This is a genomic window from Aquitalea palustris (genome assembly GCF_003693445.1).
Lineage (GTDB): Bacteria > Pseudomonadota > Gammaproteobacteria > Burkholderiales > Chromobacteriaceae > Aquitalea > Aquitalea palustris.
The window spans coordinates 57,672-112,761 of record NZ_RFAR01000012.1 but is presented as its reverse complement, the minus strand read 5'-3'; the positions used below and the strand labels follow the sequence as shown (position 1 = coordinate 112,761).

The following is a 55,090-nucleotide window of genomic DNA, read 5'->3' as shown; positions in this document are numbered from 1 at the left end:
CCGGACGATCGGCGCCGCCATCTCAAACCGGATACCCAGCGCTGCGGCCAGTTGGCCACCCGTATCGCTGAGCAGGGTAAAGCTCAGGGCATTGCTTTGGGCGGTGTCTGCGCTGTGCTCGGGTGTTTCCGGGGAAATGGCGATCAGTTGGCCTCCTGCCGCCTGTATCTCGGCCAGTGCGTCTTGATAGGCGCGCAGCTCCAGGCTGCAGTAGGGGCACCAGCCACCACGATAGAAGGTGATGATGGCCGGGCCTTTGGCCAATAAGTCATAGATGCGTAGCCGCTGGCCGCTGGCGTCGGACAAGCCCAGGTCCGGGAAGGGGTCGCCCGCTTTCAGCGCATGCCCGATCATGCCGCTGGCCAGCAGGCGGGCATTGTCCTGGCTGATGGTGTTGGCAATGTCTTGCCCTGCGCTGGCCCGCCAGTGCGCCTGGAAACTGTCCAGCTGTGCTGATAAACGCATGATGACTCCCCGGGCATGCTGGTGCAGGGTAGTGCCATGCCCTGCGTAATGGTCTGTTTGCTCTCCACCAGATGAGGAGGCCGCTGCCTTGTGCGGGGCGGCTCTCCTCCATGGCCGGACGGGCTGCACGTCGTGCCACCGGCTTCAGTCGTCGATGTCGATGGCAGCCGGGAAGTCGACCGGAATGTCGGTCACGCTGTGCAGGTAATTGCTGATGATCTTGTCTCCCACCACCATCAGGGTGTCGATCAGATTGGCCTTGCTGTAACCGGCAGCAAAAAAGGTGGTTCTGGCGGCTTCGCTGTCATGGCCACGAGCCACGGCGACCTGTTTGACAAAAGCGGCCAGGGCGGCGAGTTTGGGGTCGAAATCAATATTGGCACGACGAATCTGGATGATCTGTTCGTCGGTGAAGCCGTGCATCTTGCCCAGGGCGGTATGGGCGGCCAGGCAGTAGCGGCAGTGGTTGACCTGGCTGACCACCAGATTGATGACCTCCCGTTCGCGCCCGCTGAGTGAGGATTTGGCATTTTGCAGGGCCAGATAGGTGGCCAGTGCGGTATCGGAGTGGGCAAAGGTGGCATACAGATTGGGCACAAAGCCCAAGGCCTTTTGCAGGCTGTCGAAAATCGCCTGATTGGCCGGTGCGACTTGTTCGCGTGCGGGAACATTGATGGTGGTCATGCTGTTTTCCTCAGGATTGAATGTACCCCACGGCGGGGATGGGGCCATTCTGTGCCGGAGCTGACATGGCGATAAGACGGCGGCCCCGACTATCAGCTATTCCTGCGAGGAATGAAGCGGATCGTCACCCGCATCAGGCCCGCGCTGCTGCCAGTTCGTCTGCCACGAAATCGACAAAGGCGCGGGCCTTGCTGCTGGCCAGACGGCCATTCGGGAAAACCGCCCATAGCTCCACTGGTGGCAGCTGCCAGTCGGGCAGCACCGGCTCGACGGCCCCGCTGGCCAGTTCTGGCGCGAACATCCAGGCCGAAGCGATGGCCAGCCCCATATCGGCCAACACGGCGGCACGCACGCCCTCTGCGGCCGAGACCCGCACCCTGCCGTACACCGCAACCGATACCTCGCTACTGCCCTGGCGGAAGGTCCACGTGGCATTGCGTTGACCTTGCATATAGACGATCACCTGATGGGACAGCAACTCTGCCGGGCTGCCTGGCCGGCCTGCGCCTGCCAGATAGCCAGGCGTTGCCACCACCAGGCGCGGTGACTGGCTGATCTTGCGCGCGGTCATCGCGGAGTCGCCAAGACTGCCCATGCGCAGCGAAACATCGATGCCTTCTTCAATCAGGTCAACGCTACGATCATCCAGAATGACATCCACTTCCAGTTCGGGATGGGCAGCCAGAAAGCGGGGCAGGGCGGGAAGAACATGCAGCCGGGCAAAGGTTACCGCAGCTGAAACACGCAGGCGGCCAGACAGGCTGCCGGCCGCGCCCCGCGCCGCCAGTTCGGCAGCATCCGCTTCCTGGATGGCCAGCCTGGCCCGCTCAAAAAAATGCACTCCGGCTTCCGTGGGGCTCAGGCCGCGTGTCGAGCGGGTCAACAGGCGTACTCCCAGGTGTTCTTCCAGCTGGGCCACCGTTTTGGATACGGCGGGTTGCCCCACACTCAGGCGTCGTGCTGCCGCAGAAAACGACCCGGCCTCTACGACGCAGACAAAGGTTTCCATGGCGGCGAATCTGTCCACAGCGTATTTCCTCATTCATTGGCTAGCGGGACGGACTATGGAGCAAGCACTCTGCAGCGCGCCATGGCCAGCGTGTGTTTGACCGTAACAAACGGGTGGCGGTAGTGGCTGTCGCGCCTGGGCAGGCAGCAAGCTGGCAGGGTTTGCCTGCCGCCAGGCTGCTGCCCGGCGTGTCAGCGGGCCAGCCGGAAGCGTTGCAGTTCCCTGGTCAATTCGGCTGACAGGTTGTCCAGCGATTGCGATGTCCTGGCCACAGCAGCAGTGGCCTGCAGATTGTCCGAAGCCATATTCCCCACCTCGGCAATGCTTTGAGCGATGGTGCTGCTGTCCTGCATCTGGCGCGACAGGGTGGTGGCCAGCTGGTCTAGCCGGCCAAGCGACTGCTCGGCGCCTTCCCGTAACTGGTTCAGTGGCTGCACCATCCCCTCGATCAGCTCGACACCACGGCGCATTTCTTGCTGGCCCAGATCAATTTGCTGGATGGCAACACTGGTTTGTTTGTCGATGGCATCAATCACATCATCAATTTCGATGGTGGCCTTGGAGGTGCGGTCCGCCAGCTTTCTCACTTCGTCGGCCACAATGGCGAATCCCCGGCCGGCTTCGCCGGCTCTGGCCGCTTCAATGGCGGCATTCAGGGCCAGCAGATTGGTTTGATCGGCAATTTCTTTCACGGTGCTCAGCAGTGAACGCACCGAGATGGCGCGCTCGCGCAGGGTATCGACCGCATTGGCTGATTTGGAAATGGTGGCGGCAATGCCGGTTACTTCATTGGACGCGGTGTTGATCAGCTCACAGCCCTGCGAAGCCAGATCGCGTGCGGCCTCGGCCTGCTGCCGGCTGCTGCCGGCTGTCAGCGCGATGTCCTTTGCCTCGTGGGCAAAGGTGGCGGTGGTGCGCGTCACCTGGGCCACCGCCTCGTGCTGCGCCTTTGAGCTGGCTTGTACATGCTCTACCGGCAGGCTCATCTGCTCTGCTGCCTGGCGCATGCTGTGCGCCGAAGCATGAATGGAGCCGATCAGCTTGGACAACGCGCTTTGCATGGTGATCAGGGCACGCGCCAGCACAGCCGTCTCGTCCTTGCCTTGCACATGCAGCTGATGATCGAGATCGCCGGTGGCCACCCGGCTGGCAAAGGCTACCGCTTCGGCCAGGGGCAGGGTGATGCTACGGGTCACCATCCAGGCCAGCAACACGCTTAACACAATGGCCGCCACCGTCATGGACACGACCATCAGGCGGGCATTTGCCTCGGATTGCACCAGGGCATGCTGGCCATCTTTCATGGCCTGCTGTTCCTTGGCCAGCAGAGTATCCACCGCCCCCAGCAGCGCTTTCAAGGCCGGTTGGGTATGGCTGAGAAAATGCTGGTGTGCCGATGCCGGGCCGTCCAGTTCGATTTGTTCAACCGTGTCCTGAAAGGCGTGCCGGTAGGCTGAGGACAGTGCGCTTATCTGGTCCAGCGCCTCCTTGTTGCCGCCATCCGGACTGGCCTTGCGCAAATTGTCCAGCGCCTTGGCTGCGGCGGCATTGATTTCATCCATGTTTTTGTACAAGGGAATCCGCGCATCCCGTTCACTGGTCACCAGCAGCTGCAACAGGGGGAGCGCCGCGGCTTGTGCATCGCTCTTCAATTCGTTGGCCAGGGCGACGCGTAATGACTGATCCTCCACAATCATGGCCGTGATGTTTTTTTGCTGAGTCATTTGGTGCAAGGCAAAGGCTGCCACCAGAATCAAGGTCAGTAACAACATGCCAAAAGCCAGGATCAAACGGCTGCCGATGCTCATGCATCTGATCGCATTCACAGATTAATCTCCCAAAACATAGTCGGTACCCGATGTCTGCTTGTTTTCCATCATTCAGTCACGCTGCATGATGGGAGAATAACCGCTGTGCCGTGCTGCTGGCGAATACTCTATTAGGCGGGAGCTGGCCTGATCACGCGGCAGCCAGCTGTGGCTGGCGGCACCTCATGTGGCGAAGGCGGCACTGGCATGCCCAATGCCCTTCGGTTAAGGATTTTTGGCTGGATGATCTGATTTGAAGAGCGCCTGAAGTCACAAAAAAAGCACCGTTCCCCCGATGTGGGGAGACGGTGCTTGGCTGAGCGGTGACGCTATCAGGGTGGGGCGCCGCTGTTAATGCCCTTTGATTTCGGCATCGATTTGCGAGTGGTCCGCGGTGTCGCGCATGAACCAGCAAACCAGCAAGGAGCAAGCGATCACTGCGGTGGCATACCAGTAGAAGCCGCTTTCCATGTGGATGGATTTGAACCACAAGGCGAGGTATTCGGCGGTGCCGCCAAACACCGATACGGCAAAGGCGTAGGGCACGCCCACCCCGGTGGCGCGGATGGTGGCGGGAAACAGCTCGGCCTTGACCAGGGCATTGATGGAGGTATAGCCGGAGACAATGATCCAGGCACAGGCAATCAGGGCAAAGGCTTCCCAGGGGCCGCTGGCGTTACGGATGGCGGTGAGCAGTGGCACGGTGAACAGGGTGCCGAGCAGGGCAAAGCCCACCAGCAGCGGGCGGCGGCCAATGCGGTCGGACAGGGCGCCATACAGCGGTTGCAGGCACATGGCGAACAGCAGCGAGGCAGCAGAGACGGCGGTGGTTTGTCCGTCGGTCAGGCCGACCGATAGCCGCAGGAATTTCTGCATATAGGTGGTGTAGACATAGAAGGCCAGGGTGCCGCCCATGGTCAGGCCCACCACCAGCAATACTTCCTTGGGATGGCGTGCCAGCTGCTTCAGTCCGCCCATCGGTTTGGCTTGTTTGCGGGCGGTTTCGAACGACTGGGTTTCCGGCATGTTGTGGCGCATGCGCAGGGCGAGGATGGCTAGCCCGGCGCCGATGACAAAGGGAATGCGCCAGCCCCAGGCGCGCAGTTCTTCGGCGCTGAGCAGGAATTTCTGCAAGACCAGCAGCAGGATCAGTGCCAGCAGCTGGCCGCCAATCAGCGTGACGTACTGGAAGCTGCTATAGAAACCACGGTGTTTTGAATCCGCCATTTCTGACAGATAGGTGGCACTGGCGCCGTACTCGCCGCCCAGGCTGAGGCCTTGCAGCAGGCGTGCCAGCAGCAGGATACACGGCGAGAGGATGCCGACCGAGGCATAGGTGGGGGCACAGGCGATCAGCAGCGAGCCAAAACACATCAGCAGCACCGAGGCCATCAGCGCAGTCTTGCGGCCGTGGCGGTCGCCCAGGTGACCAAACAGGATGCCGCCCAGCGGGCGTACGAAAAATCCCAGGGCAAAAATGCCGGCGGTGGACATCATCTGTGCCGTCGGGTCCTGCGCCGGGAAAAAGGCGCTGGCAAAGTACAGGGCGAAGGCGGAATAGCAGTAAAAATCAAACCATTCGACCAGATTGCCGGCGGAGCCGACGAAGATGGCGCGCAAGCGTTTGCCGGAAATGCGTTCGCCGGGCTGGCTGTCGCTGGCCGGCCTGATGGAAGCGGTGCTCATTGATGGTCTCCTTTTGTTGTGCGGGAGAGGGCAGGTCTCCCCCGTTTTTGGCCTTTTACTATGGCAGGCAGGGGCCGGGCGAGCATCCGCAACTTCGTCGTACGCTTCTCCGTAAAACTACGGAGAAGTGTTCCAAAGCGCGGGGGCAGCTGTTATGTTCGTCTGCTCTGCCTTGTGGGAAATGCCATGCTTGCCTGGTTCAATGCACGCCACTGGCGCAGGCTGCTCACGCTGGCCGGCGCGCTTGTTCTGATCGTGGCATCGGGCAACTGGGCTGCGCAGCACGAGCTGCAATCCAAGACGGTGGCCTTGCGTCAGGCCGCCGCCGCCCATGTGCTGGGCCTGCGGGGCCTGGTGGAGAAGCACGATTTCCTGCCCTATGCCGCTGCCCGCCAGCCCGATGTGCAAGCCTTGCTCAGCACCCCGCACGATGCCGCCTTGCAGCGGCGGGTCAATGCTTACTTTGCTGATTTGCAGCGCACCACCGGTGCGGCGGCCCTGTTCCTGATCGACCGCGCCGGGCTGACGCTGGCGGCCAGCAACTGGCAGCTGCCGTCTAGCTTTGTCGGCGAGTCTTATCGCCAGCGCCCTTATTTTGAAAACGCCTTGCAAGGCCAGCGCGGCCTGTTTTACGGCCTTGGCCTCACCACCGGCCAGTCTGGCCTGTTCATTGCCGAAGCGGTGCGGGTGAATGGTGTCATTCTGGGTGTGGTGGCGGTCAAGATCAGCCTGGAGCCTTTGCAGGCAGCGTGGATGCGCGGCAGCGACCCGGTGGTGCTGCGCGATGGCCATGGCATTGTCTTTCTGAGCGCGGTGCCCGAATGGCTGTTTCACAGCATCCAGCCGGTGTCAGCGGCGGATTTGCGCTGGATAGGCAGCCATCGCCAGTATGGCAGCCGCGAGCGTTTTGCCGTGCTGCCCTGGCGGCGTGAGCCAGCGGCCGACACCGGGGGCTTTGTCCTGCATACCACGGTACAAGGCCAGCGCCGCGAGCTGTTTGCGCTGGATACCCCGCTGCCGGAGCTGGGCTGGACCCTGACGGTAACCACCGACATGAAGGAGGTGGTGCAGGCGCGGCAGGCCGCGCTCATGCTCAGCGCCCTGGCGGTGGCACTGCTGCTGCTGGGCATCCTGTACTGGCGGCTGCGCGAGAAGCGCTTTGTCGAACAGCGCGCGGCGCGGCTGGAACTGGAGCACCGGGTAGAAGAACGCACGCGGGATCTGGAAGAGGCGCACAGCTTCCGCAAGGCCATGGAAGACTCCTTGCTGGTGGGCATGCGGGCCCGCGATGCGGCGGGCACCATCATCTATGTCAATCCGGCACTGTGCGCCATGGTGGGCTATACGGCAGAAGAATTGCTGGGGCGCCGCCCGCCTTATCCTTACTGGCATCCGGATGATCTGGAAAAGCAGGCTCGCGAGAGCGACGAGGTGCTGCAGGGGCGTGCCACCCCGCAGGGCTTCGAGTCACGCATCCGCCACAAGGACGGACGGGATGTGATCACCATGGTGTACACCGCACCGCTGGTGGATGCGCAAGGAGTGCACCGTGGCTGGATGAGCTCCGTGGTGGACATCACCGCGCAAAAGCAGGCCGAAGCACGTCAGCGCGATCAGGAGTTGCGGCTGGCCCGCAGCGCCCGGCTGGCCAGCGTGGGGGAAATGGCTTCCACCCTGGCGCACGAACTCAACCAGCCGCTGATGGCCCTGTCCAATTTTGCCATTGCCGCACGGGCGCTGGCGGCGCAGGGCGCCACCGAGCTGCTGGCCGGTACGCTGGACGAAATCGTCGAGCAGTCGCGGCGCGCCAGTGAAATCGTCAAGCGGGTGCGGGTGTTCATCAATCCGCAACGGGCGCACTACGAAAGCCTGCGCATGGAGAATGTCATCTCTCATGCGGCGCTGCTGCTGAAGCCGGAGTTGCAACGCCACGGTGTGCAGTTGCAGCTGCTGCTGGACGATGCGGCGGCGCCGGTGCGTGGCGATACGGTGTTGCTGGAGCAGGTGCTGGTCAATCTCATCCACAATGCACTCCACGCCATGCAGGGCCAGCCGGCACACAGCCCTACCATTACCCTGGCCTGTCAGCGGCTGGAGCAGCTGGTCAGCATCAGCGTGGCCGACTCGGGGCCGGGCATTCCCCCCGAGCAGCGCGAACAGATCTTTGCCCCGTTTTTTACCACCAAGCCGGACGGGCTGGGCCTGGGGCTGAATATCTGCCGCACCATCATCGAAGCGCATGGCGGTGCCATGACGGTTGATGACCGTGCCGGCGGGGGCGCGGTGTTTACTTTTACCCTACCGGTGGAACCATGAACGATTTGCCACTGACCCTGTTTCTGGTCGATGACGACGAAGCACTGCGCCGCTCGCTGATCCTGCTGCTGTTTTCCCAGGGGCTGGCGGTGCAGGCCTTTGCCTCGGGCGAGGATTTTCTTGGCGCGGTCAACCTGCGCCAGCCCGGCTGCGTGATTCTCGACCTGCGCCTGGGCGGGATGAGCGGGCTGAGCGTGTTTGACCATTTGCTGGCGGCACACAGCCCGCTGGTCACCCTGTTTCTGTCCGCGCACGGCGATATCCCCACCGCGCTGGAGGCGGTGCGGCGTGGTGCCTACGACTGGGTGGAAAAGCCGGATACCCAGCAGCTGCTGGACAAGCTGCCGGCGGCCATCGCCCTGGCCCGTGCCCGCGCCCAGGCGCTGCAGCGCTGGGCCGAGCTGACGCCGCGTGAACGCGAGGTGGCCCGGCTGGTGGGACTGGGCCAACCCAACAAGGAGATCGCCCGCATTCTGGTGCCGCCGTGTGGCCATCGCTCGGTGGAAACCCATCGCGCCAATATCTTCAGCAAACTGCAATGCGCCAATGACAATGAGCTGGGGCGCTGGCTGGCGGCACATCCCTGGCTGGACTAGTCGCCTGCGCCGCCACTGTGGATGGTGTTTGCGCTGATTTTGCCCGGCACGGTGGGCGGATTGATGCTAATACGCATTATCGCAAGCTGCTTGAAGGTGCTTACACATGTGGCGGATGATCATGCGCGGTACATTCATATTCAGCCTGTTGCCGCAGCCTGCGCAGGCTTGCAATGCGACGGTCACGCCGGATGGTACGGCGCCGTATAACCGGCCGGATATCCACGGCATTGCCGTGTTTCTGCCGCAAGTGCTGGAAAATGTCGAGGACAGCCCCTTTGCCAATCTGATCCGGGTGGTGAACAAGTACTACCCTGCGGGGCGGATCAGCCTCAGCATCGAGCCGGTGCGGCGGGTTTATCTGGACATCAGCGATCAGCATGCCGATTTTCGCTTTCCCATCATGAAAATCCGCGACGGAGCGGATAGCCAGACGCCCTACCAGTTTGGGCATGAGATGCTGGGCAAGGTCAGCTTTGTGCTGTACAGCAACAAGGCCATGCCGCTGGACAAGGCCGCCGTGCTGGACATGGCCAATCTCAACAAATACCGGCTGGCGGCGCCGCCGACCAACTGGGGCTTTCATACCGACAGTGTGGTTGATCTGGAGCGCTCACTGAAAATGCTCAATCAGGGGCGGATAGACGGGGTGATCTGGGCGCAGGAGGAAGCGGATTTCCTGATCCGCAAACTCAGGCTGGATCATGTGCACCGCTCTCATTTCGATGACTATCCGGACGTGATCTTTCTTTCCTGCAACCGGCGCGGCAATTATGTCAATCAGGTGCTGAGCAAGGCGATTGCAGCTGCACGCGCCAGTGGTGAACTGGCCCGCGCTTATGCCGCCGTGCACCAGCCCTACCAGGACTGGCAACCCTGAGCGCCCATGAGCAACAGCCCCGTGGGCGGGGCTGTTGGGGTGATCAAGGCCAGGCTGCATGGCTGGCCTGGGGCGGTGTGCCGGGCGGGCGCCTAGAGATGCTCGGCCAGGAACTGTAGGGTACGGCCGGTGGCCAGCGCAGCGGCGGCCTGATTGTAGACGGCCAGGCGGCCCCAGCAATTGAAACCATGGCCGGCTGCCGGGTAGTCGAAGAATACGGCATTGTCCTTGCCGGCAAACGCCGCCTTGACCTGGGCAACGGCGCTGGGCGCAATGTGCTCGTCCTGACCGGCATAGTGAAACAGGATGGGCTGGCTGATCTGTGCCGCCAGCTCCAGGTGCTGGTCGATGCCGCCACCGTAAAAACACACGGCAGCATCGGCCTGGCTCAGCGCTGTGGCGCGGAAGGCCAGCTGGCCGCCCAGGCAGTAGCCCAGGGTGGCGACCTTGCCTGTTAGCTCGGGGAGCTGGCGCAGCTGTGCCACGGTCGCCGCCACATCGGCTGCTGCCAGTGCGGTGTCTACCGTCTGGTAGTAGCCAAAGGCTTGCTGGGTGCCGGCGGCGTCATAAGCCAGATCCACTCTGGGTTTGAGGCGCCAGAATACATCCGGTGCCAGTACCACGAAGCCGGCCAGGGCATATTGATCGGCTACGGCGCGGATGTGTTCATTGACACCCCAGATTTCCTGTACCAGCACAATACCGGGGCCGCTGCCCGTGGGCGGCAGCGTCAGATAGGCGCTGAATGTCTGGCCGTCGGCGGTGGGGATATCAATCCATCTTGCGTTCACAGGCTGCTCCTTGTTGCGGAAAGTACATCTTGGGGGTGGTAGGCGCTGGTAGTCACACCAGGCGCGTGGCACAGCATAGTCAAAAACCTGCTGCGCAGCACAGTGAGTTTGCCGGCAGGCCTGGGGTAGTCGGGGGGAAAATCCGCTTTGTATTGGCCGTGTTGATCAGTAATGTCATTGTATTTTCTGTCGAGCCGGCATTTTGATTTTTGTCAGCTTGTGGACGGTGAAGTTGCTAGGACAGCCAGATGGGGTTTGTTAACATGGGTTTCAGCATCAACGATCCTTCCTTGGCCCATGATCCAGCGTCCGCAACGCATTTACCTGGTGTTTTTCCTGCTGCTGTTCATGGGCACGGCAGCGCTGATCGCGTTTCTGCTGGGCACGGCCTATGTCGAAAAACAGCACCAGGCCGAAGTGAATGCCCGCAATGTGGTGGCCGTGCTGGAGGCCAGGCTGGAGGCCGCCCTGCGGCGTACCCAGGCCAACCTGGAAGAACTGGCCCAGCGCACACCGCTGTCGGCCCTGTCGCTGGCCGCCCGACCACAGTATGCAGCCGCCATACAGCAGCAGCTGGCCTTGCCGGCGCGCCATTTTCCCGAAATCATCGGCCTGCGGCTGATCGATGCTGCGGGTAATGTGCTCTATGCCTCGGACCGCGTGCTGCCACAAGCCAATGTACGCGACCGCAGCTATTTCATCGCCCTGAGCCAGCATCCACAGCAAGCACTGTTCTTTTCCGAAGTGGCTACCGGCCGTATCAATCGCAACCTGCAGCTGTATATGGCGGTGCCGATCCGTACGCCACAAGGCGCTTTTGCCGGCATTGCCATGGCGCCGCTGGATATCGGCTATTTTCAGAAACTGTTCGACGCCGTGGATCTGGGCCCGCATGGGGTGATTACCTTTCGCCGCAGCGACGATGGCCGGCTGGTGTTGCGCCATCCGGCCCGGCCAGGCACGGTCAACCAGACCCTGCATAACAATCCGATGCACCAGCGGGTGGAGGCCGGAGAACAGCAGGGGGTGATCCGTTTTTATTCCGCCATCGACCACATCGAGCGGGTTTATGCTTTCAAGCGGGTGGGCGATTTTCCTTTTTATGTGGCAGCCGGCATTGCCAGTGATGATTTTCTGGCGCAGTGGCATACCACCTTGCTGGGCACGGTGGTGGTGTCCTTGCTGTCGCTGCTGCTGCTGGCCTGGCTGCTGCAGCGGCTGCGTCGGTCGGAAGAGCGGCGGCTACATGCCAGTGGCGAGTTGCAGGCCAGCGAAGACCGCTTCCAGCAATTGTTCAATTCGGTGGGCGAGGGTATCTGCGGCATGGATCACCAGGGTCGCTACCTGTTTTCCAATCCGGCCGCCCGCCAGCTGCTGGGCCATGCCGATGAAGCCACCCTGCGTGCAGAGGACCTGCCGGGCCTGATTCATGCGCAGCAAGCCGATGGCCGGCCCTTGCCGGCGGCGAACTGCCTGATCCGTCAGGCGGTGCGGCAAGGACAGAGCGTGCATGAAGCCGATGATGTGTTCACCCGCGCCGATGGCAGCCTGCTGGCCGTACGTTACGATGCCTACCCGCTGCTCAAGGATGGCCAGAATGTGGGCACGGTGCTGCTGTTCCAGGATATTGGCGAACGCAAGCGGCAGCAGCAGCAGATTGCCTTCCTCGCCCATCACGATGCGCTGACCGGCCTGCCCAACCGTATTCTGGCCGAAGACCGCTTTTGCCAGCTGGCCAGCCTGGCCCAGCGCCATCAGGAGCAGCTGGCCATGCTGTTTCTGGACCTGGACGGCTTCAAGACCATCAATGATTCACTGGGACACGATGTCGGCGACGAGATGCTGCAAGCGGTGGCACAGCGGCTGCAGTCCTTGCTGCGCGAGCACGACACGGCCTGCCGCCTGGGGGGCGACGAATTCCTGCTCTTGCTGCCCGGCCTGCATGGCATGGGTGGGCTGGAGGGCCTGGCACTGCTGATCGGGCGCATCCTGCATGGCCTGGAGCAGCCTTTCGTGCTGAACAGCCATCAGCTGTCCACCTCGGCCTCCATCGGGGTTGCCCTGTATCCGGCTGATGGCGAGGATTTCACCACGCTGATGAAAAAGGCGGATACCGCCATGTATCACGCCAAGGATGCCGGACGTAATACTTACCGGCTGTTCGATGAGCGGATGAATGTCGAGGCGCAGCAGGTACTGCGCTTGCGCAGCCATTTCATGGCGGCACTGGAGGCCGGCCAGTTCGTGCTGCACTACCAGCCGCAGATAAGACTGTCCGATGGCCAGGTATTGGGGGTGGAAGCACTGGTGCGCTGGCAGGATGGCGAGCGGCTGATTAACCCGGCCGAGTTCATCCCCATGGCCGAAAGCAGTGGTCTGATCGTGCCACTGGGCGAGTGGGTGCTGCGTGAGGCCTGCCGTCAGGCGGCGCTGTGGCAGCAGGAGCAGGGCAGCCCCTTGTGTGTGGCAGTCAATATCTCGGCGGTGCAGTTCAAGCGCGGCAATCTGGAACACACCGTGGCCGAGGCGCTGGCACACAGCGGTTTGCCGCCGCAGCTGCTGGAGCTGGAGCTGACCGAAACCACCTTGCTGCACCAGACCGAAGGCGTGCAGCACACCCTGTCACGGCTGAGCGAACTGGGGGTCAGGCTGGCCATCGACGACTTTGGCACCGGCTATTCCAGCCTGGCCTATCTCAAGCGGCTGTCGGTCAACAAGCTGAAGATCGACCAATCCTTCATCCACCATCTGGTAGAAGATGCCGACGATGGCAATATCGTCTGCGCCATCATCGAAATGGCGCGCAAGCTGCAGTTGCAGACGCTGGCTGAAGGGGTGGAAAGCCCGCAGATTGCCGAGCTGTTGCGGCAAATGGGATGCGAGCAGGCTCAGGGCTATCATTTTGCCCGGCCACAAACAGCCGCCCAGCTGTACGATTACCTGTTGGCACAGCGCAGGCGGCGGACAGCCTAGCCGGCCGGTGGGTAAGAGGGGTGGCCCGCTGGGATCAGTTCGGTCACCAGAAAATCGATAAAGGCCCTGATGGCTGGTGACAGGCCGCGCCGGCTGGTAAAGGCGGCATGCAGAATACCCCAGGGGCTGTCGAATTCCGGCAGCAGCCGCAGCAAGCGTCCTTGCTGCAAGGCCTCGTCACAGACCATCACCGGCAGTGCCGCCACACCCAGACCGGCGATGGCGGCCTCCAGCAGCACCAGCAGGTCGTCGGTCATCAGGCGCGGGCTGTCGATCTGCAGGTTGTAGCTATGGCCGGCCTGGTCCAGCAACTGCCACTGGCCACGGCCATCCGCACGGCTCATGGTCAGTGCCGGCAGCGCGAGCAAGTCGGCCGGTGATTGCGGCATGGGATGCTGGCGCATGAAGTCCGGGCTGGCCACCAGAATGACCTGGCTGACCGACAGCTGGCGCACCACCAGATTGCTGCTGTTGTCCAGGCTGTTGCGCACCCGCAGCGCGACGTCGATATTGTCCTCGATCAGGTCCACCCGCCGGTTGGTGGCTTCCAGGCTCACCCGCACTTGCGGATGGCGCAGCATGAAGCGCGGCAGGGCCGGTGCCAGCAAGGTCTTGGCCAGCAGTTCGGGGCAGCTCACCCGTACCAGGCCGCGTGGTTCGGCGGTGATGCGGGCAATGGCATCATCCGCCGCCTCGGCCTCGGCCAGCATGGCCTGGCAATGCTGGTAATAGCTGCTGCCTACTTCAGTCAGTGCCAGCCGCCGCGTGGTGCGTTGCAGCAGGCGGACTCCCAGACGTTCTTCCAGCTCGGCTACCCGGCGTGACAAGCGGGATTTGGGAATGCCCAGCATGCGGCTGGCCGCCATGAAACCGCCGAATTCCACTACCTTGGCAAAATACAGCAGGTCGTTGAGGTCTTGCATCAGATTGTCCTATTGGTGGAACAATGTTTCCTTTTTTTGCAGTCTAGTCATGATTGTTATCAAAAACTACTATTCACCCATACCTAACTGCACAAAAAGGAAGTCCATCATGAAACTGCTTCACCTTGATTCCAGCATTCTTGGTCCGAATTCCGTTTCCCGTCAGCTGACTGCCGGCGTGGTGGATGCCGTGCGCCAGCGTCATGCTGGTCTCGATGTCAGCTATCGCGATCTGGCCAGCCAGTCGATTGCCCATCTGTCCGGCGAAATCATCGGCGCCAATTTCACTGCCGAAGCCGACTGGACCGCTACCCAGCGCAGTGAAAGCGCCCTGAGCAATGCGCTGATCGAAGAATTCCTGGCTGCCGACGTGCTGGTGATCGGTGCCCCGATGTACAACTTTTCCATCCCGTCGCAGCTGAAGAGCTGGATTGACCGCGTGGCTGCTGCCGGCCGCACCTTCAAGTACACCGAGAATGGTCCGCAGGGCCTGGCCGGTGGCAAGAAAGTGGTGATCGTCTCCAGCCGTGGCGGTGTGTACTCCACCGAGCAGGGCCAGCTGATGGACTTCCAGGAAGACTACCTGCGCACCGTGCTGGGTTTCCTGGGCATCAGCGATATCGCCTTCGTGCGGGCCGAGGCGGTCAATATGGGCGAAGACAAGCGCGCCACCGCCATTCATGCGGCCAAGGAAGCGATTGCCAAACTCGCGCTCTGATCAGGCGGGTTGTTGTGGGAAAAACGGGTCAATCTGACCCGTTTTTTCAATGCCGGTTTGTGAATCGACCGCGCAAGGTACAGCTCTGCTGACACCCGTGTTAGCGTGTGAGCATATATAAAGTACATTGCTATGGTGTCGAGAGAGTCGCAAGCGGGTTGGCAAGATGCGTAGGATGCTGTTGGGCGAAATGGTGCTGGATCACCAGCGGGCATTTCGCGGCATATTGACGCTGGTATTCATGCTATTGGTTGTTTCCAACGGCTGGTATGTCTATTCCCGTTCGCTCAGCCTGTCCGACCAGTATGCTCACCATGCCGTGGCCGGCCTGCGCCAGCATTTCGAGAAAATATCCGGTTTTATCGACACCATCCAGGCTGAAGCCGTGCGCGAGCTGCAATGGGGCGAGCCGCCCCGTGATGTCGATGGCCAGCTGTCCGCGCTGCGCAATGCGCCGGGGAGCAATTATTTTTCGCTGGACCAGCTGCCGCCGCCGCTCAGCCATCAGCAGATCGGCAATCTGACCGGGCTGGTGTTGCCCGGCAAGCCGGAAGCCTCACGCCAGCGCGAGATGGCAGTGGCGCTGGGGCTGGCACCGATGCTGACTGCAGCCTACCGCAATCTGGATGACCATGGCGTGGCCTGGGTCTACTACATGTCAGGCCAGCAGTTCATCTACCTGTATCCCTTCGCCCCCGCCGCCGATTACCACTACAGCCTGGCCACGCCCAGCGGTGTGTTCTGGCGCATGGCTCAGCCGGAAGCAAACCCGGCGGGCAAGCGCTTCATGACGCCCGTTTATATCGATCAGGCGGGCAAGGGGGCCATGCTGACCATCGGTCAGCCGATTGTCGCCGGCGGGCGTTTTTACGGCGCTCTTTACATGGATGTCGGCATTTCTACCCTGCACCAGTTATTGGGCAGCTCGGGCGAGGTGCTGGGCAAGCTGTATCTGCTGAATGCCCAGAACCAGATTGTTGCCGCTAATACCGAGGAGGCCGTGCCACAGGAAAACCTGCTGCGCCTGCCGGTGATGGCCGACTACCGCGCCGGCCCCACCGCCCACGTCAAGGTGTTTGCCGTGGGGGACAGCGGCATGCGGGTATTGCATTACCTGCCCAACGAGGTGCTGGCACTGGAGATCGTCAAGGGCACGGCACCGGGCATCGTGGCCGCCTTGTTGTTGTGGCTGGCATTGTCTTTGCTGAATCGCACCTGGGTGCTCAATCGCGAGCTGCGGCGGCTGTCCGAGCACGATGCGCTGACCGGCGCCTTGAACCACCGCGCCTTTCAGGCGGTGCTGTCACAGCTGTATCAGGGCTATCGCGAGACGGGCCAGGTGTTTGCGCTGGTGATGGTGGACCTGGATCACTTCAAGAGAATCAACGACACCTTCGGCCATGCGGTGGGTGACGAGGTGCTGAAAGTGCTGGTGCGGCTGGCACGGCGCATGCTGCGCAACCAGGATCTGGTGGCACGGCTGGGAGGCGAGGAGTTTGTGCTGGTATTGCCGGCCACCGAGCTGCGCGACGCGATGAAGGCGGCAGTGCGTCTGCGCCTGCAGCTGGAGCGGCTTAACTGGGCCAAGCTGGGCCTGCCGGGTAAGGTCACCGCCAGCATGGGCTGTGCGGTGGTACTGGCCAGCGACAGCAAGGCCGGGGCCGTGCTGAAGCGCGCCGATGACGCCATGTACCGTGCCAAGCAGGAGGGCCGCAACCGGGTCTGTGTCGACCTGCAGGGGCAGCCGCCCGGCGTGGAGTAGGCTGGCTTACACCCAGTCGCGTACCGGCAGGAAACGCTGGTACAACTCGGCTTCGGCACTGCCCTCGGCCGGCTGGTAGCCATATTCCCAGCGTACCAGCGGCGGCATCGACATCAGGATGGATTCGGTACGGCCGCCGGTCTGCAGGCCGAACAGCGTGCCGCGATCCCATACCAGATTGAATTCCACATAGCGGCCACGACGGTAGAGCTGGAACTGGCGTTGCGCCTCGGTCCACGGCGTGGCCTTGCGCTTGTCCACGATGGGGACATAAGCCGCGACAAAGCCCTGACCAACCGCCTGCATGAAGTCGAAGCAGCGGGCAAAACCCCACTGGTTCAGATCGTCAAAGAACAGCCCGCCCACGCCGCGCGCTTCATTGCGGTGCTTGAGGAAGAAATACTCGTCGCACCATTTCTTGTAGTCGGCATAAACCGTGTCGCCAAACGGCTGGCATAGCTCGCGTGCCACGCTGTGCCAGTGGACCACGTCCTCTTCCACGCCATAGTAGGGCGTCAGGTCGAAACCACCACCAAACCACCAGATCGGTTCGGCACCATCCTGTTCGGCAATGAAAAAGCGCACATTGGCATGGCTGGTGGGAATGTGCGGATTTTCCGGATGAATCACCAGCGATACGCCCATTGCCTCGAAACGGCGACCGGCCAGTTCCGGACGATGGGCGGTGGCCGAAGCCGGCAGTGCATCACCACTGACATGCGAGAAATTCACCCCGGCCTGTTCAAAAACCGCGCCATGGCTCAGCACACGGCTGCGTCCGCCGCCACCCGCCGGCCGCTGCCAGGCATCCTCGACAAAGCGCCCGCTGCCATCGGCCTGTTCCAGTGCGGCGCAGATGCGGTCTTGCAGTTGCAGCAGAAAGGCTTTCACATCGTTGGCGTGGGGATGGCTCATCGCAATATCCTGGGTGGTGGTGTGGCTGGCATTGTAGCAGAGCCCTTCCCGGCTGCTGCAGCCCGCGCTGCGGACAAAAAAGAACCCGCCTGAGGGGCGGGTTACACAAAGTCACACAAAGGACAGAGGAGAACGGGCCCGTTGCCAGACCCTAAACAGATACAGAGCAAGCACCTTGCCGCAGGCTCGGGGGGATCCGCAGCATGGCTTGTTTGCATGGGAAACAGTGTGCCAGAGCCGAGTGGCCGCTCTGTGCGGCTAGCGTCTGGGCTATGTACCTGCGCTGTGCCGGCTTGATGACATTGCATGACAAAGCGCCGCACTTTGTTGCTGTTGATGAAGCCGGGGAACTTTGCCTGCCCGCAATGACAAAGGGCCGGCACTGCTGGCAGTGTCGGCCCGGTGGCTGCAAGTGCCAGGGGGGAAATCAGGCGACGAGGGCTTCACCCTGCCACAGCGGCTGTGTCGGGCTGGCCGGACGCGGCTTGCTGGCCGGACAGGCCCGGAAAAAATCCACGCTGCGCGCCAGTACCGCCATGCGTTCGTTATCCACCAGAATCATGTGATAGCTGTCGGACAGCGGCATGAAGTCGACCGGCCCGCCCAGGTGTTTTTGCAGGTGGTGCGCCGAGCGCGGGCTGGTGATGTCGTCTTCGTCGGCATGCACGATCAGCGTGGGACAGGTGATTTCCTGCAGGCGCGGCATCAGTTGCTTGCGCAGTTTGTCCACCTCGCGGATGCAGGCCAGAGGCACATAAGGATAGTGAAAGCGTTCGCCGCGTTCGAAGCGTTGCTGGATCAGCTTGCGGATACGCTGGTTCTTGATGCCGAACGGCTCGGCTTCCGGCACGCGCATGCGGCGGGCCATGCCCGGCAGGATATAGCCCAGCTTGCGCAGCCAGGTCAGGCGCGGCAGGCTCCAGCCATCCAGAAACAGCGGCGGCGCATACAGCGCCAGCTTGTCCTGATGGTTTTCCAGCCGTGCCACTTCCAGTGCCACCAGCGCACCCAGGCAGACGCCGGCCAGATGCACTACGCCATGGCGCTGCTTCAGCGCCCGGTATTGGGCGCGCATGCTGTCTATCCAGTCCTGCCAGCCGGTTTCCAGCAGATCGTCCGGTACGGTGCCGTGGCCTGGCAGCAGCGGGGCATGGGTATCGATCCCGGCTTCTTCCAGGGTGCGGCCCAGCGAGCCGAGGTCGTAAACGGTACCACCCAGGCCATGAATCAGCAGGGCGGCGGGACGAGGTGAGGGCATGGAAAATTCCGGCAGGAGAGTGAACAGCCTGCAGTATGCGCAAGATAAAGCGGCCAGTCTGTCAGTTTCCTGTCACAGGATTGTGACAGGCTGTGACCCGTTCAGCTGAGGGCGATGCGCAGGGTCAGCCGCGCTCCGCCCAGCGGGCTCTTGCTGGCGAAGGCATTGCCGCCGTGATGTTCGGCAATCAGCCTGACATAGGACAGCCCCAGACCATAGCCGCCGGTGGCGCGGTCACGGCTGCGGTCCAGCCGGCGGAAGGGTTCGAAAATCCGTTCCCAGTCCTGCGGCGGAATGCCGTGGCCATCGTCGTCGACATGGATGTCCAGCATATTGCCATGGCGCTCGACGATCAGATGCACCTGGTGCTGGGCGTATTTGAAGGCGTTCAGCAGCAGGTTGCGGCTGGCGACATAGATCAGCTTGCGGTCGAAGGTAGCCTGGCCGCGTGCACAATCCATGGACAGGGAGAGGGTGGCCGGCTTGAGCGGGTTGACCAGGTCGAGCAGGTCGTCGAACCAGTCGTACAGGTCGACCTGCTCCCGCTGCAGGATGGATTCACCCCGGTTGAGCTTGGCGTACTCCATGCTGGCGGTAATCAGCTCTTCCAGCTCCTGCATGTCGCGTTCCATGCCGTCGCGGTAGCGTTGGCGCTCGGCCTCGTCCTCTTCCTCTTCCAGCATGGTCAGGCCGAAACGCAGCCGGGCAATGGGAGTGCGGATTTCATGCGCCACGGCATGGCTCATCGCCTGATGCATTTCCAGCAGCCGCTCCAGCCTGGCGGCCATGCTGTTCAGCGCAGTGGACAGCGGGGCGAACAGCCGGCTATGCGCCTGCGGGGTACGTACGTGGAAATCACCGTTGGCGAACAGTTCGGCGGCATCGCGCACCGAAACCAGATCGCGCCACATCGGCCGCAGGTAAAAGTAGATCAGCAAGCCCAGCGTGCTACCGGTAAACAGGATCCACAGCAGCAGTACTTCGATGTCTTCGGTAATCCAGCCGCTGTCGTTGCTGTTGGTGGTGGCATCCAGCGGCCCCATCAGCACCATGCGGTGCTCGTCGCGTAGCGGGATGTACAGCAGGTTGTTGTCGAAATCGAGATAGGTTTTGCCGGCGGCAAAGTTCTGCTTGCTCTCCGGGTCCAGATCGGTCGGCAATTCCGTGATCAGCTTGACCGGATAGCTGAAATGGCGCGTCAGCTGTGGCAGGGCGTGTTCGCGGCCGGCTGGTGGCACCCGTTCCAGCTCTTGCACCAGCAGCGAGGCCGGGCCATCCAGCATGCGACGGGCGTTTTCACTGTCGCTATTCTGGTACAGCTTGCCCAGCATGAAGGCGAAACCGATGATGATGGCCAGCTCGGCGGCCATGGCGATGATGAAGTAGCGGGCGAACAGCGTGGCCAGTGATGCCTTGGAGGCTTTGCCGGGGCGCGCTTTCTTGTCTGCTCGCAACAGGGGCAGTTTCATCATTCCCAGTCACTACGCGAAAAAAGATAGCCCTTGCCGCGCACGGTCTTGATACGGGTGGGCGAATCGGGGCTGTCGCCCAGTTTTTTGCGCAGCCGCGAGATGCGGGCATCGATGGAGCGGTCCAGCCCGTCAAAGCCGATGCCGCGCAGCTCGTTCATGATGTCATCACGCGACAACACCTGGCCGGCATGGCTGGCCAGCAGCCACAGCAGGTCGAATTCGGCGGTGGTCAGTTCCATTTCCTCGCCGGCGAGCGAGGCCGAGCGCGTGCCCTGGCTGATGCTGAACTGGCCGAATACCAGCTCATCGTTGTCGCTGCTGTCGCTGCTGCCGCCATCGTCGACGCCGCGCCGTAGCAGGGCGCGCACCCGTGCCAGCAGGCGGCGCGGTTCGACCGGCTTGGCCAGATAGTCGTCGGCGCCCAGTTCCAGCCCGAGGATTTCGTCCACGTCCTCGTCGCGCGCGGTCATGATCAGGATGCGGCCATGGTAGCGCAGCCGTACCTCACGGCAGACATCGAAGCCTTCCTTGCCCGGCAGCATCACATCCAGAATGACCAGATCCGGCCGGGTATCCAGGATCACATCGGCAGCGGTATCGCCGCGACCATGCAGGCTTACCTGATAGCCGTGTTTGCCGAGGTAGGCGGAAATCAGCTGAGCCAGATGAATATCATCTTCGATAATGAGAATGTGGGGTGTCATGCCATGCCTGCGAAAATCAATGGGAGAAATAGTATCACCATACAGGCGGATGGCTTGTATTTCCGAATCCATGCGAACAGAATGAAACGCGTGTTTTCCCAACGCGCTCAGGCCGGTTTCATTACCGGCCCATGATTAATTCAAGGACAGAGAAAATCACATGCAACGCTTAAAGGAATGGGCAATCTGGATTGCCGTGGCCCTGGCGGGCGCCGTCGCTTTTGCCGTCGTGGCACTCAATCGCGGCGAGCCGGTCAATGCCATCTGGCTGGTGGTGGCCGCCGTGTCGGTCTACTCCATCGCTTACCGTTTTTATGGCCGGTTTATTGCCAATACCGTGCTGGAGCTGGATGCCAAACGGCTGACCCCGGCAGAAAAGCACAACGACGGCCTGGACTACGTGCCGACCAACAAGTGGGTGGTGTTTGGTCACCACTTTGCTGCCATTGCCGGGGCGGGGCCGCTGGTGGGGCCGGTGCTGGCTGCGCAGATGGGCTATCTGCCGGGCACGCTGTGGATTCTGATCGGCGTGATGCTGGCCGGTGCGGTACAGGATTTCCTGGTGCTGTTCCTGTCCATGCGCCGCGACGGCAAGTCGCTGGGTGAAATGATCCGGCTGGAGCTGGGCCCCATCCCCGGCGTGATTGCCTCCATCGGCATCCTGATGATCATGATCATCCTGCTGGCGGTGCTGGCACTGGTGGTGGTCAAGGCGCTGACTGGCAGCCCGTGGGGCAGCTTCACCATTGCCTGCACCATTCCGATTGCCCTGTTCATGGGGATCTATACCCGTTATATCCGTCCGGGCAAGATTGGCGAGATTTCCGTCATCGGCTTTGTGCTGCTGATGCTGGCCATTGTCTATGGTGGTGATGTGGCCAAGAGCGCCACGCTGGCACCGCTGTTCACGCTGCAGGGTACCACCCTGGCCTGGGTGCTGATCGGTTACGGCTTTATCGCTTCGGTGCTGCCGGTATGGCTGCTGCTGGCACCGCGTGATTATCTGTCCACCTTCCTCAAGATCGGCACCATTATCGGTCTGGCCATCGGCATCCTGATCGTGGCGCCGAACCTGCACATGCCGGCGCTGACCAAGTTCATCGATGGCAGCGGCCCGGTATTTGCCGGTAATCTGTTCCCCTTCCTGTTCATCACCATTGCCTGCGGTGCGGTATCCGGCTTCCACGCGCTGGTGGCCTCCGGCACCACGCCCAAGCTGATCGAGAACGAAACCCACGCCCGTGTCATCGGCTACGGTGCCATGTTGATGGAAAGCTTTGTTGCCATCATGGCGCTGATTGCCGCCTGCGTACTGGATCCGGGCGTGTACTTCGCCATGAACAGCCCGGCGGCCGTCATTGGCAAGACCGCAGTGGATGCGGCACAGGTGATTTCCAGCTGGGGCTTTGTCATCACCCCGGATGTGCTGACGCAGATGGCCAAGGATGTGGGCGAGACCACCATCCTGTCGCGTGCCGGTGGCGCACCGACGCTGGCCGTGGGCATGGCGCACATCCTGTCCGGCGTGATTGGCGGCAAGACCATGATGGCTTTCTGGTACCACTTTGCCATCCTGTTTGAAGCGCTGTTCATCCTCACCACCATCGACGCCGGCACCCGCGTGCTGCGCTTCATGATTCAGGATCTGCTGGGCATCTTCATCAAGCCCATGGCCAATACCGAATCCTGGGCAGCCAACCTGATCGCCACCGGCCTGGCCGTGGCCGGCTGGGGTTACTTCCTCTACCAGGGCGTGGTCGATCCGCTGGGCGGCATCAACACCTTGTGGCCGCTGTTCGGCATTGCCAACCAGATGCTGGCCGGCATTGCGCTGATCCTGGCTACCGTGGTGCTGATCAAGATGCAAAAGCTGCGCTATGTGTGGGTGACTGCCGTGCCCACCATCTGGCTGCTGATCGTTACCTTGGTAGCCGGCTGGCAGAAGCTGTTCCACGCCAGCCCCAAGATCAGCTTCCTGGCCCATGCCAACAAGTTCTCCGCCGCAGCGGCCAAGGGTGAAATGCTGGCCCCGGCCAAAAGCCTGGCACAAATGCAGCAGATCATCTTCAATGATTATGTGGATGCCACGCTGACCGCCATGTTCATTGCCGTGGTGGTGGCCATGCTGGTGTTCTCCGTCAATGTCATCCGCAAGGCGCTGGCCGTGAAGTGGGTCACCACCAAGGAAGTGCCGGCGGTCTATCGTCAGGGAGAAGCCAATGTCTGAGTTGTTGCGCCAGCTGACCGAGGCGGCGCGGCTGATGGTGGGGGTGAAGGACTACGACAAATATGTCGCCAGCCGCCGCCGTTTCAGTCCCGATGCACCGGTGATGAGCCGGGAGGACTTTTTCGCCCACTGCCAGTCCGAGCGTTACGGTGGCAAGTCGATGAAAAAGTGCCCTTGCTGATTTCCCGTCAGCCATAGGAAAACCGCCCGATTCCGGGCGGTTTTCTTTTGCTTGCTAGCAAACGATGCTCAGAGCTGGTGAACCAGATAGCTGATGCCGCTGTTGATCAGCGTGCCGCCAATCAGCAGCCAGGCAAACAGCGCGCTGGCCAGCCACATCGGCTTGCTGCCGGCGCGGCGGATGGCGGAAAAGTGTGTGGTCAGACCCAGGGCACCCATGGCCATGGCCAGCAGCAGATTATCCAGCGCAATCAGCTGGGCTACCCAGGCTTGCGGCAGCCAGTGCAGCGAATTGAAAGCGGCCATGGCGAGAAAGCCCAGGGCAAACCACGGAATGGTGATGCGGCCTGCCTCGCTGCTGCCAGACTGATGGCGACGGGCCAGCCAGGTCGACAGGATCACCAGAAAGGGGGCCAGCATCATCACCCGGATCATCTTGGTAATCACTGCGCTGGTAGCGGCCTGCTCACTCACCGCACGGCCGGCAGCCACGGCCTGTGCCACTTCATGCACGGTGGAGCCGGTAAACACGCCATAGGCAAATTCCGACACGCCCAGCGTCTGCACCAGCGAAAACAGCAGGGGATACAAGAACATGGCCAGGGTGCCGAATACCACCACGGTGGCCACCGCCACGGCAACCTTCTCGGCATGTGCCTTGAGCACGGGTTCGGTAGCCAGGATGGCGGCTGCGCCGCAGATGGAGCTGCCCGCCCCGATCAGGATGACGCTTTGCTCGTCCAGCCCCAGCTTGCGCCGGCCCAGCCAGAAGGCCAGCAAGAAGGTGGAAGTCAGCACACAGGCATCGATCAGGATGCCGCTGATGCCGACTGCGGCAATGTCCTGAAACGTCAGCTTGAAACCGAACAGGATGATGCCCAGGCGCAGGATCTGCCCTTTGGCAAAGGTGACGCCATGGTGGCTGGGTAGGGCAATGCGTGGATAGATGGTGTTGCCGAGCACCATGCCGCCGACGATGGCTATGGTCAGTGCCGACAGGCCAAGCTGGCCGAACCAGGGCAATGCGGCGGCGTGGAGTGAACCCAGAGCCAGAACCAGAACCAGCAGCAGGCCGGGGGTGTGCTGACGTAGTGTGTTCATGATGAGCTACCTGCAAGAAGTGAGGGCGCTTTGCCCCGATGTCTGAACGATACGCCGCCGCATTAAAGTTGAAAAACGGATAAAATATCTAAAAACAATTAGAAAAATTAATATATAGGGTGGGTGTAATCCGGCTGGCCGCCTGCTCTGGTGAACCGCCGCAACAGGAGTAGCCGATGGCATTGCGTTTGAGCTTGCGTGAACTGGAAGTGTTTGTGGCGGTAACCGAGCAGGGCACGGTCACCGCAGCCGCCGAGCAGGTGGCGCTGACCCAGTCAGCCGCCAGTCAGGCACTGGCGGCACTGGAAGCCGGGCTGGCAGCCCCCTTGTTCGACCGGGTGGGGCGGCGACTGGTGCTGAACGAACACGGCCGGCTGTTGCTGCCGCGTGCCCGCGCCATGCTGGATGCCGCGCAGGACATGCAGCGGCTGTTCGACAGTCAGGCAGCCATGCATGTGCGGCTGGCGGCCAGTACCACCATCGCCAATTATCTGTTGCCGGAGCAGATTGCCCGCTTCCAGTTACAGCAGCCACAGGCCAGGGTGGAGTTGATGGTGGCCAATACTGCCGACGTGGTGGAGGCGGTGGCTGGTTTCAAGGTGGACATGGGTTTTATCGAAGGGCCATGCCATCATCCCGACATTGTGGTAGAGCCATGGCAGGACGATATCCTGGTGGTGTTTGCCGCCGCCAGCCATCCGCTGGCGCAAGGCGCGGTCAGCCTGTCACGGCTGGCGCAGGCGCAGTGGGTATTGCGCGAGAGCGGTTCCGGCACGCGCGAGGAAGTGGAGCGCTTGTTGCTGCCGCATGTTGGCGGCTTTGCCCAGGTGATGGAAATGGGCCATTCCGAAGCCATCAAGCGAGCAGTCGCCGCCGGGCTGGGGGTGAGTTGCCTGTCCTTGCATGTGGTGCGCGAGCTGCTAGACAGCGGGCAGGTGGTGGCGGTGCTGGCACCGCTGCCCACCTTGCATCGCCCGCTGTATCGCATTCATCACAAGGACAAGAGCCAGACGCGCGGCATGCTGGCGTTCAACCGCATGTGAAACGGCCTTGCGGGCTGGCCCGCAAGGCCGTGGTGGGCTGCGGCAGGGCTGAACTGGCTGCTTACAGCCAGAAGTCGCTGCGCTGGCGGTGGGCCTCCACCAGCTGCTGGAACACCTTGGGGTCCTTGGTGTAGGTCAGCTCACCCGCCATCGGCTGGTACAGGTCGAGCAGGCGCGAAGTCCAGAAGCGCAAGGCTGCGGCGCGCAACATGACCGGCCAGGCCTGTTTTTCTTCCGCCGTCAGGGTACGCACCGACTGGTAGCCAGCCAGGAAGGCAGTGGCCCGCTGCGGGGAGATGCTGCCGTCTTCCAGCCGCGTCCAGTCGTTGAAGGCAATGGCCACGTCGTACAACAGGATGTCGTTGCAGGCGTAGTAAAAGTCGATGAAGCCGGCAATCTTGTCGCCGTCCATCAGTACATTGTCCTTGAACAGGTCGGCATGGATCACGCCGCTGGGCAGGTGGTCGAAACGGTGCTGATCCTGGAACTGGATTTCCTGGCGCAGGCTGGCGGCGTCGGCTTCAGCCATGAAGCCATACATGGCGCTGGCGGTTTCGCTCCACCAGCGCGGGCCGCGCGGATTCTTCATCTTGCGCGGGAAGGTGGCGCTGGCCACATGCATCTGGGCCAGCATTTCACCCACGGCCCGGCACTGGATGGCGCTGGGCTGGCTGATGTCGGCACCGGACAGGCAGCTCACCAGACAGGCCGGCTTGCCAGCCAGGAGCGAGGCAAACTGGTCGGTGTGATCGGCCAGCGGTGCCGGGCAGGCCACACCGTGCCGCGCCAGATGGCTCATCAGCGTCAGGTAGTAGGGCAGTTCTTCCAGCTTCAGGGTTTCGAAGATGGTGAGGACGTAACGGCCATGGGTGGTGGTGACAAAATAATTGGTATTGGTGACGCCAGCGGCGATGCCCTTGAGTTCGACCAGCTGGCCGAGCGCATAGCGGCTCAGCCAGCTTTGCATCATGTCATCGCTGACGGTGGTGTAAACCGACATGCCTGTTCCTCAGAAGCGCTTGAGAACCCATTGCGGGATGATGATGCGGCGATTCGGGTCCACCTGCTTCATGCTGCCATTGCCCTCTTCATCCATCAGGTAATAAGGAAAACCGATGGCGGGGGTTACTTTCATCATGTAGAGCTGACCATTGAGGCGGTATTCCTCGATCTTGTCGTCGCCACGCTGGATGATGCGGACTTCCGGCTCGGCCGTGCCGGCGGCATCCTGCGAAATGGTGGGCGGCGGCGGCACGACGGCCGGGGCCGGCGGGGTGGCAGCCCAGGCGGCCGATAGCGGCAGCAGGGCGAGTAGGGCAAGGAGGCGGCGCATGATGATGGGTCCTTGGTGAAGTGTCGTTATAGATTGAGCAGTTTTTCGCGTTCTTCCGGCAGAGCCTCGAAGCCGCGGGTTTCGTAGTGCTTGAAAATGGTTTCCACGATCTGGCCGGGTTCGTCGATCAGCTGGATCAGGTTCACGTCGTCAGGGTTGATCATACCTTCTTTTACCAGATGGTTTTTTACCCAGTCGATCAGACCGCTCCAGAATTCGCTGCAGCACAGGATGATGGGGATGGGACGCGACTTGCCGGTCTGGATCAGCGTCAGCGCCTCGAACATCTCGTCCAGCGTACCAAAGCCGCCCGGCATCACCACATAGGCGATGGCATGCTTGACGAACATCACCTTGCGGCTGAAAAAGTGGTTGAACTTGATCGACAAGTCCTGGTATTCGTTGGGCTTCTGCTCGTGTGGCAGCACGATATTGAGCGCCACCGACGGGCTCTTGCCGTAAAAGGCGCCCTTGTTGGCTGCTTCCATGATGCCGGGGCCGCCGCCGGAAATTACCGAGAAGCCCGAATCAGAAAGAAGCCGGGCCACTTCCTCGGTCAGCTTATAATAGGGATGGTCGCGCGGAGTGCGGGCGCTGCCGAAGATGCTGACTGCCGGCGTGATGCCTTGCAGTTCTTCGGCCGAGTCGACAAACTCCGACATGATCTTCATCACGTGCCACGCCTCGCGCGAGCGGAAGCGCTGCATCATGTCGTAACGATCACTGGTCTGCGGCAACTTATCGGACAAGCTCATCATTCGCCCCTCTTCTATGAAAACATTGTTATTGATCGACGGCTCTTCCTACCTGTATCGCGCCTTTCACGCGATGCCCGATTTGCGTTCTCCGGATGGCCGGCCCACCGGGGCGGTATACGGCATGGTCAACATGCTGCGCCGGCTGGAGAAAGAGGTGCAGTTCGATTATAGCGCCTGCGTTTTCGACGCTAAAGGCAAGACTTTCCGCGATGACTTGTACCCGGAATACAAGGCCAACCGGCCTTCCATGCCGGAAGAGCTGGCCGCACAGATTAAGCCGGTGCACGAGGTGGTGCAAGCCTCCGGCTGGCCGCTGCTGATGGTGGACGGCGTGGAGGCTGACGATGTCATCGGCACGCTGGCACGCATGGGCGAGGCTGCCGGCTTTCAGGTCATCATCTCCACCGGTGACAAGGACATGGCGCAACTGGTGACGCCCATGGTGTCGCTGGTGAATACCATGACCAATGAAAACCTGGACCAGGCCGGGGTGAAAGAGAAGTTCGGCGTGCCGCCGGAACGCATCATCGACTACCTCACCCTGATCGGCGACAAGGTGGACAACGTCCCCGGCGTGGACAAATGCGGCCCCAAAACGGCAGTGAAGTGGCTGGAAGAATACGGCACGCTGGACAATATCATTGCCAATGCCGAAAAAATAGGCGGCAAGGTGGGCGAAAACCTGCGCGCCGCGCTGGACTGGCTGCCACGCGGCCATGAGCTGATCACCATCAAGTGCGATGTCGATTTGCAGCAGGAAATGCCCTATGGCCTCAACAGCCTGCAGCACGGGGTAAAAGACCGCCCACGGCTGGCCGAGTTGTTCAAGGACCAGGGCTTCCGTACCTTCTACCGCGAAATGACCGAAGGCGAAGACGCGCCGCTCAGCAGCCCGGTGGCCGTGGATGTGCCGCGCGCTGCGGCTGGTCAGACCGACGACCTGTTTGCCATGGCCGATGCCGCGCCGGTTCCTGCGCCGCTTGCCCCGCCGGCCAGCGCCGTCTCCCGCCATTACCACACCATTCTGGACGAAGCCGCACTGCAAGGCTGGCTGGACAAGCTCCACAGCGGCGCGCTGGTGTCGCTGGACACCGAAACCACCAGCCTCGACCAGATGCAGGCCCGCATTGTCGGCATCAGCTTTGCCCTGCAAGCGGGCGAAGCGGCCTATCTGCCCTTGGGCCACCACTATGCCGGTGCCCCGCAGCAGCTGGCGCTGGACGACGCGCTGACCCGGCTCAAGCCCTGGCTGGAAGACGCCAGCAAGCCCAAATGCGGCCAGAACCTGAAATACGACCGCCACGTGTTTGCCAACCACGGCATTACCCTGGCCGGGGTGGTGGACGACTCCATGCTGGCTTCCTATGTGCTGGAAAGCCACCAGCGTCACAATATGGATGACCTGGCGGCGCGCCATCTGGGTGAAACCACGGTCAGCTACGAAGACATCTGCGGCAAGGGTGCCAAGCAGATCGGTTTTGCCGAAGTGGATGTTGAAACTGCCGCCAATTACGCGGCGGAAGATGCCGACATCACCCTGCGCTTGAACCAGTACTTTGCGCCGCAACTGAGCGGTAAGCTCGGCGAAATCTACCGCGACATCGAATTGCCGGTGGCGGAGGTGCTGTTCCGCATGGAGCGCAACGGCGTGCTGATCGACCGCGACCAGCTGGCGGCGCAGAGCCATCAGCTGGGCACGCAAATGCTGCAGCTGGAAAGCCAGGCCTATGAACTGGCCGGCCAGCCCTTCAACCTGAATTCGCCCAAGCAGCTGCAGGAAATCCTGTTCGGCAAGCTGGGCATTGCCACCAAGGGCATCAAGAAAACCCCGTCCGGCGGCTTTTCCACCGATGAATCGGTACTGGAAACGCTGGCGCTGGATCACCCGCTGCCCAAGTGCATCCTGCAATATCGCGGCCTGGCCAAGCTCAAGTCCACCTATACCGACAAGCTGCCGACCCTGATTAACCCCGCTACCGGCCGGGTACATACCAATTATTCACAGGCCGTGGCGATTACCGGGCGGCTGGCCAGTTCCGACCCCAACCTGCAAAACATCCCGGTGCGTACCGCCGAAGGCCGCCGCGTGCGCGAGGCCTTCATCGCCAAGCCCGGCCACAGCATTGTCAGTGCCGACTATTCGCAGATCGAGCTACGCATCATGGCCCATCTGTCCGACGACGCCGGCATGCTGGCGGCATTTGCCAGCGGCGAGGACATCCACAAGGCCACTGCCGCCGAAGTATTCGGTGTGGAACTGGGGCAGGTGAGCAGCGAGCAGCGCCGTGCCGCCAAGGCCATCAACTTCGGCCTGATCTACGGCATGAGCGCCTTTGGCCTGGCTGCCCAGCTGGATATCGAGCGTAGCGCCGCCCAGCAATACATCGACCGCTATTTCATGCGCTATCCCGGCGTGGCCGAATATATGCAGCACACCCGCGAAAGCGCGCGCGAACACGGCTATGTGGAAACCGTGTTCGGCCGCCGCCTGTATCTGCCGGAGATCAAGCTGTCCAACCCGGCGCGCCGTGCCGGCGCCGAGCGCGCCGCTATCAATGCGCCGATGCAAGGCACCGCCGCCGACCTGATCAAGCTGGCGATGATTGCCGTGCAAAACTGGTTGGATGCGGAGAAGCTGTCCAGCCTGCTGATCATGCAGGTACACGATGAACTGGTGCTGGAAGTGCCGGCAGCGGAGCTGGAGCTGGTCAAACAGAAACTGCCACAGATCATGGCCGGCGTGGCGGCGCTGAAAGTGCCGCTGCTGGCCGAGGTAGGGGCGGGCAGCAGCTGGGAAACCGCGCACTGATTAGCGTACTGCCGTCGTATTCTTTCTCGAAGCCATCCATCCGGGTGGCTTTTTCTTTGCTTGATCCGATCCGTGATGACGGTATATCAGAGCATTCCCTGCTGATCTCAGCACAAGCCACAAGCCGGCGCTGGTAGGGCGGGGCAGCATGTCCAGTCCTGCCCATCAATTGCTTGCGCTCACGGAGGTGGCCTGCCCATGCCCCGTTCTGTTGCTTGCCGCCTAGGTGGCGGTTTTACTTTGTATGAGTTGTTGATCGTGCTGGCAGTCAGTGCCATTTTGCTGGGTCAGACACTGCCTGCCATGCAGGACATGCTGGAGCGGCAGCGCTTGCTGGCACGCGGCCAGTTATTGCAATCCGGCCTGCAGCTGGCACGCAGCGAGGCGATTCGTGGCAAGCGCACCGTGTGGGTGTGTGCCCTCAACAGCAAGGTCAATCTGGAAATCCAGGGCTGTCAGCCCGGTAATGCCATCATCAGCAACTGGAGCGAAGGCATGCTGGTATTTGCTGATGCGCCATTCCGGCCCAATGGCCGCTACGACAGCGGCGAGCGGCTACATCACCTGTTGTTCAACAGCGCCAGCGTAGCGCTCAGTGCCAATCGGCAGGATTTTGCCTTTACTGCGGACGGCCGCTTGCATAGTGGCCCGGCACCGCGTTTCCAGTTGCGTACCCCCGGAGGCCAGTGCCATAGCCTGCAGTTGCAGCCCAGTGGCAAGGCGCAATGGTGCAGCCAGGACCGCTGCTGTGGCTAGGCGAGTGCTCAGCCGGGGTTTCAGTCTGGTCGAGGTGATGCTGGGCTTGCTGATCCTGCTGTTCGGTCTGCTCAGCCTGTCTGGCATGGCCGGGCAGAGCTTGCGGCAGTTACGCATCAGTGATGCCGACAGCCGGCTGCTGCTGGCCAGCCTGAATCTGGCCGAGGCCATGCAGGCCGAGCGGCAGCAGGTATTGCCCTCCGGCAGTAGCGGGCAACATACCCGTGCTGCGCTGGGGCAATTACAGCAGGAGGCAGACCTGCTGTGGCCCGCTGAAGAGCGGGGAAGCCCCTGGCTCTGTCGCCATGCCGGCGCCTTGCCGGCAGTGCCGCTTGCGGCGGACTGTCAGGCCAGCGGCCGGGTATGGCTGCTGCAGCCGTCCGTAGCGGCGGGGCCTTTGCCCCTGGCGCTGGAGTGAGCCGCTGATGCCGGCGGCGCGTGGCTTCTCGCTGGTGGAACTGATGCTCAGCATCTTGCTGGGCTTGCTGCTGTGCGGCCTGTTGTGGCAAAGCCTGCATGCGGTATTGCAGAGCCGCAGCTTTGCCAGCGCGCGGCTGGCATCACAGCAGGAAGCCCGTTTTGTACTGCAGCAACTGGCGCATGATTTGCGCATGGCCGGCAGTTTTGCCTGTGCCGGCCCAGCGCAGTGGCCTGCAAGCCGGGTAAAGCTCATGCCGCAGGCAGGGGAGGGTGCACTGAGCCTGAGCTATGGCGATGGTGGCATCGCCCTGCTGGCCGAGCCAGCTGACAGCCAGGGTCAGATCAGCCGCTGGCGCTTGCTGCAGCCGCCACCAGCTTGGTCTGCAGGGCAGTTACTGTTGCTGGCCAGTTGCCGCCGTATCGATCTGCTGACGCTGGGTAGTGATGTTTTTCTGCAGCAGCAGGATGGCGCATTCTGGTTGCAGCTTGCCCTCGCTAGTCCGCTGGCGGTGCACATGGCCGAACATCATCTGCCTTCGCTCGAGCTGCTGGCCTTGCAGCAGCGCCACTACCGGCTGGACCAGGGGAGTGCGGAGGGCAAGCTGTGGCTGGAGCAGACCGGCCAGCCAGTGCTATGGCTGGCCAGTGGCATTGCCCGTCTGCAGTTACAGGTAGAAACACTGCCGGCCTGCCCGGGCAGTGCGCCCCGGCAGTGGTGGACCTTGCAACTGGCCATGCGCCCAGCTGGCAGCAGCGCTGCGCCCATGCCATATCGCCTGCAAGTGATGAGCCGGGCGGGGCCAGCATGTCCCGGCTGAAGCGCCAGGAGGCGCACGGGGTGGTACTGGTGACGGCCTTGCTGTTGCTGCTGTTGATGAGCGCACTGGTGCTGGGGCTGAGCCGCTTGTTGCGTGATGAGCAGCGCATCGGCAGTCAGCTGGATGATGCCCAGCGTGCCTTCCAGCTGGCCGAGCTGGGTTTGCAGGCCGGCGAGCAGGCCTTGCTCAGTCTGCCGCTGCTTGGGCAAGTCGCCAGCATGAGCCGCAGTGCGCTGTTGCAGGCAGACGCGCCGTTTACCCTGTCCTGTCGGCAGTCGCGCAATCCGGCGGGTTGGCAGCAGGGCTTATGCCTGTCGGCAACGCTGGCCGGACAGGCGCTTGCACCGCCTTGGCAAAGGCAGGATGAGACGGGTGTGGCTTTACTGCATCCCTGTGGCGTGGCATTGCGGCTGGTGCTGCAGCCTGTGGCGACTGCTGGACGCTGCCCGGCCGTGACCAGCGGACCCTCGTTCTGGAGTGACCCGCATTATCTGCTCGAGCTGCTGGACCCGCAGTATGTGGATGGCGAACAGCGCGGTCTGCTATTACGCGTGACTGCCCGTGGCTGGGGCCGTTTGCCGGATAGTGCGGTGACGGTGCAAAGCCATGTGCTGCTGTTGCCGGCGGCGACGGGCAGCCCGCGCAGCAGGAGACTGGCATGGCGCGAATTACGCTGAAGAGAAAGCGCGGCGGCTTCAGCCTGCTCGAATTACTGACGGTGCTGGCCATGCTGTCGCTATTGTTGCTGATTGCCCTGCCATTGTGGCGGGGGCATGTGCAAAGGCTGCGTCAGGCCGAAGCCAGGGTGGCGCTGTTGCAGGCCAGCCACTTCATGGAGCAGTGGCGCAGCGAGCATGGCCGCTATACCGCAGGCAGCGGCCACTGGCCGACATTGCCGCTGAGCGCGACCAGCCATTACCAACTCAGCTTCGGCGCGCAGGATGGCAATGCGCGGGCCGACAGCTTCCAGTTGCGCGCCATTCCCAAAGCAGGGGAGGCTTGGCTGGGCGAGGAAATGCTGGTGCTGGACCAGGACGGCAATATCCGGCTGTGCGCCGAGAATGGCGCCGGCCAGTTGCGCTGCCAGGTGGATTAGCCGGTCAGGAACAGACCCACGAAAAAGCCCGCTTGCGCGGGCTTTTTGTTGCTGTCAGACCTTAATGCGCGCCGCTGTCGGCCGCACCGCTGGAGGTGAACGGCGGCCGGGCAAACCACACCAGGGCAATCAGCGCGACAAACATGATGCCGAACAGCCAGAACACCTCGTTCACGCCGATCAGCGAACCCTGGCGGGTAATCTGCAGCGCCGTGTAAGCCTGCTGCTGGCTGGTGGACATGCCCGTGCTTTCCAGCAGGCGGAACCACATCAGGCTGGCCTGATCGTACAGCGTCACATGCTGGGTGAGTTGGGCGTGGTGCAGGGCTTCACGCCGGTCCCACAGCGTGGTGGTGATCGAGGTGCCGATACTGCCGGCCAGGATGCGCAGGAAGTTGGACAGGCTGGAGGCACTGGCAATCTGATCCGGGCGCAGGCCGGACAGGGTGATGGTGGTCAGCGGCATGAAGAAGCAGGCCACACCGATACCCTGGATGAACTGCGGCCATACCACGTAGGCGAAACTCATGTCGGTATTGAAGGTGCTGCGCCAGAAGAAGCAGGCGGCATACACGCTGAAGCTGATGGTGACCAGCCAGCGCATGTCCAGCCGGTGCGCGTTCTTGCCGATGATGGGCGACAGGAAGACCGGCAGGATGCCGATGGGGGCGGCGGCCAGGCCGGCCCAGGTGGCGGTGTAGCCCATCTGGGTTTGCAGCATCAGCGGCAGCAGCACTACTGCGCCGAAATACAGCATGAAGCCCAGGCTGATGGCCACGGTGCCCACGGTGAAGTTGCGTTTGGCAAACAGGGTGAGGTCGACAATCGGGTGTTTTTCCCCCAGTTCCCAGATCACCAGGTAAATCAGCGACACTGCAGAGACAATGGCCAGCACCACGATTTCGGTGGAGTTGAACCAGTCCAGCTCCTTGCCGCGGTCCAGCATCATCTGCAGCGCGCCCACGCCGACAATCAGCAGCGCCAGGCCCAGCTTGTCGATGGGCTGGCGTACCAGGCCGGTTTCCCGTTCTTTCAGAATCTTCCAGCTGATGAAGGCGGCAGCCATCCCCACCGGCACATTGATGAAGAAGATCCAGCCCCAGTGCCAGTTGTCACTGATGACCCCGCCCAGAATCGGGCCGAATACCGGCGCCACGATTACCGTCATCGCCCATAGCGCCAGCGCCAGCCCTTTCTTGGCCGGCGGGTAGCAGGCCATCAGCAGGCTTTGCGACAGCGGGATCATCGGGCCGGCCACGGCGCCTTGCAGCACGCGGAACAGGATCAGCATTTCCAGGCTGTTGGCCATGCCGCACATCCAGGAAGTGAGCACGAACAGCAGGGTGGAAATGGTAAACAGCTTGACTTCGCCCACCTGCTTGGCCAGCCAGCCGGTCAGCGGCACGGCGATGGCATTGGCCACGCCGAAGGAGGTAATGACCCAGGTGCCCTGGCTGGTGGCGGCACCGAGGTTGCCGGAGATGGTGGGCAGTGCCACGTTGGCAATGGTGGTGTCCAGTACCTGCATGAACACCGACATCGACAGCGCCAGCGTGATCCACACCAGGCGCGAGCCTGACAGTGGTGGATGATTCATGACGGAAAGTCCTCAAGACGGCGCTGCCGGCGCGGCGTGCTGCCGCAGCCGGTAGCGACCGGGGGATTACTGGGCGTTGGCGGCCAGCAGGCTGGCGACCAGTTCGTCAGCCTGTTTCAGGTCTGGCGTCAGGGCATGGGTTTCCTGGGCCGGGGTGGTCCGCGGTGCATCAGCCAGCGAAGGGCCATCCTGCTTGGAGATATCGACCACGGCATCTACCGACAGGCCCACGCGCAGCGGGTGTTCCTTCAGCTCTTTCGGGTCCAGCTGGATACGCACCGGCACGCGTTGCACCACCTTGATCCAGTTGCCGGTGGCGTTTTGCGCCGGCAACAGCGAGAAGGCACTGCCGGTGCCGGCCGACAGGCCCTGCACCTTGCCGTGATAGCTCACCTTGCTGCCGTACACGTCGGCCGTCAGCTCCACGTCCTGGCCGATACGGATCTTGGCCAGCTGTACTTCCTTGAAGTTGGCATCCACCCATACGCTTTCCAGCGGCACCACTACCATCAGCGGGGTACCGGCGGCCACGCGCTGGCCGACCTGTACATTACGGCGGGCCACATAGCCGGAAACCGGTGCCTTGACCTCGGTACGCTGCAGTGCCAGCCAGGCTTCTTTCAGCTTGCTGGCGGCGCGTTGTACGTTCGGCTGCTTGGCCAGTACGTCCTTGCCCACCAGGGCATCGGTAGCCTTGGCCTGTTCGCGGGCGGCGTCCAGCGCGGCCTTGGCGGTGCTGACGGCATCACGCGCATGGCCCAGTTCTTCACTGGAGATGGCATCGGAGCCGGCCAGGGTTTCCCGGCGCTTCAGGTCAGCCTGGGCCTTGCCCAGTTCAGCTTCGCGCACGGCAACCTGGGCGGCCAGTTGCTGGGTGCTGGTCATCAGCTGGCGGGTTTCGCGCACGGTCTGGGCAAATTCATTGCGGGCGCGTTCGAAAGCCAGCTTGGCATCGCTATTGTCAAACGCCACCACGGTCTGGCCGCTGTTGACGCGGTCGGTATCCTCGGCGGCAATCTTCACCACGGTGCCGCCCACTTCCGGGGTCAGCTGCACCATGTGGCCGGCGACATAGGCGTCGTCGGTGTTTTCCTGATGGCTCAACACCAGGCCCCAGTAGGCACCGTAGCCAATGGCCAGGGCGGCGATGATGCCGGTGGCGACAAAAAGATTGCGTTTGCGGCTTTTTGCCGTCTCGATCTGCTTATCCATGATGGGTGTCCTTAGCGGGCTTGTTGGGTGGTTTCACTGGTGGCGAAACCCCCGCCCAGTGCGGTATTCAGTGCGGCCCAGGCCAGGCGGTTGGCCGCAATGGCGTCGACCTTGCCGGCTTGCTGGTTGAGGTCGGCTTCCTGTGCATCCAGTACGGCCAGCTTGTTGACCAGACCGGCCTTGAAGCGCAGCACGGTGGAGTCGGAGGCCTTGCGGCTCAGCTGTGTCGCCTGGTGGGCATCGGACAGCTGGCTGGCGGTTTTCTGCCAGGTGGACAGGCTGTCTGCCGCATCGCGCAGCGCATCCAGCACGGTCTGGTTGTAGTTTTCCACCGCGATGTCGTAGCGGGCGCGGCTGGAGGCCAGATTGGCCTGCAGTGCGCCGGAGGTGAAGATCGGCAGATGAATGGCCGGAGTGATACCGACAATCTTGGAGCCGGTATTGAACAGATCCGAGGTTTCCAGCGCCGACTGGCCGACAAAGGCCGACAGCGAAACATTGGGGTAGAACTCGGCCTTGGCTGCCTTGACCGACTGGTTCATGGCCTCCACCCGCTCACGCTGGGCCACGATGTCCGGGCGCTGGCTGAGGATGTCCAGCGTCAAGGCGGCCTCCGGCATGGCCGGGGCGGGGCGCAAGGGGGCGGGCTCAAGGCTGGCCAGTGCATTGGGCGGCTGGCCGGTCAGCGCTGCCAGTGCATGGCGGGCATGGTCGGCATCGTTGGCCAGTGCGCTGCGCTGCTGGCTCAGGCGCTTGAGCTGGATTTCACGTTCTCGCAGACTGTCACCGGGGAGCAGGCCGGCGCTGACGCGGGCATGGGTCAGTGCCAGCTGGCTTTGTGCCAGCTGCTGGCGGGCCTGCAGCAGTCGGGCTTGTTCCTGGATGCGTTGCAGGCTGGTGTACTGGGCGATCACGGCCTGGGTGATGACCAGGCGAGACTGCTGGCCTTCCAGGGCAATGGCCTGCTGGTTGCCCAGCGCGGCCTTGACGGCGGCGCGGTGCTTGCCCCAGAAGTCGATTTCCCAGCTGGCGCCCAGCGACATGGTGTAGACGTTGTAGTAGTTGCCACCGATGGGTGGCGGGAACAGCCCGTACAGTGAATAGCGCTCGCGGTCGAGACTGGCACTGGCTTCGACTTGCGGGCCTTCCTTGCTTTGGGCCATGCCCACGGCACTGCGTGCTTCACGCAGGCGGGCATCGGCCACTTTTAGCGACGGTGCTTGCTGTAGCGCGGTGTCGATCAGCTGGTTGAGCGTCGGATCATTCAGTTGCTGCCACCAGCCGGCATGTACCTGGCTGGCTGCATGCTCGCCCAACTGCAACTGGGTCGCAGACAGCGGCCGGGCCGGGGTGGTGTCGTCGCCGAAACCGGCGCAGCCACCCAGCATGGCGGTAAGCATCAGCAGGCCTGCGGTCTGCTGCCAATTGGGTTTATTCACCTTGTGTGTCTCCAGATTCCATCGTGATGATTGATGGTGTGATAGTCACTCGAGTTATTATGTGTGCGCAGTATGACAGCCACCCTGGCGGCTATCCGGTCGAAGCGTTAGCGCTTCAGCCGCCTAGTCTGGCCAGCAGTTTGCGCATCATCTTTTCCATCAGCTGCCGTTCCTCGGCGTCGAAGTCTTGCCATAGTTCGCGGTGGCTGGCGCGGGAAATCGGTAACAGTTCTTCCACCAGTGCCAGGCCCTTGGCGGTCAATTCCAGGCCGATCTTGCGGCGATCTTCGGCACAGGGAATCCGCGTGGCCCAATCATTGCGCACCAGCTCGTCGACAATGCGTGTGGCATTGGTGCGCGAGGAGTCGAGCGTGTCGCTGATGTCGGACGGATACAGCTTCTGCTGCGGGCAGGCATACATGGCCAGCAGCGACATCCACAGCGACTCGTTGAGGCCATATTCCTTCATGCCCTCATTCAGATAGCAGGTGAGGCGCGGCATGATGTGGAAGTAGAGCCGCGTCAGAATCACTTCCTGGCGCGGCACGCCGGGAAAGCGGCTTTCGATGCGGTCGACGGCCTGTTCCAGATGATGGAATGATTTGTTCATGGGATGCATTTTAGTAACATACGTTATTATTCTTCAAGTTATTATTTGGATAGAAGTAATTCGGCAGGGGGGTGGTTGTCGCTTTGCTACGACACGCGGGCGGCCAGTCCAATAAAAAACACCAGGCTAAATCGCCTGGTGCTGACGCTGAGAGCGGCATGAGTCGGGTGGGCCGGTGGCTTAGCGATCCAGCAGGCTGAGTACCTTTTCTGGCGGACGGCCTAGCACGGCCATGTCGGTGCTGACGGCAATCGGGCGCTCGATCAGATTGGGATTGTCCACCATGGCCTCGATCAGCTTGTCGCGCTCCAGCGTGATGTCGTCCAGGCACAGGGTTTCGTATTCTTCTTCCTTGGTGCGCAGCAGGTCGCGCGGGTCCAGCTGCATCAGGGTGAGGATATGGTCCAGCTCGGCAGCACTGGGCGGGTGTTTCAGGTATTCGATCACTTCGACATCGGCACCGGCGTCCTGCAGCAGTGCCAGTGCCTCGCGCGATTTGGAACAGCGCGGGTTGTGGTACAGACGGATCATGAATGGTCTCCCTTTTGATTATGGTGGGTCAGGAAGATGGTGCTGCCGCACCGGGAGGTGCAAGGCAGGGCCGCGCTGCGCCGCCAGGGCGCGGCGGGTTGGGTCAGCAACTTCCATCTTAGGCAGAAAACTTTTTCTTTGTGTAGTGCTGATCGCCTGCGGCGTATCACTGTTTTCGCCCGGCGCGCATTCTCGCCCAGCCAGCCACACTCGCCAAGGGTTTGGCTTTGTGCGGGCCGGGCGGTAACATGGGCCGCCCCACTGTCTTTATCGGATTTTCATGCCGCATTCCGCTCGCAGCCATTTTGGCCTTGCCCTGTTGCTGGCGGCCCTGTCCACGCTGGGCCCCTTCTCGATCGATACCTTTTTGCCTGCCATGCAGGCCATCGGCCAGTCCTTGTCCGCGTCACCGTTGCAAATGCAACAGGCGCTGACCGTCTATCTGTTGTGCTATGCGGTAATGATGCTGTGGCACGGCTCGATTTCCGACGCCATCGGCCGCCGGCCGGTGGTGCTGGCCACCACCTTGCTGTTCAGCCTGGCCTCGCTGGGGTGTGCGCTGGCCCCCTCGCTGGGCTGGTTGTTGTTGTTTCGTGGTTTGCAGGGGCTGTGTGGCGGGGCCGGTCTGGTGGTGGGGCGGGCCATCATCCGCGACAAACTGGACGGGGCGGAGGCGCAGCGGCTGATGTCGCAGGTGACCATGCTGTTTTCGCTGTCGCCGGCGATTGCCCCGGTGGTGGGCGGCTGGCTGTTCGGTGCCTTTGGCTGGCATTCCATCTTCGTGTTCATGGCGCTGATCGGCCTGGCGCTGTTTGTGATGAGCTGGTTTGCGCTGGACGAAACCCATCATGCTCATTTGCGCACCCCGCTGGCCTGGCGCTCACTACTGAAAAATTATCTCGAGGTGTTGCGCAAGCGCGATTTCCAGTTGCTGGCGGCGGCGGTGTCCTGCAATTTTGCCGGTTTCTTCCTGTATATCCCGTCGGCACCGGTCTTCCTGCTGCAACACCTGCATTTGCGGCCGGACCAGTTTTTGTGGATGTTTGGCCCGGCGGTGTCCGGCATCATGTTCGGGGCCTATCTGTCCGGCAAGATGGCGGGCCGGCGCGGCGCACGCGAGATCGTTACCCTGGGTTATGTGCTGATGTTTGCTGCGGCCGGGGCCAACCTGGCTTACAACCTGCTGGTGGCAGAGGCAGCCATGCCCTGGGCGGTATTGCCGCTTGCGCTGTACACCACCGGCATGTCGCTGGCGGCACCGTCCATCACGCTCAACCTGATGGACCAGTTTCCCGCGCTGCGCGGCACGGTGTCATCCTTGCAGGGCTTTTTGCAGACCATGCTGTCCAGCATCGTGGCCGGCGTGGTGGCCCCGCTGGTGTGGGGCAGCACGCTGAGCCTGGCCTGGTGCATGGCAGGTTTTCTGTTGCTGGGTTTTGTCTTCCGTAGCGCCTATCGCCGCCGCATCAAGCTGCGCGCCTAGGGCGCTTGCTCAGGCTGCCGCCTGCACCAGTACCGGCTGCAATACGCGGATGACTTCCTGCGGGTCCACACCAATCAGGAAACCGCGCTTGCCACCGTTGATATAGATGCGATCCAGCTCGGCAATGCTGCTTTCCATGTACACCGGCATCGGGTGGCGGGTGCCGAAGGGGCTGGTGCCGCCCACCTGGTAGCCACTGTGCTTGTCAGCGGTTTTCGGGTCGCAGGGGTTCACCTTTTTCACGCCGATCTGCTTGGCCAGCATGCCGGTGCCCACCTCGCGGTCGCCATGCATCAGCACGATCAAGGGCCGCTTCTGCTCGTCTTCCATGATCAGGGTCTTGACCACGCAATGCTCGTCCACACCCAGCTCGCGGGCCGACACCGTGGTGCCGCCCTTGTCCTCGTATTTGTACAGATGCTCGCTGTACTCCACCTTGTGTTCGCGCAGCACGCGAATGGCCTGGGTGACCGGGGTCTTTTCCTTGGACATATCCGTCTATCCGTTTACGGCAAAACGGCTACTTTAGTGGCTGCGGCGGACAACTGCAAACCGGGTGGCTTGTGGCATGCTGAGGTTTTTTGCGGGGAGCCGTGATGATTCTGGAAGCCGCCATGCTGCAGGTGAAAGCCGGCATGCAGCAGGAGTTCGAAGCCACCTTTGCCCAGGCTCAGCTGATTATCGCCAGCATGCCGGGCTATCACTGGCACCAGTTGCAACGTTGTCTGGAAGTGGAGGGCAAATACCTGTTGCTGGTCGGCTGGGACAGCGTGGCCGCTCATGAACAGGGTTTTCGTCAGTCAGCGGGCTATCAGGAGTGGAAACGGCTGCTGCATCATTTCTATCAGCCGTTTCCGGTGGTGGAGCACTTCGAGCAGATATTGCCGGTTTAGGGCTGACGCCAGCGCCGGTACAGCCGCCAGCCCAGCAAGAACACGAGCGCCGTGCCGTAGAGCAGCGGTTGGGTCAGGTCTTTTTTCACCAGCCACCAGTAGTGCAACACACCCAGCATGGCGACCGGGTAGACCAGCCGGTGCAGCCGGCCCCAGTTGCGCTTGAGCCGGCGCATCCAGCCCTGGGTGGAGGTGATGGCCAAAGGTGTCATCAGTAGCATGGCGGCAAAACCGACGGTGATGAAAGGCCGCTTGGCGATATCGTGCAGCATGCCACCCCAGTCGAAGAACTGGTCCAGCCACATATAGGTAGTCAGATGCAGGCTGCCGTAAAAGAAGGCATACAGGCCCAGCATGCGGCGCAGGCGCAGCGGCCAGCTCCAGCCGGACAGCTGGCGCAAGGGGCTGATGGCCAGGGTGATCAGCAAAAAGCTCAGCGTCCAGGTGCCGGTGGAGCGGGTGATGAACTCCACCGGATTGACCGCCATGCCGGACAGCACGATCCACGCTGCGCGGGCCAGCGGCAGCAAGGCGAGCAGGAACACGGCGATTTTCAGCCAATTGAAGCGGGTTGGCTGGCGGCTGGCTGCCGGGTTTTTCATGCGCAGGGTGGTCATGTCAGAAATTCCGTCGCAGGTCCATGCCGCGATACAGGCTGGCCACCTGATCACCATAGCCGTTGAACGGCAGGGTCTTGCGCTTGAGGAATTCACCAATGCGCCGTTCGCTGGCCTGGCTCCAGCGCGGGTGGTCCACCTCCGGGTTCACATTGGAATAGAAACCGTACTCGTGGGCATTGGCCATATTCCAGCTGGTGGCCGGCATCTGCTCCTGCAAATGAATACGTACGATGGACTTGATGCTCTTGAAGCCGTATTTCCACGGCACTACCAGGCGGATGGGGGCGCCGTTCTGGTTGGGCAGCACATCGTTGTACAGACCCACCGCCAGAATGGTCAGTGGGTGCATGGCTTCATCCATGCGCAGCCCTTCACGGTAAGGCCAGTCCAGCACGCGGCTGCGCTGGCCGGGCATCTCGGCCGGGCGTTGCAGGGTTTCAAATGCCACGTATTTGGCGCGCGAGGTGGGGGCTACCTGTTTAAGCAGGCTGGCCAGCGGGAAGCCTATCCAGGGAATCACCATGCTCCAGCCTTCTACGCAGCGCAGGCGGTAGATGCGCTCTTCCAGTGGCTGTTTCAGCAGTTCTTCGATGCCAAAGCTGCGCGCCTTGCCCACTTCACCATCTACCACCACATTCCACGGCCGGGTTTTCAGGCTGCCGGCATACAAGGCGGGCTCGCTCTTGTCGGTGCCGAATTCGTAGTAATTGTTATAGGTGGTGATTTCTTTCAGGCTGTTGGGCTTGTCCGCGCTGGACAGCGGGCTTTTCTTGCCCGCCAGTGCGGCCAGGGTTTCACCGGACAGCAGCAGCCCGGCACTACCCAGCATGAACTGGCGGCGATTGAAGTAGACACCTTCGGGAGTGATTTCCGAAGGGGCGATGTCGGCAGGTTTCTGGATGAGCATGATGGTTTCTCCGGTGCTGTGTTTCTTTGTCGCAGCAACAAGGAGAATCTGACATGCAAACTTTACGATTGTTCAGACTGGTTTGATAGCCAATGGCTAATTTGTTCGGGCCAGGCCCAACCAGCCCGCCAGCGCGGTCTGCGGAGGTGGATTTGCCAGGCAGGCGCCTGGCATTTCACCCGCTCAAGCTTGCGGAAAAATAGCTAAGTAATTGCACATAGGCGCAATAATTTTCTATATATAAAACAGTCACTTCAAGCCATGTTCTTCATTCGTAACACAAACAATAAAACAGAGTGACCAGTCTTGTTAAACGAAGAATCAAGTGTTACGGGAGCAGCAAAATGCAAAGATCATTCATTACCCTCGGTGTGGCTTTGGCTGGGCTTGTTTCGCAAGCACAGGCTTATGATGGCACCCTTACCATCAACGGCACCGTGTCAGCGGAAAGCTGCACCATCAGTGCGGTGGGGGGCAGCAACAACGGCAGTATTACCTTGCCCACTGTGTCTACCAAAGCCCTGGCTGCAGCGGCTGTCAGCGCAGGGACTACTGAATTTACCATTGCTCTCACCTCCTGTAGCGGCGCAGCCTCCCAGGCTGCCATCTGGTTTGAAAACGACAGCAATGTCAATGCAGCCGGGCGCCTGATCAATTCCGGCACGGCAAAGAATGTCGATGTCGCCCTCTATAACACCACTTCCACCACGCCCATTGCCATTGGCCAGGGCAGTGGTGTGTTCGGCACCAGCGGAGCTGCCTACCCTATCACCAGCGGAAGCGCGACCCTCCACTACCAGGCTAAATACTATGCAACCGGTGTGGCTGCGGCGGGGACGGTGGTGGCAAGTGTCATTTACAGTGTCCAGTACCAGTAAAACCTGCTGACAAAGCCCGGTTTCGCCAGCCTGGTCTTATGCGGTCCGGACCGGCCAGCCATGGCCCAGTGCGCTGCCCTGGCCACCGTCACGAGCCAGCAGGGCTGCGATGGCTTGCAGGGCGCTCCAGCGTGATCCGCACCAGTCCGGAGCAATCAGGGTAGGGGCTTGTGCCGTGGCCGCTATCCGGTGGAACACCACCTCGGGTGGCGTATGGCGGATCAGCGAGGCCGCCAGGCTGGCATAGTCGTCCAGCGCCATGGCCGATACTTCACCGCGCGGGTATTGCGCCGCCATGCGGCTGCCACGCACGATCATCAGCGGGTGCAGCTTCAGCCCCTGTACACCGATTTCCAGTACCGTTTCCAGTGTGGCATGCACATCGGCGGCATCTTCGCCGGGCAGACCGGCAATCAGGTGGGTGCATACCTTGAGGCCATGCTGCTGGGCACGGCGTAGCGCATCACGGTAGTCGGCCAGGGTGTGGCCACGGTGAATGCGCCGCTGGGTGTGGTCATGCGCGGTTTGCAAGCCCAGCTCCAGCCACACTTCCTTGCCGGCGGCCTGATAGGAGGCCAGCAGTTCCAGCGCGCTGTCCGGCACGCAGTCTGGCCGGGTGCCTACGCACAGGCCCACCACATCGGCACTGGCGGTGGCTTCGTCATATAGCTGACGCAGACGGCTGACTTCGGCATAGGTGCTGGTATAGGCCTGAAAGTAGGCCAGGTAGCGGCGGGCGCGGTCGGTCTTGCCTTTTTCGCGGGTAATCTGCTCGCTGATCGACAGCGTGCCGGCATCGCGGCCAAAGCTTTTGACATTGCAGAAGGTGCAGCCGCCACGGCCCAGCGTGCCGTCGCGGTTGGGGCAGGTAAAGTCGCCAGTCAATGACAGCTTGTGCACCGCCTGGCCGTGGCGGCGTTTCAGATAATGGCCAAAGGTATGCAGATAAGCGGTGAGGTCCATGATGCTGAGGCCGGGCCGGCACCCGGCCGGCGGACAAAGCAGGCAGCTTAGTCGTGGCGGCCGCCCCGGACACTGCGCCATATCAAGGCGGCTGCTTACAGCTGGTGAAAACCCAGCCAGTACAGCAGCACGAAAATGGCCGAGGCCACCAGCAAGGCGGTGGCAAGGGTGCTGATGAATTCACGCAGGCTTGCCCGCTGGCGCCGGTCCAGCAGCCAGCGTGCGATGGCATAGAGCACGGCAAACAGCAGCAAGAGGCGAAACAGGCGACCGATCATGGCAAGGACGGGGGAAGAAAACCGGGCCGATTATGCGGGGCCGGCTGCACGGTAGCAAGCAAGGCTATGGATATAATCGGCCAGACAGGCGATGATAGCAGCCGTAGCCTACAGGAGGCCCCGCAACGAGAATGGCCGGCAAGGCCACCGGCGGGGCAATAATCATTAGAGGCCTTTTTTGTTATGTCCGATCTGACAAGGTCCGTCGGCATCGTAGAGGCGCAGATCGCGGAGTTCGATACCCCGCTGCATCTGGCCAGCGGTGCCGTGTTGCCTGCCTACCAACTGTGTTTTGAAACCTACGGCACGCTGAATGCTGCGCGCAGCAATGCCATCCTGATTTGCCACGCGCTGTCCGGCCACCACCATGTGGCCGGCCGTTATGCTGCCGACGATAAGGCCGCCGGCTGGTGGGACAATATGGTCGGCCCCGGCAAGCCCATCGATACCAACCGTTTCTTTGTGGTGGGGCTGAATAATCTGGGTGGCTGCCATGGCAGCACCGGTCCCTCTTCCATCAATCCGGCCACCGGCCAGCCCTGGGGTTCGACCTTCCCGGTGGTCACGGTGCCGGACTGGGTGCGCTCGCAGGCGCGGCTGGCTGACCGGCTGGGCATCGAACGCTGGGCCGCGGTGATTGGCGGCAGCCTGGGCGGCATGCAGGCCTTGCAATGGAGCATCGACTATCCGGACCGGGTGGCCCATGCGCTGGTGATTGCCTCGGCGCCCAAACTGTCGGCACAGAACATTGCCTTCAATGATGTGGCCCGGCAGGCCATTCTCACCGACCCCGATTTCCATGGCGGCGACTTTTACGCGCAGGATGCCATTCCGCGGCGCGGGCTGCGGCTGGCGCGCATGCTGGGCCATATCACCTATCTGTCCGATGACGGCATGGGGGAGAAATTCGGCCGCATGCTGAAAAGCGGCGACTACCAGTTTGGCTTCGAGGTGGAGTTCGAGATCGAATCCTACCTGCGCTACCAGGGCGACAAGTTCTCGGATTATTTCGATGCCAATACCTATCTGCTGATGACCAAGGCACTGGACTACTTCGACCCGGCCAAGGATCTGAACGACGACATCGTGGCGGCGCTGCGTAAAGCCACGGCGCGCTTCATGGTGGCCAGCTTTACCTCGGACTGGCGTTTTTCGCCGGAGCGCTCGCGCGAAATCGTCAAGGCGCTGGTGGCAGCGGACAAGGAAGTGGTGTACGGCGAAATCGAGTCAGTACACGGCCATGATGCCTTCCTGATGCTGGATGAACCCTATGTCAAGCTGATGCGTGCCTACCTGAACCGCGTGGCCGAGGAGGTGAACGCATGAGCGCCGCCAATACTTTGCGGGCCGACCTGCAACTGATTGCCGACTGGGTGGCACCGTCCAGCCGCGTGCTGGACCTGGGCTGCGGCGACGGCGCCCTCTTGTCCTGGCTCAACCGCCACAAGGCGGTGCGTGGTTATGGCGTGGATTTCGACGTCAACAATGTGGTGCGTTGCGTGGAAGCCGGCGTCAACGCCATCCAGGGCAATCTGGAAACCGGTCTGGCCGAATTCGAAGACCAGCGCTTCGACCATGTGGTGTTGTCGCAAACCATTCAGGCCATGCACAATACCGAGCAGATTCTGGTGGAAATGCTGCGCGTGGGCCGCGAGGCCATCGTCACCTTCCCCAATTTCGGCTACTGGGAAAACCGCTGGCAGATCCTGCAAGGCCATATGCCGGTGTCGGAAACCATTCCCTACGAGTGGTACAACACGCCGAACATCCACTGGTGCATGCTGGGCGACTTCGAGGCCCTGTGTGCCAAGAACGGCATCCGCGTGCTGGAACGGGTGGTGATGAACGAGGAAAAGCGTATTCATTTCCTGCCCAATCTGCGCGGCAGCCTGGCGTTCTACCGGGTAGCCCGCCAGCCCGGCTGAGTACCGATGACCCACAAAGGCGGCTACGGTCGCCTTTTTGCATTGCTGGCCCCGGCCACAAGGATTCATGAAACAAGCTCCCCTGCACTGGCGTGAGGCCATTTTGTCGCGCCGCATGCTGATTTGTGTTTTTACCGGCTTTGCCTCAGGCCTGCCGCTGTATCTGCTGATCAACCTGTTGCCGGCCTGGCTGCGCAGCGAAGGCGTCAATCTCAAGGCCATCGGCCTGTTTGCCCTGATCGGCCTGCCCTATACCTGGAAATTTCTGTGGTCGCCGCTGCTGGACCGTTTTGTGCCGCCGCTACTGGGTCGACGGCGCGGCTGGATGCTGCTCAGCCAGTTGGCCTTGTTGATCAGCATGGCCCTGTTTGGCCTGTTCGATCCACGGCTGCAGCTGCAGCAGATTGCCGCACTGGCAGCGGTGGTGGCCTTTTTCTCCGCCAGTCAGGACATCGTGCTGGATGCCTACCGCCGCGAGCTGCTGACGGATGCCGAGCTGGGTTTGGGCAACTCGGTGCATATCAATGCCTATCGGCTTGCCGGCCTGGTGCCCGGTTCGCTGTCCTTGATTCTGGCCGACCACACCAGTTGGCAGAATGTATTCATCATCACTGCGCTGTTCATGCTGCCGGGTGTGCTGATGACCCTGCTGGTGTCCGAGCCCGCCTTGCGCGCTGCCCCGCCCAAGACCTTGCGCGAAGCCGTGGTGGAGCCGTTTCACGAATTCATCCAGCGCCAGGGCTGGCGGGCGGCCGCCACCATTCTGGGCTTCATCTTCCTGTACAAGCTGGGTGACAGCATGGCCACCGCACTGGCCACGCCGTTTTACCTGGACATGGGCTTTGCCAAGTCGCAGATCGGCCTGGTGGCCAAGAACGCCGGACTGTGGCCGGCGGTGATCGGCGGCCTGCTGGGCGGGGTGTGGATGCTCAAGCTGGGCATCAACCGGGCGCTATGGCTGTTTGGCGTGGTGCAGCTGCTGTCGATACTGGGTTTTGCCTGGCTGGCCAGCTATGGTCATTTTCAGCAGATTGGTCCTGTCCAGTTAGGCCAGCTGGCACTGGTGATCGGTTTCGAGGCGCTGGGCGTGGGCCTGGGTACGGCAGCCTTTGTCGCCTTTATCGCTCGCACCACCCATCCGGCCTATACCGCCACCCAGTTTGCCCTGTTTACCAGCTTGTCAGCGGTGCCGCGCACCTTTGCCAATGCCGCCACCGGCTATATTGTGGATGCCGTGGGCTGGGGCGGCTTTTTCCTGCTGTGTGCCGTACTGGCCTTGCCCGGCATGTTGCTGCTGCTGAAGGTGGCCCCATGGCATGGGGATACCATCGACAAGGAAACGCCATGAAGCTGTTGCCTGTATTGCTGGCCTGCCTGCTGCCCATGCCGCTGTGGGCCGAACCGCAAGCCTTGCTACTCGAGAATGCTGTGGAGGCACCCTCCAGCGAAGCCGTGCCGGCCATGCAGCGGGTGGATTACCAGTGCGCGGCCCATCGCCTGCTCAGCGTGGAATACCCGCAGCCGGAAGTGGCCGATGTGCTGCCCATCCGCATTCTCTGGCAGGGGCAGCACTACCGGCTGGTGCGGGTGAGCAGTGCCAGTGGTGTGCGTTATGCCAGCCAGCAGCTGGTGTGGTGGAACAAGGGTGAACAGTCGGTCTTGCTCACCCGTGGCGGACGCTCGCTGGCGCGTGATTGCCAGCCGCTGGCCGGGGCCAGTCCCGCTCAGCCCGTACCATGAAAAAACCGGCCGTGATGGCCGGTTTTGCTTGCTTCCTGTCGTCGCGCGGATTCAGGCTTTCTTGTGGTGCAGGTCGGGTAGCAGCACGGTGATGATGCCCAGCAAGGGCAGGAAGGCACACAGCTGGTAGACGGTTTCGATGCCGTAGTGATCGGCCACCTTGCCTAGTACCGCCGCGCCGATGCCGCCAATGCCGAAGGCAAAGCCGAAGAACAGCCCGGACACCATGCCCACCTTGCCCGGCACCAGCTCCTGCGCGTACACCAGGATGGCGGAGAAGGCCGAGGCCAGGATAAAGCCGATGATGAAGGACAGCACGCTGGTCCAGAACAGGTCGACATGCGGCAGCGCCAGGGTAAACGGGGCCACGCCCAGAATCGAGAACCAGATCACCCGCTTGCGGCCGATGGCGTCGCCAATCGGCCCGCCCAGCACGGTGCCGGCAGCCACGGCAAACAGGAAGATGAACAAATGCAGCTGTGCCGCCTGAATACCCAGCCCGAAGTGCTGCATCAGGTAAAAGGTGAAATAGCTGGTGATGCTGGTGAGGTAGAAATACTTGGAAAAGACCAGCAATACCAGTATGCCCAGGGTGAAGGCGGTACGGCCAGGCGACAGCCCGGTCGGCACGATGGCCTTGTGTGCCTTGGCCGTGCGCTGCTGGTGGCTATACCAGACGCCGATGCGCCACAGCACCAGCATGCCCAGCAAGGCCGCCAGCGAGAACCAGGCCAGGCTGGGCTGGCCATAGGGAAACACCACTAGCGCCGCCAGCAAGGGGCCGGTGGCCGAGCCGGCATTGCCCCCTACCTGGAACAAGGACTGTGCCAGACCATGGCGCCCACCCGATGCCATGCGCGCCACGCGCGAGGATTCCGGATGGAAGATGGACGAGCCGGTGCCCACCAGCGCGGCGGCAATCAACAGTGTGTGATAGTTGGGGGCCACCGACAGCAGCAGCAGGCCGCACAGTGTCGCGCCCATGCCAAATACCAAGGAATAGGGCAGCGGGCGCTTGTCGGTATAAATGCCGACCAGCGGTTGCAGCAGCGAGGCGGTGCACTGGTAAACCAGGGTCATCAGGCCGATCTGGGCAAAGCTCAGGTGAAAGCCACCCTTGAGTACCGGGTAGATGGCCAGAATCAGCGACTGCAACATGTCGTTGAGGAAATGGGTAAAGCTGATGGCACCCAATACCCGGAAACGGGTGTCTTGCGGCGGTGCCATGCTCTGGCTGGCGCTGGTCATGATGAGGTCTTCTTGTGGTGGTGGGTTCATCATGCTATCAAGGGCTGTCCTTGCCCGTCCTGCGCATGAGGGGCAATCATCTGCGAGAAAATGACAGTCATGACTGATTATCAACACCTGCACCAGTACGATAGCGGCATCGCCCCGGTGGTGGCCAAGGCACGTGATTATCCGGCCGGCGAAGACACGCCGCGCCATGCCCATCCCACCGCCCAGCTCTTGTATGCGGTGGAAGGGGTGATGGTGGTGAGTACGGCGCTGGGGCAGTGGATCGTGCCGCCTACCCGTGGCATCTGGCTGCCGATTGCCACCTGGCATCAGGTGCGGATGATCAGCGCGGTGCGCATGCGCACGGTGTATGTGCGGGAAGACAGCCTGGACGGGCTGCCACAGGAATGCCGGGTGCTGGCCATTTCGCCCTTGTTGCGCGAGCTGATTCTGGCCGCCATGGATATCGCTGTGCCGTATGCGGCCGATTCGCGCGATGAGCGGCTGATGAAGCTGCTGCTGGATGAAATCCGCAGCCTGCCCACACTGGCATTGTCCTTGCCACGGCCGCAAAGCCCGGCCTTGCAGGGTTTGTGTGATGCGCTACAGGCCGAGCCGGCCGATGCGCGTTCGGTGGAGGAGTGGGCCGCGCAACTGGCCATGGATGCGCGCACGCTGCAGCGGCGCTTCAGCCGCGAAACCGGCTTGTCGTTGGGGCAGTGGCGGCGCCAGGCCAGGCTGATTGCCGCACTGGAAAAGCTGGCCTGCGGGGCCAGCGTGCTGGAAGTGGCACTGGACCTGGGCTATGCCAGCCCCAGTGCCTTTGCCACCATGTTCAAGCGTGAGCTGGGGGTGTCGCCCAGCAGCTTTTATGCACCGCTGGCGGACCATCATGCTTCAGTCGGATCCTGACGCCAGCGGCAGCCAAGTTCCTGAGCGCTGCCGCCTTAAGGCAGGGCGCGGCGCAGCGCATCCAGCTGCTGCAGGCTTTCATCCAGAATCAGCAATTGCAGCACCTGCTCGGCCAGTGCTGCTTCACCCTGGCGGTAAGCCTGGCTGAAGGCATCCACTGCCTGTGCATCCAGTTGGCCGTCAGTCAGGCGCTTCAGTCTTTGTCCCAATCCGGCGAAGCGCTCGGCCAGGCTGGTTTGCAGCCAGCCGGAAAGTGGCGGATTGAAGCCGCGCTTCTTGCGCTGGAAAAAGTCGGCCGGCAGCGCCGGGTGCATGGCGCGGCGGAAAATCAGCTTGGCAGGCGTGGTGTAGCGTTCGGCATCCGACGTGGCCAGCAGATGCTGATACAGGCGGTGGTCCAGCAGCGGGGCGCGGCCCTCCAGCCCGTGCGCCATGGTGCACAAATCGGATTTTTGCAGGATGTAGTCCGGCAGATAGTTGGCAAAGTCGATGGCCAGCAGGCTTTGCAGGCCGGGCACCGCATCGCTGGCTTCCGGGCCGATGTCATCCGGTGCGCGCCAATAGCTGAGTTTCTCGAGTTCTCGGCCGCCTTGCAGGAAACGGCGCTGGCCCGGTGTCAGGCCGGAAAAGCGCAAGGAGTAAGCCGCGCGCCAGTCCATGGCCATTTCCGTGGCCAGCTTGCCCTGCTTGCCGGACAAGGCCGTACGTATGCCCAGCGGCAGGCGGATATGCCGCCGCCAGCGCGTGCGCAGATGCTTGTTCATGCGCTTGTAGCCGGCCAGCAGTTCATCGCCGCCATCGCCCACCAGCACCACTTTCACATGCTTGCTGACTTCTCGTGCCAGATACCAGGTAGGAAAGCTGGAGGGGTCGGCAAAGGGTTGGTCCAGATCGGCCACGATGCGGGAAAAATCGGCCGCCAGATTGTCTGGCATGGCGATGCGGATATTGCTCAGCCCCATGCGCTGGGCCGAGTCGGCCGCGTCGACCGATTCATCCAGCGTGCTGCCGGGGAAGGCGGCGGTAAAGGTAGAAAACTGCTGATAACCCTGTCCGGCCAGACGGCTGGCAATCAGGGTGGAGTCGATGCCGCCGGACAGCAGCACGCCCAGTGGGCGGTCGGCCACGGTGCGCATGGCCACGGCGTGATCCAGCTCGGGCAGCCAGTCGCCGGTTTCGGCCTTGGGTTGCCAGTAACGACGTTTTTTCAGCTGACGGCTGCTCAGGTCAAATTCCAGGCAATAGCCGTTTTCCAGGCGCTGGATATTTTCAAATACCGTGGCCGGTGCCGGAATGTAGCGATGTGCCAGATAGGCATCGATGGCGGCAGGGCTGAACTGGCGTGCGGCCAGCGGCACAAACGGCAGGACTGCGCGCACCAGCGAACCGAAGGCCAGGTTGCCATCCCGCAGTGAGTACAGCAGCGGCTTTTCGCCCATGCGATCGCGCGCCAGATGCACCTTGCCCTGGCGCAGATCGAGAATGGCAAAGGCAAACATGCCGCGCAGGCGGGAGAGCAGGCCATCAATGCCCCAGGCCTCGTAAGCCCGCAGGATGAATTCGGTATCGGAATGGGTGTGGAACACCGCGCCGCCCTGTTCCAGTTCGCGCTTGTCCTTTTCCCAGTCGTACACCTCGCCGTTGTAGCAGATCCACAGCTGGCCATCGTCGTTGCGCATGGGCTGGTCGGCCTCCGGGCGCGGGTCGATGATGGACAGCCGCGCATGCAGCAGCGCATTGTGAATGGCGTCATCCGCCGCGCTCTGGCCGTGCTGGTCCAGCCGCAACTGGTGGGCAGCATCCGGCCCGCGACGGGCCAGTTCCAGCAACATGGCATCGGCCGTTGCCGCAGCAACGGGGGTCCGGGAAAAGAAACCGGCAATTCCACACATAAATCGGGTTCCCGGCGCAACGCTCAACGCTGCGCAAGAGGTAAAAAATCAGCGGGTGCAAATGGCCAAGCCAGCACGCGCGTCCGGTATTACAAAGGGTGCTGCAGGCGCAGGGCTGCTTCTGCCAGCCGCTTGCCCTGGGCAAAGGCCAGCTTGCTTTCGTCGGCCGACAGCGGGCGGTCATTCTGTACCCCGGCCACATGGCTGACGCCATAGGGCGTACCGCCCGTCTGGGTGGCGGCCAGTTGTGGCTCGGAATAAGGCAGGCCGACCAGCAGCATGCCGTGGTGCAGCAGCGGCAGCATCATGCTCAGCAAGGTGGACTCCTGCCCGCCATGCATGGACGAGGAGCTGGTAAACACGCAGCCCGGCTTGCCGGCCAGTGCGCCGGCCATCCATTCCCCGCTGGTGCTGTCGATGAAGTACTTCATGGCTGCGGCCATATTGCCAAAGCGGGTGGGGCTGCCCAGGGCCAGGCCGATGCACTCGGCCAGATCGCTTTTTTCCACATAGGGCGCGCCGCTTTCCGGGATGGCCGCTGCACTGGCCTCGCAGACGGTGGAAACCTTGGGCACGGTGCGCAGCCGTGCCTGGCAGCCGGGCACGCTTTCGATGCCACGGGCGATCAGCCGGGCCAGTTCGGCAGTGGCACCATGCTGGCTGTAATAGAGTACGAGGATGTCTTGCACGACGATGTCCAGAGGAATGGCCGCCATGAGGAGGGAGGGCGGCAACAGGATGAACTGGCAGCATGATACCAGTTTCCATCTGTTAATTTGTATTAAGACAGTATGTCAAACGTAAAGCAGCCACTGGCCGCGTCACGCCGGAACGTTGCCGCTTGCCAGCCGGCAGTGACTGAATTACCTTGCGCCTCATGAAACTGCCCGCCAAGTATGCAACGCAAGTCGGTTTTTCCGGCTTCCTGATCCGCCGCATGAGCAGCCTGCGTGTGATGCAGGTTGCCGGCAGCCTGACCTTTACCACCCTGCTGGCACTGGTGCCCTTGTTCACCATTGCCTTGACGGTGATTTCGGCTTTCCCGGTGTTTTCCGACTACAGCACCCGCTTCAAGGTATTGCTGTTGTCGACGCTGGTGCCGGAGTTCGCCGGCAAGGTGATTTCCGTCTACATGCGCCAGTTTGCCGACAATGCGGAAAAGCTCACCGCCGCCGGCATCATCATGCTCGGGGTAACGGCGCTGATGCTGATGTCCACCATTGAGCGCACTTTCAACGCCATCTGGAGTGTGCGCCGTGGCCGGCCCTGGCTGCAGCAGAGCATGGTGTACTGGACGGTGCTGACGCTGGGCCCGCTGGTGCTGGGCGGTGGCCTTCTGTCCTGGCGCTGGCTGCTCAAGTTCACCCGTTTCGAAAAAACCATGCCCTTGCTGGCCAGTACGGTCGAGGCGGGCGGCACTATCCTGCTGACCGGCATCGTGTTGTCGCTGTTGTACCGCATTGTGCCCAACCGCTTTGTGCCGATCCGCCATGCAGTACTGGGGGCGATGATTACCGCGCTGCTGCTGGAGCTGACCAAGCTGGGTTTTGGCTATTACATCGGTCAGGTGGCCAGCTACCAGCTGGTGTACGGGGCTTTTGCCAGTATTCCGATCTTCCTGTTGTGGGTGTATTGCCTGTGGATGGTGGTGCTGGCCGGCGCGGTGTTTACTGCCTCGCTTTCCTACTGGGAAGGCGGTGCCTGGCGGCGGCGCTTTGAGCCACGGCGGCGCTTTCTGGATGCGGTGGAAGTCTTGCTGATGCTGGACGCGGCGCAGGAGCAGGGTTGCAGCCTGACGCCAGTGCAATTACGCCAGCAGGTCAAGATAGGCTATGACGAGCTGGGCCTGGTGCTGGACAAGCTGGCGCTGCATGGCTATGTGCAGAAAGGCCAGCGCGATGGCTGGGTGCTGATGAAAAAGCTGGCTGTGGTGCAGCTGTCCGAGCTATTCCAGCTGTTTGTCTATCGGGCGGATCTGGCCAATGACGATGATGTCGGCCAGGGCATTGAAGCCTTGCTGGGCAGTGTCACCGAGCGGCTTCAGAGTGTATCGCTGGAGGATTTCGCCCGCCGGCTGGGGCGGAAGTAGTCGGTATTCTGATAGAAGGACGGCTCGGCGTTATCCGGCCACCAGCCGGGAATGCCCAGCAAGGGCAGCGGCCATAGCTGGCGGGGGCTGGCCAGCCAGTCGTCATCAGCCAGCATGCTGGCCAGCCGGCTATCCAGCTGCTCGCGCTGTACGGCCTCGGGCAGGGTAAAGAAGTCGGGCTCCACCGCCAGCAACAGCGCCTTGCCGCACCAGCCCTGGTGCGGTGTCAGGCCGGTTTCAAACAGGGCATGTCCCAGTGCATGCACACTGATCTGCCGTCCCCAGGCGTGGCGCTCATCCACAAACAGCGTCTGCCATTGCATATCATCCAGTGCCTGCCCCAATGCCGGCTTGGCACAGGCGACAATTACCCCGCATTCATCC

General features: G+C 62.0%; 53 protein-coding genes (2 of these 53 only partly in view). 24 read left to right on the top strand and 29 right to left on the bottom strand.

The window, feature by feature from the left end:
* The 5 genes from EAY64_RS04395 to EAY64_RS04375 all read right to left on the bottom strand — a co-directional run.
* A protein-coding gene (locus EAY64_RS04395) for a peroxiredoxin-like family protein (protein WP_103523573.1) crosses the window boundary here: on the bottom strand, positions 1-465 show its 5' portion. Its footprint begins 183 nt before the window's first position; only the first 465 of its 648 coding nucleotides appear in the window; it begins with the start codon at positions 463-465; its stop codon lies off the left edge, out of view.
* Positions 466-609: 144 nt separating this feature from the next.
* Positions 610-1,149, bottom strand: a complete 540-nt coding sequence (locus EAY64_RS04390; RefSeq protein ID WP_103523572.1) for a carboxymuconolactone decarboxylase family protein — start codon at positions 1,147-1,149, stop codon at positions 610-612.
* A 133-nt stretch (positions 1,150-1,282) separates the two neighbouring features.
* The gene (locus tag EAY64_RS04385) at positions 1,283-2,176 is read right to left on the bottom strand and encodes a LysR family transcriptional regulator (RefSeq protein WP_103523571.1); all 894 of its coding nucleotides are present in this window, start codon (positions 2,174-2,176) and stop codon (positions 1,283-1,285) included.
* Positions 2,177-2,349: 173 nt separating this feature from the next.
* On the bottom strand, positions 2,350-3,966 hold the full coding sequence (locus EAY64_RS04380) for a methyl-accepting chemotaxis protein (RefSeq protein WP_103523570.1): 1,617 nt from the start codon (positions 3,964-3,966) through the stop codon (positions 2,350-2,352).
* 351 nt (positions 3,967-4,317) lie between these two features.
* Positions 4,318-5,652 carry an MFS transporter gene (locus EAY64_RS04375; protein ID WP_103523569.1) on the bottom strand — a complete coding sequence of 445 codons (1,335 nt, stop codon included), beginning with the start codon at positions 5,650-5,652 and terminating at the stop codon, positions 4,318-4,320.
* 186 nt (positions 5,653-5,838) lie between these two features.
* On the opposite strand from EAY64_RS04375, the gene EAY64_RS04370 reads away from it, so the two are divergent.
* The 3 genes from EAY64_RS04370 (at position 5,839) to EAY64_RS04360 (ending at position 9,444) form a co-directional block, all read left to right on the top strand.
* Positions 5,839-7,968, top strand: a complete 2,130-nt coding sequence (locus tag EAY64_RS04370) for a sensor histidine kinase (protein WP_103523568.1) — start codon at positions 5,839-5,841, stop codon at positions 7,966-7,968.
* Positions 7,965-8,564, top strand: a complete 600-nt coding sequence (locus tag EAY64_RS04365; RefSeq protein WP_103523567.1) for a response regulator transcription factor — start codon at positions 7,965-7,967, stop codon at positions 8,562-8,564. Before EAY64_RS04370 ends, EAY64_RS04365 begins: the two co-directional genes overlap by 4 nt.
* 121 nt (positions 8,565-8,685) lie before the next feature.
* Positions 8,686-9,444, top strand: a complete 759-nt coding sequence (locus EAY64_RS04360; RefSeq protein WP_147456173.1) for an amino acid ABC transporter substrate-binding protein — start codon at positions 8,686-8,688, stop codon at positions 9,442-9,444.
* Between the two features lie 92 nt (positions 9,445-9,536).
* Here EAY64_RS04360 and EAY64_RS04355 read toward each other — a convergent pair whose 3' ends face one another.
* Complete coding sequence (locus EAY64_RS04355) at positions 9,537-10,235, bottom strand: dienelactone hydrolase family protein (protein ID WP_103523565.1); 699 nt, start codon at positions 10,233-10,235, stop codon at positions 9,537-9,539.
* Between the two features lie 297 nt (positions 10,236-10,532).
* On the opposite strand from EAY64_RS04355, the gene EAY64_RS04350 reads away from it, so the two are divergent.
* Positions 10,533-13,208: a bifunctional diguanylate cyclase/phosphodiesterase gene (locus EAY64_RS04350; protein WP_158604607.1), complete on the top strand. Its 2,676-nt coding sequence runs from the start codon at positions 10,533-10,535 to the stop codon at positions 13,206-13,208.
* Here the strand turns inward: EAY64_RS04350 and EAY64_RS04345 are convergent.
* The gene (locus EAY64_RS04345) at positions 13,205-14,131 is read right to left on the bottom strand and encodes a LysR substrate-binding domain-containing protein (protein WP_103523563.1); all 927 of its coding nucleotides are present in this window, start codon (positions 14,129-14,131) and stop codon (positions 13,205-13,207) included. The two genes, EAY64_RS04350 and EAY64_RS04345, sit on opposite strands and share 4 nt — an antisense overlap.
* A gap of 109 nt (positions 14,132-14,240) precedes the next feature.
* On the opposite strand from EAY64_RS04345, the gene EAY64_RS04340 reads away from it, so the two are divergent.
* Entirely contained in the window at positions 14,241-14,849 is a 609-nt protein-coding gene (locus EAY64_RS04340) for an FMN-dependent NADH-azoreductase (protein ID WP_103523562.1), read from the top strand.
* A 166-nt stretch (positions 14,850-15,015) separates the two neighbouring features.
* On the top strand, positions 15,016-16,611 hold the full coding sequence (locus tag EAY64_RS04335; RefSeq protein ID WP_103523561.1) for a sensor domain-containing diguanylate cyclase: 1,596 nt from the start codon (positions 15,016-15,018) through the stop codon (positions 16,609-16,611).
* Between the two features lie 6 nt (positions 16,612-16,617).
* Here the strand turns inward: EAY64_RS04335 and hemF are convergent, their stop codons facing one another.
* The 4 genes from hemF to EAY64_RS04315 form a co-directional block, all read right to left on the bottom strand.
* Positions 16,618-17,526, bottom strand: a complete 909-nt coding sequence (hemF, locus tag EAY64_RS04330; protein WP_103523560.1) for an oxygen-dependent coproporphyrinogen oxidase — start codon at positions 17,524-17,526, stop codon at positions 16,618-16,620.
* A 427-nt stretch (positions 17,527-17,953) separates the two neighbouring features.
* Positions 17,954-18,784, bottom strand: a complete 831-nt coding sequence (locus tag EAY64_RS04325) for an alpha/beta hydrolase (RefSeq protein ID WP_103523559.1) — start codon at positions 18,782-18,784, stop codon at positions 17,954-17,956.
* A gap of 101 nt (positions 18,785-18,885) precedes the next feature.
* A complete protein-coding gene (locus EAY64_RS04320; protein ID WP_226034174.1) occupies positions 18,886-20,256 on the bottom strand; it encodes an ATP-binding protein in 1,371 nt (456 codons plus the stop codon).
* Positions 20,253-20,960 carry a winged helix-turn-helix domain-containing protein gene (locus tag EAY64_RS04315; protein WP_103523605.1) on the bottom strand — a complete coding sequence of 236 codons (708 nt, stop codon included), beginning with the start codon at positions 20,958-20,960 and terminating at the stop codon, positions 20,253-20,255. The genes EAY64_RS04320 and EAY64_RS04315 overlap by 4 nt, the downstream gene beginning before the upstream one ends.
* A 160-nt stretch (positions 20,961-21,120) precedes the next feature.
* Here EAY64_RS04315 and EAY64_RS04310 point away from each other — a divergent pair, with 160 nt between their 5' ends.
* Positions 21,121-23,187, top strand: a complete 2,067-nt coding sequence (locus EAY64_RS04310) for a carbon starvation CstA family protein (RefSeq protein ID WP_103523557.1) — start codon at positions 21,121-21,123, stop codon at positions 23,185-23,187.
* Complete coding sequence (locus EAY64_RS04305; protein WP_103523556.1) at positions 23,180-23,368, top strand: YbdD/YjiX family protein; 189 nt, start codon at positions 23,180-23,182, stop codon at positions 23,366-23,368. The genes EAY64_RS04310 and EAY64_RS04305 overlap by 8 nt, the downstream gene beginning before the upstream one ends.
* A gap of 68 nt (positions 23,369-23,436) precedes the next feature.
* On the opposite strand, the gene EAY64_RS04300 is transcribed toward EAY64_RS04305, so the two are convergent.
* Positions 23,437-24,468, bottom strand: a complete 1,032-nt coding sequence (locus EAY64_RS04300; RefSeq protein WP_103523555.1) for a YeiH family protein — start codon at positions 24,466-24,468, stop codon at positions 23,437-23,439.
* Positions 24,469-24,644: 176 nt separating this feature from the next.
* On the opposite strand from EAY64_RS04300, the gene EAY64_RS04295 reads away from it, so the two are divergent.
* The gene (locus tag EAY64_RS04295; protein WP_103523554.1) at positions 24,645-25,511 is read left to right on the top strand and encodes a LysR family transcriptional regulator; all 867 of its coding nucleotides are present in this window, start codon (positions 24,645-24,647) and stop codon (positions 25,509-25,511) included.
* A 61-nt stretch (positions 25,512-25,572) separates the two neighbouring features.
* Here the strand turns inward: EAY64_RS04295 and thrB are convergent, their stop codons facing one another.
* Genes thrB through EAY64_RS04280 form a run of 3 tightly spaced genes read right to left on the bottom strand, consistent with a single transcriptional unit; the run spans position 25,573 to position 27,599 of the window.
* Entirely contained in the window at positions 25,573-26,511 is a 939-nt protein-coding gene (thrB, locus tag EAY64_RS04290) for a homoserine kinase (RefSeq protein ID WP_103523553.1), read from the bottom strand.
* 9 nt (positions 26,512-26,520) lie between these two features.
* Positions 26,521-26,844 carry a DUF2782 domain-containing protein gene (locus EAY64_RS04285; protein WP_103523552.1) on the bottom strand — a complete coding sequence of 108 codons (324 nt, stop codon included), beginning with the start codon at positions 26,842-26,844 and terminating at the stop codon, positions 26,521-26,523.
* Between the two features lie 26 nt (positions 26,845-26,870).
* A complete protein-coding gene (locus EAY64_RS04280; RefSeq protein WP_059285725.1) occupies positions 26,871-27,599 on the bottom strand; it encodes an LOG family protein in 729 nt (242 codons plus the stop codon).
* Positions 27,600-27,615: 16 nt separating this feature from the next.
* On the opposite strand from EAY64_RS04280, the gene polA reads away from it, so the two are divergent.
* From polA to EAY64_RS04250, 6 genes are all read left to right on the top strand, one after another.
* The gene (gene polA / locus EAY64_RS04275; RefSeq protein WP_103523551.1) at positions 27,616-30,411 is read left to right on the top strand and encodes a DNA polymerase I; all 2,796 of its coding nucleotides are present in this window, start codon (positions 27,616-27,618) and stop codon (positions 30,409-30,411) included.
* Between the two features lie 198 nt (positions 30,412-30,609).
* The gene (locus tag EAY64_RS04270; RefSeq protein ID WP_103523550.1) at positions 30,610-31,167 is read left to right on the top strand and encodes a GspH/FimT family pseudopilin; all 558 of its coding nucleotides are present in this window, start codon (positions 30,610-30,612) and stop codon (positions 31,165-31,167) included.
* Positions 31,160-31,585 (top strand): hypothetical protein, encoded by a 426-nt coding sequence (locus EAY64_RS04265; RefSeq protein WP_199106976.1) that lies wholly within the window; start codon positions 31,160-31,162, stop codon positions 31,583-31,585. The genes EAY64_RS04270 and EAY64_RS04265 overlap by 8 nt, the downstream gene beginning before the upstream one ends.
* A gap of 7 nt (positions 31,586-31,592) precedes the next feature.
* Positions 31,593-32,405 carry a PilW family protein gene (locus tag EAY64_RS04260; protein WP_103523548.1) on the top strand — a complete coding sequence of 271 codons (813 nt, stop codon included), beginning with the start codon at positions 31,593-31,595 and terminating at the stop codon, positions 32,403-32,405.
* Complete coding sequence (locus EAY64_RS04255) at positions 32,393-33,082, top strand: pilus assembly PilX family protein (protein WP_103523547.1); 690 nt, start codon at positions 32,393-32,395, stop codon at positions 33,080-33,082. The genes EAY64_RS04260 and EAY64_RS04255 overlap by 13 nt, the downstream gene beginning before the upstream one ends.
* Entirely contained in the window at positions 33,064-33,501 is a 438-nt protein-coding gene (locus tag EAY64_RS04250; protein ID WP_103523546.1) for a type IV pilin protein, read from the top strand. The genes EAY64_RS04255 and EAY64_RS04250 overlap by 19 nt, the downstream gene beginning before the upstream one ends.
* A 61-nt stretch (positions 33,502-33,562) precedes the next feature.
* On the opposite strand, the gene EAY64_RS04245 is transcribed toward EAY64_RS04250, so the two are convergent.
* From EAY64_RS04245 to arsC, 5 genes are all read right to left on the bottom strand, one after another.
* Positions 33,563-35,098: a DHA2 family efflux MFS transporter permease subunit gene (locus EAY64_RS04245; RefSeq protein WP_103523545.1), complete on the bottom strand. Its 1,536-nt coding sequence runs from the start codon at positions 35,096-35,098 to the stop codon at positions 33,563-33,565.
* A gap of 66 nt (positions 35,099-35,164) precedes the next feature.
* Positions 35,165-36,310 (bottom strand): HlyD family secretion protein, encoded by a 1,146-nt coding sequence (locus EAY64_RS04240; protein WP_103523544.1) that lies wholly within the window; start codon positions 36,308-36,310, stop codon positions 35,165-35,167.
* 11 nt (positions 36,311-36,321) lie between these two features.
* Positions 36,322-37,749 (bottom strand): efflux transporter outer membrane subunit, encoded by a 1,428-nt coding sequence (locus EAY64_RS04235; protein ID WP_226034175.1) that lies wholly within the window; start codon positions 37,747-37,749, stop codon positions 36,322-36,324.
* A gap of 115 nt (positions 37,750-37,864) precedes the next feature.
* Positions 37,865-38,359, bottom strand: a complete 495-nt coding sequence (locus EAY64_RS04230; protein WP_103523543.1) for a MarR family transcriptional regulator — start codon at positions 38,357-38,359, stop codon at positions 37,865-37,867.
* A 180-nt stretch (positions 38,360-38,539) separates the two neighbouring features.
* Positions 38,540-38,890, bottom strand: a complete 351-nt coding sequence (arsC, locus tag EAY64_RS04225; protein WP_103523542.1) for an arsenate reductase (glutaredoxin) — start codon at positions 38,888-38,890, stop codon at positions 38,540-38,542.
* A 280-nt stretch (positions 38,891-39,170) separates the two neighbouring features.
* On the opposite strand from arsC, the gene EAY64_RS04220 reads away from it, so the two are divergent.
* The gene (locus EAY64_RS04220; RefSeq protein ID WP_103523541.1) at positions 39,171-40,373 is read left to right on the top strand and encodes a multidrug effflux MFS transporter; all 1,203 of its coding nucleotides are present in this window, start codon (positions 39,171-39,173) and stop codon (positions 40,371-40,373) included.
* Between the two features lie 9 nt (positions 40,374-40,382).
* Here the strand turns inward: EAY64_RS04220 and ybaK are convergent, their stop codons facing one another.
* Positions 40,383-40,865 (bottom strand): Cys-tRNA(Pro) deacylase, encoded by a 483-nt coding sequence (gene ybaK / locus EAY64_RS04215; protein WP_103523540.1) that lies wholly within the window; start codon positions 40,863-40,865, stop codon positions 40,383-40,385.
* Positions 40,866-40,969: 104 nt separating this feature from the next.
* Here ybaK and EAY64_RS04210 point away from each other — a divergent pair, with 104 nt between their 5' ends.
* Complete coding sequence (locus tag EAY64_RS04210) at positions 40,970-41,266, top strand: antibiotic biosynthesis monooxygenase family protein (RefSeq protein WP_103523539.1); 297 nt, start codon at positions 40,970-40,972, stop codon at positions 41,264-41,266.
* On the opposite strand, the gene msrQ is transcribed toward EAY64_RS04210, so the two are convergent.
* Both msrQ and msrP read right to left on the bottom strand, forming a co-directional pair.
* The gene (gene msrQ, locus EAY64_RS04205; RefSeq protein WP_103523538.1) at positions 41,263-41,883 is read right to left on the bottom strand and encodes a protein-methionine-sulfoxide reductase heme-binding subunit MsrQ; all 621 of its coding nucleotides are present in this window, start codon (positions 41,881-41,883) and stop codon (positions 41,263-41,265) included. The genes EAY64_RS04210 and msrQ overlap by 4 nt on opposite strands.
* Position 41,884: 1 nt before the next feature.
* Positions 41,885-42,793, bottom strand: coding sequence for a protein-methionine-sulfoxide reductase catalytic subunit MsrP (gene msrP / locus EAY64_RS04200; protein WP_103523537.1), 909 nt, complete (start codon positions 42,791-42,793; stop codon positions 41,885-41,887).
* 296 nt (positions 42,794-43,089) lie between these two features.
* Between msrP and EAY64_RS04195 the strand changes: the two genes are divergently transcribed.
* Entirely contained in the window at positions 43,090-43,671 is a 582-nt protein-coding gene (locus EAY64_RS04195; protein ID WP_199734385.1) for a fimbrial protein, read from the top strand.
* A gap of 36 nt (positions 43,672-43,707) precedes the next feature.
* On the opposite strand, the gene mnmL is transcribed toward EAY64_RS04195, so the two are convergent.
* Positions 43,708-44,634 (bottom strand): tRNA modification radical SAM protein MnmL/YtqA, encoded by a 927-nt coding sequence (gene mnmL / locus EAY64_RS04190; protein ID WP_103523535.1) that lies wholly within the window; start codon positions 44,632-44,634, stop codon positions 43,708-43,710.
* 95 nt (positions 44,635-44,729) lie between these two features.
* Positions 44,730-44,912 (bottom strand): protein MIGRI, encoded by a 183-nt coding sequence (locus EAY64_RS04185; RefSeq protein ID WP_103523534.1) that lies wholly within the window; start codon positions 44,910-44,912, stop codon positions 44,730-44,732.
* A gap of 183 nt (positions 44,913-45,095) precedes the next feature.
* Between EAY64_RS04185 and metX the strand changes: the two genes are divergently transcribed.
* The 4 genes from metX (at position 45,096) to EAY64_RS04165 (ending at position 48,577) form a co-directional block, all read left to right on the top strand.
* Positions 45,096-46,238, top strand: coding sequence for a homoserine O-succinyltransferase MetX (gene metX, locus EAY64_RS04180; RefSeq protein ID WP_103523533.1), 1,143 nt, complete (start codon positions 45,096-45,098; stop codon positions 46,236-46,238).
* Positions 46,235-46,837, top strand: a complete 603-nt coding sequence (metW, locus tag EAY64_RS04175; RefSeq protein WP_103523532.1) for a methionine biosynthesis protein MetW — start codon at positions 46,235-46,237, stop codon at positions 46,835-46,837. Before metX ends, metW begins: the two co-directional genes overlap by 4 nt.
* 67 nt (positions 46,838-46,904) lie before the next feature.
* On the top strand, positions 46,905-48,185 hold the full coding sequence (locus EAY64_RS04170) for an AmpG family muropeptide MFS transporter (protein ID WP_103523531.1): 1,281 nt from the start codon (positions 46,905-46,907) through the stop codon (positions 48,183-48,185).
* Positions 48,182-48,577 carry an MliC family protein gene (locus EAY64_RS04165; protein WP_158604606.1) on the top strand — a complete coding sequence of 132 codons (396 nt, stop codon included), beginning with the start codon at positions 48,182-48,184 and terminating at the stop codon, positions 48,575-48,577. The genes EAY64_RS04170 and EAY64_RS04165 overlap by 4 nt, the downstream gene beginning before the upstream one ends.
* A 51-nt stretch (positions 48,578-48,628) precedes the next feature.
* Here EAY64_RS04165 and EAY64_RS04160 read toward each other — a convergent pair whose 3' ends face one another.
* Positions 48,629-49,825 carry an MFS transporter gene (locus EAY64_RS04160; protein ID WP_181835428.1) on the bottom strand — a complete coding sequence of 399 codons (1,197 nt, stop codon included), beginning with the start codon at positions 49,823-49,825 and terminating at the stop codon, positions 48,629-48,631.
* A gap of 99 nt (positions 49,826-49,924) precedes the next feature.
* On the opposite strand from EAY64_RS04160, the gene EAY64_RS04155 reads away from it, so the two are divergent.
* Entirely contained in the window at positions 49,925-50,725 is an 801-nt protein-coding gene (locus tag EAY64_RS04155) for an AraC family transcriptional regulator (RefSeq protein WP_103523529.1), read from the top strand.
* Positions 50,726-50,760: 35 nt separating this feature from the next.
* Here EAY64_RS04155 and asnB read toward each other — a convergent pair whose 3' ends face one another.
* Both asnB and wrbA read right to left on the bottom strand, forming a co-directional pair.
* A complete protein-coding gene (asnB, locus tag EAY64_RS04150) occupies positions 50,761-52,617 on the bottom strand; it encodes an asparagine synthase (glutamine-hydrolyzing) (protein ID WP_103523528.1) in 1,857 nt (618 codons plus the stop codon).
* Between the two features lie 89 nt (positions 52,618-52,706).
* On the bottom strand, positions 52,707-53,333 hold the full coding sequence (wrbA, locus tag EAY64_RS04145; protein WP_199734384.1) for an NAD(P)H:quinone oxidoreductase: 627 nt from the start codon (positions 53,331-53,333) through the stop codon (positions 52,707-52,709).
* Positions 53,334-53,494: 161 nt separating this feature from the next.
* Between wrbA and EAY64_RS04140 the strand changes: the two genes are divergently transcribed.
* Positions 53,495-54,706, top strand: a complete 1,212-nt coding sequence (locus EAY64_RS04140) for a YihY family inner membrane protein (RefSeq protein ID WP_103523527.1) — start codon at positions 53,495-53,497, stop codon at positions 54,704-54,706.
* Here EAY64_RS04140 and EAY64_RS04135 read toward each other — a convergent pair.
* On the bottom strand, positions 54,658-55,090 hold the 3' portion of the coding sequence (locus EAY64_RS04135; protein ID WP_103523526.1) for a DUF3025 domain-containing protein. It continues 371 nt past the right edge of the window; only the last 433 of its 804 coding nucleotides appear in the window; its start codon lies beyond the right edge, outside the window; its stop codon occupies positions 54,658-54,660. The genes EAY64_RS04140 and EAY64_RS04135 overlap by 49 nt on opposite strands.

What these genes read in the sequence shown, in the direction of transcription:
- EAY64_RS04390 (WP_103523572.1), bottom strand. Translation starts at nt 1,149, where the DNA reads ATGACCACCATCAATGTTCCCGCACGCGAACAAGTCGCACCGGCCAAT.
- EAY64_RS04380 (WP_103523570.1), bottom strand. Translation starts at nt 3,966, where the DNA reads ATGAGCATCGGCAGCCGTTTGATCCTGGCTTTTGGCATGTTGTTACTG.
- EAY64_RS04375 (WP_103523569.1), bottom strand. Translation starts at nt 5,652, where the DNA reads ATGAGCACCGCTTCCATCAGGCCGGCCAGCGACAGCCAGCCCGGCGAA.
- EAY64_RS04370 (WP_103523568.1), top strand. Translation starts at nt 5,839, where the DNA reads ATGCTTGCCTGGTTCAATGCACGCCACTGGCGCAGGCTGCTCACGCTG.
- EAY64_RS04365 (WP_103523567.1), top strand. Translation starts at nt 7,965, where the DNA reads ATGAACGATTTGCCACTGACCCTGTTTCTGGTCGATGACGACGAAGCA.
- EAY64_RS04360 (WP_147456173.1), top strand. Translation starts at nt 8,686, where the DNA reads ATGCGCGGTACATTCATATTCAGCCTGTTGCCGCAGCCTGCGCAGGCT.
- EAY64_RS04350 (WP_158604607.1), top strand. Translation starts at nt 10,533, where the DNA reads ATGATCCAGCGTCCGCAACGCATTTACCTGGTGTTTTTCCTGCTGCTG.
- EAY64_RS04345 (WP_103523563.1), bottom strand. Translation starts at nt 14,131, where the DNA reads ATGCAAGACCTCAACGACCTGCTGTATTTTGCCAAGGTAGTGGAATTC.
- EAY64_RS04340 (WP_103523562.1), top strand. Translation starts at nt 14,241, where the DNA reads ATGAAACTGCTTCACCTTGATTCCAGCATTCTTGGTCCGAATTCCGTT.
- EAY64_RS04335 (WP_103523561.1), top strand. Translation starts at nt 15,016, where the DNA reads ATGCGTAGGATGCTGTTGGGCGAAATGGTGCTGGATCACCAGCGGGCA.
- hemF (WP_103523560.1), bottom strand. Translation starts at nt 17,526, where the DNA reads ATGAGCCATCCCCACGCCAACGATGTGAAAGCCTTTCTGCTGCAACTG.
- EAY64_RS04325 (WP_103523559.1), bottom strand. Translation starts at nt 18,784, where the DNA reads ATGCCCTCACCTCGTCCCGCCGCCCTGCTGATTCATGGCCTGGGTGGT.
- EAY64_RS04320 (WP_226034174.1), bottom strand. Translation starts at nt 20,256, where the DNA reads ATGATGAAACTGCCCCTGTTGCGAGCAGACAAGAAAGCGCGCCCCGGC.
- EAY64_RS04315 (WP_103523605.1), bottom strand. Translation starts at nt 20,960, where the DNA reads ATGACACCCCACATTCTCATTATCGAAGATGATATTCATCTGGCTCAG.
- EAY64_RS04310 (WP_103523557.1), top strand. Translation starts at nt 21,121, where the DNA reads ATGCAACGCTTAAAGGAATGGGCAATCTGGATTGCCGTGGCCCTGGCG.
- EAY64_RS04305 (WP_103523556.1), top strand. Translation starts at nt 23,180, where the DNA reads ATGTCTGAGTTGTTGCGCCAGCTGACCGAGGCGGCGCGGCTGATGGTG.
- EAY64_RS04300 (WP_103523555.1), bottom strand. Translation starts at nt 24,468, where the DNA reads ATGAACACACTACGTCAGCACACCCCCGGCCTGCTGCTGGTTCTGGTT.
- EAY64_RS04295 (WP_103523554.1), top strand. Translation starts at nt 24,645, where the DNA reads ATGGCATTGCGTTTGAGCTTGCGTGAACTGGAAGTGTTTGTGGCGGTA.
- thrB (WP_103523553.1), bottom strand. Translation starts at nt 26,511, where the DNA reads ATGTCGGTTTACACCACCGTCAGCGATGACATGATGCAAAGCTGGCTG.
- EAY64_RS04285 (WP_103523552.1), bottom strand. Translation starts at nt 26,844, where the DNA reads ATGCGCCGCCTCCTTGCCCTACTCGCCCTGCTGCCGCTATCGGCCGCC.
- EAY64_RS04280 (WP_059285725.1), bottom strand. Translation starts at nt 27,599, where the DNA reads ATGAGCTTGTCCGATAAGTTGCCGCAGACCAGTGATCGTTACGACATG.
- polA (WP_103523551.1), top strand. Translation starts at nt 27,616, where the DNA reads ATGAAAACATTGTTATTGATCGACGGCTCTTCCTACCTGTATCGCGCC.
- EAY64_RS04270 (WP_103523550.1), top strand. Translation starts at nt 30,610, where the DNA reads ATGCCCCGTTCTGTTGCTTGCCGCCTAGGTGGCGGTTTTACTTTGTAT.
- EAY64_RS04260 (WP_103523548.1), top strand. Translation starts at nt 31,593, where the DNA reads ATGCCGGCGGCGCGTGGCTTCTCGCTGGTGGAACTGATGCTCAGCATC.
- EAY64_RS04255 (WP_103523547.1), top strand. Translation starts at nt 32,393, where the DNA reads ATGTCCCGGCTGAAGCGCCAGGAGGCGCACGGGGTGGTACTGGTGACG.
- EAY64_RS04250 (WP_103523546.1), top strand. Translation starts at nt 33,064, where the DNA reads ATGGCGCGAATTACGCTGAAGAGAAAGCGCGGCGGCTTCAGCCTGCTC.
- EAY64_RS04245 (WP_103523545.1), bottom strand. Translation starts at nt 35,098, where the DNA reads ATGAATCATCCACCACTGTCAGGCTCGCGCCTGGTGTGGATCACGCTG.
- EAY64_RS04240 (WP_103523544.1), bottom strand. Translation starts at nt 36,310, where the DNA reads ATGGATAAGCAGATCGAGACGGCAAAAAGCCGCAAACGCAATCTTTTT.
- EAY64_RS04230 (WP_103523543.1), bottom strand. Translation starts at nt 38,359, where the DNA reads ATGAACAAATCATTCCATCATCTGGAACAGGCCGTCGACCGCATCGAA.
- arsC (WP_103523542.1), bottom strand. Translation starts at nt 38,890, where the DNA reads ATGATCCGTCTGTACCACAACCCGCGCTGTTCCAAATCGCGCGAGGCA.
- EAY64_RS04220 (WP_103523541.1), top strand. Translation starts at nt 39,171, where the DNA reads ATGCCGCATTCCGCTCGCAGCCATTTTGGCCTTGCCCTGTTGCTGGCG.
- ybaK (WP_103523540.1), bottom strand. Translation starts at nt 40,865, where the DNA reads ATGTCCAAGGAAAAGACCCCGGTCACCCAGGCCATTCGCGTGCTGCGC.
- EAY64_RS04210 (WP_103523539.1), top strand. Translation starts at nt 40,970, where the DNA reads ATGATTCTGGAAGCCGCCATGCTGCAGGTGAAAGCCGGCATGCAGCAG.
- msrQ (WP_103523538.1), bottom strand. Translation starts at nt 41,883, where the DNA reads ATGACCACCCTGCGCATGAAAAACCCGGCAGCCAGCCGCCAGCCAACC.
- msrP (WP_103523537.1), bottom strand. Translation starts at nt 42,793, where the DNA reads ATGCTCATCCAGAAACCTGCCGACATCGCCCCTTCGGAAATCACTCCC.
- mnmL (WP_103523535.1), bottom strand. Translation starts at nt 44,634, where the DNA reads ATGGACCTCACCGCTTATCTGCATACCTTTGGCCATTATCTGAAACGC.
- EAY64_RS04185 (WP_103523534.1), bottom strand. Translation starts at nt 44,912, where the DNA reads ATGATCGGTCGCCTGTTTCGCCTCTTGCTGCTGTTTGCCGTGCTCTAT.
- metX (WP_103523533.1), top strand. Translation starts at nt 45,096, where the DNA reads ATGTCCGATCTGACAAGGTCCGTCGGCATCGTAGAGGCGCAGATCGCG.
- metW (WP_103523532.1), top strand. Translation starts at nt 46,235, where the DNA reads ATGAGCGCCGCCAATACTTTGCGGGCCGACCTGCAACTGATTGCCGAC.
- EAY64_RS04170 (WP_103523531.1), top strand. Translation starts at nt 46,905, where the DNA reads ATGAAACAAGCTCCCCTGCACTGGCGTGAGGCCATTTTGTCGCGCCGC.
- EAY64_RS04165 (WP_158604606.1), top strand. Translation starts at nt 48,182, where the DNA reads ATGAAGCTGTTGCCTGTATTGCTGGCCTGCCTGCTGCCCATGCCGCTG.
- EAY64_RS04160 (WP_181835428.1), bottom strand. Translation starts at nt 49,825, where the DNA reads ATGACCAGCGCCAGCCAGAGCATGGCACCGCCGCAAGACACCCGTTTC.
- EAY64_RS04155 (WP_103523529.1), top strand. Translation starts at nt 49,925, where the DNA reads ATGACTGATTATCAACACCTGCACCAGTACGATAGCGGCATCGCCCCG.
- asnB (WP_103523528.1), bottom strand. Translation starts at nt 52,617, where the DNA reads ATGTGTGGAATTGCCGGTTTCTTTTCCCGGACCCCCGTTGCTGCGGCA.
- wrbA (WP_199734384.1), bottom strand. Translation starts at nt 53,333, where the DNA reads ATGGCGGCCATTCCTCTGGACATCGTCGTGCAAGACATCCTCGTACTC.
- EAY64_RS04140 (WP_103523527.1), top strand. Translation starts at nt 53,495, where the DNA reads ATGAAACTGCCCGCCAAGTATGCAACGCAAGTCGGTTTTTCCGGCTTC.